We start from the raw sequence: 56295 nt of genomic DNA on the forward strand, positions 1-56295 counted from the left end.
GTGTGCTCAGGGCGACGTTCGCGGGGGATCAGGCCCGGTTTCCGGACCCGTCTATCCCTCGTATTGCGCCGACCCGTGGTACTGCGCCGACGACTGGGATATGGACATATATCTCAATCCGAGACCGCCTGTCGGGATCAATCCGAATCCACCGGGTGGTATCGATATCGGCCGACCGGGCCGCCCGGGCGGCCGCCGCTGAACACCAGCCACCATTTCGTCAGCCATCAAACAAGGAGTCCGAAAATGTTCGTTCGCAACCTGATCGGAGCCGGCGTGGTCGTCGGCGCCGCGCTCATCGGCACCGCGGCCACCGCCGCCGCAGATCCGCCGAACTGCACGGCGGCCGACCTTGCGGGAGTCATGGCCGGCGTATCCGCGGGAACGTCGTCCTACCTGTTTACCCATCCGGATGTGAACGCATTCTTCACCGGTCTCAAAGGCAAGCCGAGAGAGCAGATGTCAGCTGAAATTGAGGCATATTTCGACTCACATCCACAGGTCCGTGACGAACTCCGCGCGGTCAGGCAGGCCGCAGCTGATTTTCGTGACCGCTGCAATGCGCCTATGCCAGACATGCCGTTGGGGTAGACATTCGAGAGCGCGAGTGCGCTGCATCGATGAGGGCGGGTGAGCGATGGGGGGAATGGGGCTCCCAGGGTTGTGGCTGTTTCTAACAGTCGTCCTCGCCGTTTCAATCCTGTTGGCGGTCGGCTTCGTCTTGTTCGCTGACAAGACGGTCTACCGGCCGGGCGGTAAGGGGGAGACAGGTTCCTTGTCGTCGTTCGTGACCACAGTCGCCCTAGTGTACGGCGCTTTGTTGGGATTCACCGTTGTCGTCGCATGGGAGCAATTCTCTTCAGCGGAGACGAACGTGACCGATGAGTCCTCCACGCTGGCCACGATGTACCGGCAGACGATCAGTCTGGCTCCGCCGGAACAAGAGAAGATGCGCACGCTGTTGCGCGTCTACACCACATCCGTGAAAGCTGAATGGGACAACCAGGGCAGTGATGCTGCAAGCGCAGACGCGCGAGCCGCGATCACCGAAATGTACCGCGCGCTCGGTAGCCAGCACGGTCCTCCTACAGTCGACAACCCGATCAACGCGGAGATCCGCGATCAGCTCAATGTTCTTACAGCGCAACGTAATACTCGTATATTGGACGCAATACCGCGAATACCCGGCCTGCTGTGGACAGGTCTACTCTTCGGCGGCGTGCTGTTGATCGGGTTGATCGGGTTCAGTCGACTGGACAGTCGGCGCAATCACATGATTCTGTCGAGCGCCATCGCGATCCTGCTTGGCCTGCTGCTATTCCTCATCTTTTGGCTCGACCATCCATTCGGGCGCCAAATGGGCGTGACGCCCAGATCATTTGATTACACCATTCAGGTCTTCGACGGAGTAGACGGGACGAAGTAGAGCCGACGGCCTCCCTAGGCGAGCCGATCGCGAAGCAGCGCAACCGAATCGAAGTCGCGAAGCGCTTGCACAGCTCGATCGAGACCCGCTCGGGTGGTCGCTTCGCCTTGGAGGCGACGGCCGAAAGCTGCTGTGATGCCCGCAGCGATGAAGGCGGTGAACGCGAAGAGCCGGTATGAGTCCCGCGCGTCGCCGAAGGTGAGGCGGGTCGTGCCGTCTGCGTTGAGGGTGTCCACGTATGTGCGCACCAGGTCGGTGTCGATGGCTTGGCGGGTGTCCGAATCGATTGACGTGGCGGCGAAATAGGCGAGGTCCTTGACGGCCGGCCCGCACGAGGCGACCTGCCAGTCAAACAGGATCGGCAGACCGTCGGCGAAACCTATGTTGCCCCAGGTGTGTATCCCCATGGATGAGCGTGCGCGGATACCGCTCAGGCGGCCGATTTCTCCAGGATGTGAACCCCACAGGCGGAACCCAGCCCGATGACGTGTGCGAGGCCGACCTTCGCGTTCGCGATCTGCCGGTCGCCCGCCTCACCGCGGAGGTGGTGGCAGATCTCCCAGACGTTGGCGATGCCGGTGGCCGCGATCGGATGCCCCTTCGACTCCAACCCGCCCGACACGTTCACCGGTGTCGAGCCGTCGCGCCACGTGGCACCCGAGTTGAAGAAGTCTGCGGCCCCGCCCTCTTCACAGAGCATCAGGTTGTCGTAATGCACCAGCTCGGCCGTCGCGAAGCAGTCGTGCAACTCGACGAGATCGAGGTCCTTGGGGCCGACACCGGCCTGGTCGTAGGCGATGGAGGCGGCCTTGCGGGTCAGCGTGTTGACATTCGGCAGGACCTGGCAGCCCTCCTCGTAGGGGTCGGTGGTCAGCACCGACGCCGACACCTTGACCGCACGACGACGCTGTTCGAGCGACAGAGACTTCAGCGTCTCGCCGTTGCACACGACGGCAGCGGCGGCACCGTCACAGTTGGCCGAGCACATCGGACGGGTGTTGGGATAGGCGATCATGACGTCGTTCATGATCTGTTCCAGGGTGAACCGCTTCTGGTAGGACGCAAGCGGATTCAGGGTGGAGTGGGCGTGGTTCTTTTCGCTGATCTTGGCGAACAGCTCGAAGCTGGTGCCGCCGTACTTATGGCCGTACTCCATGCCGATCTGGGCGAACACGCCGGGCATGGTCTCGGTGCCGATCCGGCCGTCGATTGGAGCGACTGCGCCGTACCGACCGGCAGGGGTCCACGTGTCGGCGTCCTTCTTTTTCGTGCCGCCTCCGCCGAGCAGACCTGCACCGGAGAGCTTCTCGACGCCGACGGCCAGCCCGTAGTCCACTTCGCCTGCCTTCACCGCCATGATGGCGGTGCGCAGCGCGGTGGCACCGGTCGCGCAGGCGTTGGCGACGTTGTACACGGGAATACCGGTCTGACCGATCTGCTTCTGAAGCTGTTGTCCGATACCGGCACTGGCGTTCATGAGGTTGCCCGCGGCGAGCACACCGATATCCGCCATCGTGACGCCGGCGTCCGAAAGGGCTCCCATGGCCGCTTCTGCCGCCAAATCGACGGAGTCCAGATCGGGGTGCTTGCCGAACTTGGTCATCTGAATGCCGAGGATCCAGACCTCGTCGCTTGCGCTCATCGTTGAAGCTCCTTCGTCAGAGGGATGGTGGTCTGCGGGTCAGCCGACGGGCTCGAAGGCAAAGCCGATCGCCTCGGTGCCCTCGGAATCGGTCCCGATCGGCTGGGTGACGAGTCGCACCTTCATGCCGTCGCGGACGTGTTCGGCATCGGGCTCGACGTTGATGAGGTTGGCGCGAACTCGGGTCCCGTCGCAGTCCACGACCGCGGCGACGAAAGGAACGGGGATACCCGGTGCCGCGAAGGCGACGATCGTAAATGCACGCACCGTGCCCTCGGTAGCGATCGGCACAGTCGTGAAGTCGGTGGCGAAGCAACCGGCGCACGCGTTGCGACGGTCGAAGAACCTGGCCCCGCATTTCGTGCATTCCTGGGCGACCAGGTGGGGCTCGTCGCCGTCCAGCACCAGGTAGTCCACGAAGGGTATTTGTCCGGCCACGTGCACCTCCATCGTCGGTGCGATCGACGTTAATACCCGCCGCCGTATTCGCCGAACCCGGCTCGCCCTACGACGATTCCCGTCGCGCCTTGGCCCGTCGCTTGCCTTCGTGCATCGCGGCCACCCGTGCGACGGGAATCGCGCGGCCTTGTTCGATCAGGTCGGCGGGCAGCCGCTGGGCCGGCGGCATCGACTCCGTCCAGCTCGGCCTGCCGTCGAGTGCGTCGATCGCCGTGCGGACCGTGAAGTCGGTAGGCCTGATCGAGTCGAGTTCGGCCCACTCGAGCGGAAACGACACCGGAGTGCCCGGGCGCAGCCGCGGACTGTAGGCCGCGGCGACGGTGGCTCCGCCTGCGCGGGTGGCGTCGACGAACACCTTGCCGCGGCGGTCCTCGACGATGAACGCCGTGGTGGCGATGCCCGGATCGATGGCCTCCGCCCGGGCCGCGAGGGCGCGGGTCGCGGCCGCCACGTCGTCGACTGGTGCGGCTTGATCACTGGAGTCGATCGGGACGAAGATGTGCAGCCCCTTGGCGCCGCTGGTTTTCACCACACCGTCTAATCCGCTGTCGGTCAGCGCCTGACGAACCAGGTGGGCGACCGCCACCACCTTGGCGAAGTCGTCGCCCGGCGGATCCAGATCGAGCACCAGGTGGGTGGGTCGGTAGATGTCACCGCTGAGCCCCAGCGTCGGGTGATATTCGACGGCCCGCTGGTTGGCCAGCCACAGCAGCGTGCGCCGGTCGTTGCACAGCGCATATCGCACCTCGCGGTGGGAGGCTTCGGCCCACATCGTCGTGGTGGCGATCCAGTCCGGCGTGTACTTCGGGACGTTCTTCTGCATGAAGGGGTCGCGACCGCGCAGGACCCGCAGCACGGTCAGCGGCCGGTCGGCGAGGGCGGGCAGCATCCGGTCGGAGACAGCGTCCAGATAGTCGACGAGGTCGCGCTTGGTCGCCCCGGCATCGGGAGTCAGCGGCTCATCGAGATTGGTGAGGTCGACGCCGTCGCGCTGCTCCTTGGTGCCCACCGGTTACGAACTCGCGGTCGTAAAGATGCCGCCGTCGACCGGGATGATCGCACCGGTCACGTAGGCCCCGGCACGGCTGGTCAGATACACCGCAATGCCGGCCATGTGGTCGTCCCGACCGATGCGCCGCATCGGCGCCGACGCCGCGATCGAACGCCGAACTCCTCCAACGTCGCCGCCATCATCTTGGACGGAAACGGCCCTGGCGCAACGGCGTTGACGGTGACGTGCTGCGGCCCCAGCTCGCGAGCCAGCACCCGGGTCAGCTGGTGCACCGCTGCGTTGCTGCTGGCGTAGGAGTACGTCGGCAGCGGGCTGACTCGAAGGCCGTCGATGCTGCCGATGTTGATGATCCGCGCCGGGTCGTCGGCGGTAGCGACCGCGCGAAGTGCCGGCAGTAACGCCTGGACCATCCAGAACGGCGACTTGACGTTGAGGTCCAGCACCTTGTCCCACGCCGAGTCCGGGAAGGACTCCAGCGGCGCACCCCACGTCGCGCCCGCGTTGTTGACCAGGATGTGCAGGTCGCCGCCGCCGGTGACCTCGTCGGCGAGCCGCAGGCATTCCTCATGCCGGGACAGGTCGGCCGGGACGGCAGTCACGTCGCCGAAGTCCGACAGATGCGATCGAGCTTCCTCGCACGCGTCCGCCTTCCGCGAGCTGATCACCACCTGGGCACCGGCCTGCAGCAATCCGCGGGCCATCATCAGGCCGATCCCTCGCGTGCCGCCCGTCACCAGGGCCCGCTTACCGGTCAGATCGAACAGCTGGGCATGGGTACTGAACTGGGTGTCGGTCATTCTCGAATAGTGCCTTATCGGTCCCGCGCCGCGTTCCTTGCTCGCCGCGTCCGCCACGCCGTAGCCTCGTGACGTGTCCGGCCTGTCTGTCGTCAGAGCCGAAGAACTCGCGAAACTGGAGGTCTTCGACGGCTGCCCGATCGAGGACTTGACGCCACTCGCCGCGCAACTGCAGCCCCTGGTCGCTGAGCCGGGACAGGTGCTCATGCAGCAGGGTGAGCTCGCCATTTCGTTTTTGCTGATCGGTTCCGGCTGCGCCGAAGTGACACACGCAGGCATTGACGGACATGACACCGTCGCCCAATTGGGGCCCGGCCTCATCGTCGGCGAAATTGCTTTGCTGCGCGACACGCCGAGGACCGCAACCGTGGTGGCGACCGAGCGGCTCACGGGCTGGGTCGGGGACCGGGAGGCGTTCGCCACCATGCTCGAGATCCCGGGCATGCTGGACCGGCTGGTGCGTACGGCGCGGCAGCGGCTCGCCGCGTTCATCACCCCGATCCCGGTGGAACTGCGCGACGGCAGCGTCTACTACCTGCGTCCGGTGCTCCCGGGTGACAGTGAGCGCACGACGGACGGGCGGGTCGAATTCTCGAGCGAGACGCTGTACCGCCGGTTTCAGTCGCCACGTGTACCGACGAAGTCGCTGATGACGTATCTGTTCGAAGTCGATTACGTGCACCACTTCGTCTGGGTGATGACCGAGGGGGCCGAGGGACCCGTGGTCGCCGACGCGCGCTTCGTGCGCGAGGAGGAGGACCCCGCCGTCGCCGAGGTGGCGTTCATCGTGGGCGATGACTACCAGGGCCGCGGTATCGGCACCTTCCTCATGGGTGCCCTGGTGGTCACGGCCAATTATGTTGGTGTCGAACGCTTTACGGCGCGCGTGCTCTCTGACAACCGTCCGATGCGGGCGATCATGGATCGCTTCGGCGCGCAGTGGCATCGCGACGACCTCGGGGTCGTCACCACCGCCGTCGATGTTCCTGATGCGAGTTCCCTGCGGTTGCCGACCTCGTTGGTGAAGAAGATCCGCGGAGTCACCTCGCAAGTCATCAAAGCGGTCGGTTGATGCGGGCGCCTCTTTCGAAGGACACGCAGCTGTGCATCTCGTTGTCCGGTAGGCCGAGCAATATCGGCACCCGATTTCACAACTACCTGTACGACGTGCTCGGGCTGGACTTCATCTACAAGGCTTTCACGACAACGGATATCGCCGCCGCGATCGGTGGGGTACGCGCACTGGGCATTCGTGGCTGCTCGGTGTCGATGCCGTTCAAGCAGGATGTCATCGAGCTGGTCGACGATGTCGAGCAGTCCGCACGGGCCATCAACGCGGTGAACACAATCGTCAACGACACCACCGTTGCAGGAGGCCATCTCACCGCGTCGAACACCGATTACCTTGCCGTCGAGCGCCTGATCGCCGAGCACGGCCTGCAACCGACGCAGTCGGTATTGCTGCGAGGCAGCGGTGGTATGGCCAGCGCCGTCGCTGCGGCTTTCCGGGACAACGGGTTTGAGCAAGGAACCGTCGTCGCGCGCAACGGCGAGACAGGACAGGCGCTGGCGCAACGGCTCGGCTACGAATACGCCTCCGACGTCGGCACCAGGACCGCGCACGTGATCGTGAATATCACGCCGATCGGGATGGCGGGCGGCGCCGGGGAGAACGACCTGGCGTTCGACACGGAGACAATCGCCAAGGCGCACACGGTTTTCGACGTCGTGGCGATGCCGTCCGAGACACCGTTGATCACCGCCGCGCGTGCTGCCGGAACCGCCGTCATCACCGGGGCAGAGGTGATCGCGCTGCAGGCAGCCGAACAGTTCGAGCGCTACACCGGTGTCCGACCGAGCGCCGAGCAGATCGCCGCAGCGTCCGCGGTATCGCGCGCCTAGATCGCGTGCATCATCAGGGTGTGATCACGGTTTCGTCGTCGATGACCGACGTCGCATCCATCAGGGCGCCCATCTGGTCTTCAAGGCCGTCGGCATTGAGCTGCAGGACGTACAGCCCGTCCTGGCCCGGAATCACGACGGTCTTCTGCGCGATGGCGCGCAGCTTGCCGTCCTTCTGGTAGGTGCCGCCGATCTGCACTGCCTCGAAACCGCTGAGCTCGTCGGAAACTCCCTCGTTACCGCCCTCGTAGCCGGGTAGGTTTTGGAGCTCCCCGGGCGCGAACTCGAGAATCTTGGCGGGGTCCACGTTGCCGGTCAGCTTGGAGACGATCGCGATGACGGATGGCGGATCTGCGGCGAACGCGGGGTCGGTGGAAATGATTGCGCCGTAGGCCCACTCCGGGGCGCGGTTTCCGGCGTCCTCCCATCCCGGCGGGATAGGCAGGTCGATGGTGGGAGAGCCGGGATCGCCGCGCTTGACCGGAGTCTCGACGATGCCGTTGTCCTTGATGTAGTCGACGATCGTGTAGTTCGGTCCGGAGGCCTGCGCCGAGGTGGTGGGCGCAGCTGACGTGGTCTCGGTCGTCGTGCTGGTCGTTGTCTCGCTCGAGGTGGTCTCCGACTCCTTCGACTCCGTCTTGGTGTCGGAACCGCAACCGGCCAGGCCCAGGCCGAGTGCGACGGCTGCGACGGCGACGACACCGGCCCGAAGTGACTTACTCATTCGCTCTCCTTTGCAGAATCTCGCCGTAGCCTACGGTCGGGCCCTCGATAGCGCCATGACCAAATTTGCTCTAGTGTTGCGAAAAGTTTGCTGGATCGGGCAGACTCTGGGAAAGCAACATGCGTATGGGGTGGGAACCGCGGGTGTGCACGGGCGTTGAAAGGGTCGGGAAATGCGGGGGATGATTCGTTCGCTGGGCGTGGTGGGCCTGGCGTTGCTGAGCGTCATCGGGCTGGCAGTGGCATGGACCGCCACCACCATCGTTTCGCTGACGGCGACCGCCCTCATCATGGGTGGTACAGGTCATCCACTGAGATCTCCCCAGGATCCGCTGACCTACATCAACCCGTACATGTCCAATGCGGTCAACGGCTTCATCAACCCCGCGTCTGAGGCGCCGACGGGCACCGGCGGCGACCCGATCGACGGGGTGGGCCCGACGGAGAATCGCTACGCGATCATCACGCCCGAGCAGTTCTTCCCGGTGGCCGGCTCGATGACCTTCGATCAGTCCGTCGCCGCCGGACTGGCGAACTTGAGCAGATGCATTCGCGGGGCCAGCGACTGCGCCTACAACACAGGCGCGCCCGATGTCCCGGGCGCGCCGGCGGACGTGCCCGTCGCCACGGACGAGTTCGTCGTCTTCGGCTACTCGCAGAGCGCGGTGATCGCGTCGCTGCTCAAGAGGGACATGATCGAGAACCCTGAGGACTATCCCGACCTCGAACCAGGCGACGTCTCGTTCTTCCTGTTGGCCAATCCGATGCGTCCCAACGGAGGGTTCCTGTCGCGTGGTCCGACGGGTATGACCATCCCGATCCTCGGTGTCACCTTCTACGGCGCCACCCCGACGAACAGCTGCCAGCCCGACGGCGACTGCTACCAAACCGCCGATCTCGCTGCGCAGTACGACGGCCTCGGAGGCGACGCACCCGCCAGCATCACGAACGTGTTGGCCGTGGCGAACGCCGCTCTCGGCTACTACTACTTCCACGGCGATCTGCAGGAGGGCGACTTCGACGACGCCCTGTATCAGGGCTCCTACGGCGACACCGACTACTACATCGTTCCGGCCAGGCGACTGCCCCTGCTGATGCCGTTCGAGTCGTTCGTGCCGTCGCCGATCCTGACCCTGTTGGAGGAGCCGCTGAAGGCGGCGATCGAAGCCGGCTACGCGCGCGACGTCAATCCGGGCGTCGCGACGAAGGTGGGGCTGCTGCCGTTCCGGAATCCGGTGCAGGCCATCGTGAACATCGTCAAGGCGATCCCGGTGGGTATCGACAATGCGGTCGCGGAAGCCTCCGGGGATCCGACCAACAGGCCGCTGGGAACCGCACCGGTCACCAGCCCGTTCGGTGTCGGCGGGCCAGACCTGCCTGAACCGCCCGCCGCCGATGAGAATCCGGTGATGGCGCGAATGAGCGATAACTCGAACGTTCGCGAGGTGATTACCGAAGAGGAGATCACCGAGGAGGTCGTCAACGAGCAGGAGCTGTCCGGCACCTCCACTGGCGATGTCGTTGAAAAAGAGGTCGTCGAGAACGAGGTCGTCGAGAACGAGGCCGTCGAGAACCAGGCCCCGCGGAGGCCCACGGCCAAGACGCCCGGCACCGTCAAGCGGCCGGCTCCGCTCAGCCAGCTCCGCGACACCGTGGCGGGCATCCGGGACGGCGTTCGCGACAGCATCCGGCTGCCGAAGATCCGGGGTCCGATCGGCTTCGACTCGCAGCGCAGCACGAAGCCGCCCTCACCGAAGAAGCCCGGTAACAGCGAAACCACCACGGGCGAGCCGAAATCCGCCCCGGCTGCGGCGAGCGAGCCCGCCGCCTGATCACCGGATCAGACGTCGCAGTTCAGAGATACCGTGATCGACTGGCTCACGACCACGGTGATGTACTCGCGCCACTTGCCCTCGCCGACGGGGATCGTCTGCGTCACCTGCTGCGGATTACGCACGTTGGTGACGAGGCACTCGCCCAGCGGTGCGTTACCGACTCGATCGATGACGACGTTGTAGCCGGCGGATTCCAATTCGCCGATCGTTTGATACGCGTTGCCCGGTCTGGCGGGATCCGCCGTCGCGACACCCATGGGGGTGAGTGCAACACCTATCGCTGCCGTCGTTACTACTAGACCCCATCCTTTGCGCATGAGGGCCTCCGTTCTTTTGCCTGGTACTTGTCCATCGTTCGGAGGGCCGATTTCGTTGCATGGATAGCTGTAGGGGATGGCTGTGGTATCAACACCGCGTGCGCGCGATGTGTGCGGCGGTGGCCCTGCTGGCTGTGGCCTGCGGCGCGTCCGATCGCCCACCGCAGGGAGCGCCCGCATCTGAGGGTGCATCGGCGCAGGTCAACCCCGCCAGGATCGACCGCGTGCGTGAAGATCTGCCCGACGGGTACGAGGTGGCAAATATTTCGGGGCCTGTCGCGCCGACGGCGTTGTGGGGATACGGCAGCCTGTGGACGGCCGATCCGCCGCAGTGCGGCCTGCTGTCGGACCCCGTCGTCGACCCGGCCTCGACGAAAGGCTGGTCGGGATCGGGGACCGGCGGCATCGTCTACGCGGTGGTGGCGGACTTGGCGGTGGGTCTCGATCCCGGGGTGGCGGCCGAATGTCAGCACTGGACGCTGTCGGCCGGACAGACGAGCGGCAGCGTCACCCTGACCACCGCGCCGACGATCGAAGGCGCGCAGACCCTCGCGATGGCCACGTCGACGAAGACCGTCGTCGAAGGGGGTACCGAGACTCGGTCTCACGCCGACACGGTCACCGCATACCTGGATAGCCATGTCGCGTTCGTCACCGTGGTGACCGATCCGGGATCGCCGCATCCGCAACTGGGCGCGGATTTCGCCAATGAATTGTTGGTGAAAACGGTCGCGGCGCTGCGGGGTTGATCCCTGGCTCGACGGTAAGTTGTGCGGCAATGTTCAAGAGCGCAAAGCTCGTCAGCCAGTTGGCCGTGGTGTGCGCCGTCGTACTGGCCGCGTGCGGAACCGAAGAGCCGGCCAACCCGTCGAACGCTGATATCGCCCGGGTGAAGGATGTGCGGTCGAGTTTCGGTCCGCAGTTCAAGGTGACCGAGTTCGGGCCCGCGGGGATCGATCCTCGACTGCTCGGACCGCAGGCGCTGCCGGCCGGCATGAAGTTCGATCCCGCCGACTGCGGATCCTTCGCCACCGCGCAGGTGCTCCCGCAGGGGGTCAAGGGCAACATGGCCGCCACGACGGCCGAGGGCGACGGGAACCGGTTCATCGCCATCGCGGTGGAAACCTCCGAACCCGTTCCGCTGAACCGGCCGGCGGACACCTGCCAGCGGGTCGGCTTCGCCGGGGGCGGAGTGCGCGGCCTCGTCGAGGTCGTGGAGGCGCCGTCGATCGACGGTGCCCAGACAATGGGCACCCACCGCGTGTTGCAGACCGTCGTCAACGGCAAGCCGAGCACCGGCGAGATCTTCAACTACATCGCGGGCTTCGACACGTTTCTCGTGATCGTCACCGCCAACCCGCTCGTGCTGCCCGACAAACCCGTCACACCGGTCGACACCCAGCGCGCCCGCGATCTCCTCACCGCGGCCGTCACGGCGGTGCGGGGCTAACGCACGTCCTGTGGTCGGAACTGAATACTGATCCGGGGGCCGGTTGGGCGCGACGTCTTCGGTATCGCGTGCTCCCAGGTGCGCTGACACGAGCCGCCCATCACCAGCAGGTCGCCATGCCGGTGCGCCATCCGCAGCGACTTACCCCCGCCGCGCGGCCGTAACGCGAAAACCCTTGTGGCGCCGAGTCCGACGATGGCGACCATGGTGTCTTCGGTGCTGCTGCGACCGATGGTGTCGCCGTGCCAGGCCACGCTGTCGTCGCCGTTGCGGTACAGACACAACCCCGCGGTGGTGAACGGTTCGCCGAGCTCGCCTGCGTACACGTCGTTGAGGCGCCTGCGGATCTGCTTAAGCCGCGGATGCGGAGGCGGCTCGTCGATCAGATTGTGGAAGCTGACCAGGCGCGGTACGTCGAGCACACGGTCGTACATCTGCCGTCGTTCTGCCCGCCACGGAATGCCGTCACGCAACTCTTCGAAAAGCGAGTCGGCGTCGTCCAGCCATCCCGACCGGTAGTCGATCCAGGCGCCATTGCCAAGATGGCGTCGTTCCGCGTGCTCGAACAGCGAGCTCTGCAGAGCCAGCTCCATGCCCGCGATCCTATCGCACAGATGTTCGAAGGGTTAGAGCCGTGCGGCGCCCGGCCCCTGAAGGGCGAGGACATCCTCGGGGTTGGTCAGCGCGCAGGTCTTGAGGCTCAGGCATCCGCAGCCGATGCAGCCGGTGAGGTTGTCGCGCAGTCGCTGCAGGTGCAGGATCCGGTCGTCGAGGTCCTGACGCCAAGTAGCGGAGAGTCGCGCCCAGTCCTTGGTCGTCGGGACGCGGTCGGTCGGCAGGGTGGCCAGTGCGTCGCGGATGCGCGCTAGCGGAATGCCCAGGCGTTGGCTCATCCGGATGAACGCGACACGGCGGAGCGTCTCGCGGGCGTAGCGCCGCTGGTTGCCGCCGGTTCGCTTGCTGGAGATCAGCCCCTCCCGCTCGTAGAAATGCAGCGCCGAAACGGCGACACCGCTTCGGGCGGCCATCTCGCCCGGTGTGAGTTCGTGTACCAACTCCATGACCTCAACCATAGTTGAGGTCGCTGGCAGTGCTCTGCGCGATACGGTGCTACTCGTGACAATGGGCTGCGATTCCGAGGTCGGCCGGCTGCGGGCCGTCATCCTGCACCGGCCCGGTGCCGAACTGCAGCGGTTGACCCCACGCAACAACGACAGGCTGTTGTTCGACGGCCTGCCCTGGGTGGCCAAGGCGCAGCGCGAGCACGACGCGTTCGCCGCGCTGTTGTCATCGCGTGGTGTCGAGGTGCTGTTGCTGGCCGACCTGCTGACCGAGGCATTGGCCAAGAGTGGCGCGGCGCGCATGCACGGCATCGCGGCTGCCGTCGACCCGCGCCGGCTGGGACTGCCGTTGGCGCAGGAGCTTTCGGCCTATCTGCGCACACTGGATCCCGCGCCGCTGGCGTCGGTGCTGATGGCCGGGATGACCTTCAACGAGTTGCCGTTGCACGGCGGCGAACTGTCATTGGTGCGACGGATGCACCACGGCGGGGATTTCGTCATCGATCCGCTGCCGAATCTGCTCTTCACCCGCGACTCGTCGTTCTGGATCGGCCCCCGGGTGGCGATCACGTCGCTGGCTTTGCCCGCGCGCGTGCGTGAGACGTCGCTGACCGACGTGATCTATGCGCACCACCCGCGGTTCCTCGGTGTGCGGCGCGCGTACGAGTCGCGGTCGGCGCCCGTGGAGGGCGGCGACGTGCTGCTGTTGGCGCCGGGCGTGGTCGCGGTGGGAGTGGGGGAGCGGACCACGCCAGCGGGTGCGGAGGCGTTGGCGCGCAGCCTGTTCGACGACGATCTGGCGCACACCGTCCTGGCCGTGCCGATCGCGCAGGAGCGCGCGCAGATGCACCTCGACACCGTATGCACGATGGTCGACGTGGACGCCGTGGTGATGTACCCGAACATCGTGGAGACGCTGTCGGCGTTCACGATTCATCGCGACGGCTCCGGTGGGGTGCGCATCGACGACGCACGACCGTTTCTTACCGCCGCGGCCGACGCCATGGGTATCGAGAAGCTGCGGGTGATCGCGACCGGCCTCGACCCCGTCACCGCGGAGCGGGAGCAATGGGACGACGGCAACAACACGCTAGCCGTGGCGCCCGGTGTGGTGATCGCCTACGAACGCAATTCCGAAACCAATGCGCGGCTGGCGGATTCGGGTATCGAGGTGTTGCCAATAGAAGCATCGGAGCTCGGTACCGGCCGCGGCGGTCCCCGCTGTATGTCGTGTCCCGCCGCCCGCGACCCGCTCTCTAGGTCCGCCTACGCTGAGCCAAGGCGGCGCGTATCCTCCGGATACTGGGCATCGCAGTGTGGTCGGGTCGTATGCGAAAGTGCAGCCAGCCACGGCGCTGATAAAGCTCCGCAGTCGAGAGTTGCTGGACAACGGAATAGCGGTCGGTGCCTTCGGCCTCGTAGCAGTCGACTCCGACTTTCGGCCCTTCCCAGCCCATCGCGATCGTCGACTCCCAATATTTATCTCCGACTGGAATGTTGGTGCTCGGTCGTGGCAAGCCTGCGTCGATGAGGCGCAGGCGCAATGCGGACTCCTCCGGACTGTCCGCTCCGCCGTCCATGAGTCCTGACGCGATGCGTGACGCCGGCATTCCGTGCGCGCCCCGGTAACGGAGTTCCAACGGCTCGATGTCGCCGACTCTCACCCCGGTGACGCGTGCGAGTGCGTCGAGGTGAGCTACTGCGATGTCACGTGCCAGGTAGCGGCCGAGGTCCAACGCAGTGCGCGCCGCTGAGGTCACGAGCAGACCGCCGATGCGGACGACCTCGTCGTCATCGATCCGTTCCTCGCGGATCACGACTCCCGGCCTGCGGCGACCGTGTTTCGCAATCAACTCGATCGGCGTTTCATCTCTAATCCACATGACGCCGTGCATGGCGGCCGCGGCTCGCCCGGCCACGATGCCCGTCCGTCCGGTCCACAGCCACGCTGCCCTGGTGAGGGCGTACAAGTCCCGGCGTGCATCTTTGTGCAGGTAGACGTTCGGATGCACCGCGCGGTAGTTCCAGCGCAGGGCCCCACGGGATACGTCGCCGGCCGCAACGGCTTCGCTTCCGATGAATGGCCCTCGCATGCGGCCTATCGTCGCCGGGGGCACTGACAGTTCGGACTCCTAGTGCCGTTTCCGACACCATGGCTGTGGAATGCGCTCGATCGCTACTTTTCACAGCCATGGTGTCGAAAATGCGGATAGAGCCAATAGAGGGACCTAACTCCAAGACGGCAGCCAGATCTGCATGTTCCAGGTGGCCTGCGAAATCGGTATGCCCGTCAGGATCGGGTACATCCACGCGAAGTTCGTGAGCACCAGCGCGACATAAAAACTCACCGCGATGAGGCCCAGCGTTCTTCGCTCCGAATTCTGGTTCGGCTTGTAGAGGATGTCGCCGAGGATCATCGCGATCGCCAGCACCAAGAACGGCGCCATCACCGCCGCGTAGAAGAAGTACATCTGCCGGTCGATGTCCGCGAACCACGGCAAGAAGCCCGCGCTGTAGCCGACCAGGATCGCGGCGTAGCGCCAGTCGTGCTTGACGAACGTGCGCCACACCGCCCAGGCGAGTACCGGCACCGCGATGAACCACATCGCGGGCGTGCCAACGAGCAGGACCGCCTTGACACACGACTGTGCGCCGCAGCCGGGGACGTTCTCGTTGTCGATCGCGTAGAGCACCGGCCGCAGCGACATCGGCCACGTCCAGGGTTTGGACTCCCAGGGGTGGTGGTTGCCGTCGGCGTTGGTCAGCCCTGAATGGAACTTGTACGCCGCGAACGTGTAGTGCCACAGCGAGCGCAGCGCGTCGGGCACCGGCAGGATGCTGTCCTCGCCGATCGACCTGCCGACCTCGTGCCGATTCACGCCGGTCTCCGACGCGAACCACGGCGTATAGGACGCCAGGTAGACGCCGAACGGAATCAGCACGAGCGCATACAGCGACGGGCCAAGATCGCGGCGAAACGCCCCGAGCCACGGCCGCGGCACTCGATACTGTCGACGCGCGGCGATGTCGAACGCCAGCGTCATCACCCCGAAGAACGCCACGAAATAGAGTCCGGACCACTTTGTCGCGCAGGCCAATCCGAGCAGCACCCCGGCGCCGAACCGCCACCACCGCACGCCGAGCCTCGGACCCCACGGTGTCTCGCTGATGCGGCCTTCGAGCAGAGCGACGTGCATCCGCTCGCGTACCTGGTCGCGGTCGACGATCAAACATCCGAACGCCGCCACCACGAAGACCACCAGGAATCCGTCGAGCAGCGCGGTGCGTGACGCGACGAAGCTGACTCCGTCGGCGATCAGCAGCAGCCCGGCGATCCCGCCGACGACTGTGGACCGGCTGATGCGCCGAGCGATCCGCGCGACGAGCAACACGGTGATGATGCCGCAGACGGCGCCGGCGAAGCGCCAGCCGAGGCCGTTGTATCCGAAGATCGCCTCGCCCATGGCGATCAACTGCTTGCCCACCGGCGGATGCACCACCAGCCCGTAGCCGGGGTTGTCCTCGACGCCGTGGTTGTGCAGCATCTGCCACGCCTGCGGCGCGTAGTGCTTCTCGTCGAAGATGGGGGTGCCTGCGTCGGTCGGCGACCCGAGGTTCAGGAAACGCGTCACGGCGGCCAACGCGGTGACGATGGCCGTCATCGCCCAGCCCTGGAGACGGTCCACCGGACCGAAGTCGGCGATCGGCACCAGCGGGGCTGGACTGATCACGGGGACCGCGCGCGAGGCTTCGGTTGCGGGGGCGGTCACGCAAGCGATCGTAGGCTGTCCCGCATGGACTCCGGCCGACTGCTGATCGGCGCCACGCCCCTGGGCCGGCCCGAGGACGCGTCTGCGCGGCTGGTCAGCGCCCTGGCCAGTGCCGATGTGATCGCGGCCGAGGACACCCGGCGGATCCGCACCCTGGCCCAGGCTCTCGACGTCAAACCCGCGGGAAAGGTGGTCAGCCTCTACGACCAGAACGAGGCGACGCGTGTTCCCGCGCTGGTCGCCGAGATCGCGGCGGGAGCGACCGTGCTGCTCGTCAGCGATGCCGGGATGCCGCTGATCAGCGACCCCGGCTACCGGCTGGTGTCCGCGTGCATCGACAGCGACCTGCCGATCACCTGTCTGCCCGGCCCGTCAGCGGTGACGACGGCGCTGGCCGTGTCGGGGCTGCCGTCGGAGAGGTTCTGCTTCGAGGGGTTCGCCCCGCGGCGGCATTCGGCGCGGATGACCTGGCTCGCCACCCTGGCCGCCGAGTCCCGCACGTGCGTGTTCTTCGAATCGCCCCGGCGACTGGCGGAGACGCTGGCCGACGCTCTGGACGCGCTGGGCGGTGACCGTGAGGCCGTGGTCTGTCGCGAACTGACGAAGACGCACGAGGAGATCGTCCGGGGTTCGTTGGCCGAGCTCGCCGAGTGGGCCAAAGAAGGTGTGCTGGGCGAGATCACGGTGGTGCTGGCTGGCGCGACCCCCAAGGCCGACCTGGACACGCTGGTCGCCGAGGTCAACGCTCTCGCGGAGGAGGGCATGCGGGTCAAGGATGCGTGTGCCCAGGTGATCGCAATGCATCCGGGTGCGCCGTCGCGACGCGAACTCTACGACGCGGTGCTGCGCTCGCGACAGTAACGCGCAGCTGTGGGCTGGCTGTCAATCGCATGTCAGCGCGAACTCTGCCGAGCGAACCGACGTATCACGGTATAGGGGTGCGGCGTGTAAGGAGCAGCTGTGAGAGTCGTTGGCCTGGAGGAACATTACGTCACCACCGAAGTTGTCAAAGCTTGGGCGAACCTCGATTCGCGTTGGCAGGATCCTGTGGTCAACCGGCCGGGCCAGGACGGGATCAGGCAACGGCTGCTCGAGATCGGCGACCGGCGCATCGCCGCGATGGACGACGCCGGCGTCGACCTGCAGGTGGCCTCGCTCACCTCGCCGGGCCTCTTCAACCTCGCACCTGCCGATGCGCGCGCGCTTCAAACCGACTGCAATGATCAGCTCGCCGCCGCCGTGCGCGCGTATCCCGACCGGCTGCAGGGCTTCGCCACACTGGCCGCCCCCGATCCTGACGCGGCGGCCGACGAACTCCGCAGAGCAGTAACGACTTTGGGATTCAACGGTGCATTGATATTCAGTCGGGTGCGCGATCAGCCCATCGACCACCACGACTTCTGGCCCGTCTTCGAAGCCGCCGAGGAGTTGGGCGCCCCGCTGTATCTCCACCCGCAATCGCCGCCCCCATCGGTGCGGGAGGCCTACTACTCGGGGTTCGACGACATCGTCAGCGGCGCCTTCGCGACTCACGGGGTGGGTTGGCACTACGACGCGGGTGTGCAACTGCTCCGGCTCATCCTCGCCGGAGTGTTCGACCGCTTCCCCAAGCTGCAGGTGATCATGGGGCACTGGGGTGAGACTGTGCTGTTCTTCCTCGAGCGCATCGACAGAATGGCCGGGATAGCCCGCCTCGAACGATCCGTGTCCGAATACGTGCGCTCGAACGTGTTCGTCACTCCGGGAGGCATTTTCAGTACCCGCTATCTGCGTTGGGCCCTGGACGTGGTCGGCGCCGACCGCATCATGTTCGCCGCCGACTACCCCTTCGTGTCGCCGGACGACGGCGCCGCGCATCACTTCCTCGACGTACTGGATGACGACGATCGAGAGAAGATCGCGTCAGGTAATTGGGACCGACTCTGCGCGGCGATCAGGCGCTGACTGGATGATCGGCGCCGCCTTGTGCAGGCACTCGTCCCACTCTCGATCGGGATCGGAATCGGCGGTGATCCCGCCGCCGACGCCGAGCACCGCGCCGCCGTGTGCGTCGAACTCGACCGTCCGGATCGCCACGTTCAGCTCGCACCCGGCGATCGGTGAGGCCAACCCGACTGTGCCGCAATACACTCCGCGCCGATGCGGCTCCCAACTGCGCAGCAGCTGACGGGCGCGCAGCTTGGGTGTTCCGGTCACCGACGCGGGCGGGAACGTGGCGTCGAGCACGTCGGCCATCGGCATGTCGACCCCGACGCGAGCCGTCACCGTCGACACGAGATGCCAGACACCCGGCGCCGGCCGGACGACCAGCAGCTCGGGCACGGAGACACTGCCGGTGACCGCGACCCGGCCCAGGTCGTTGCGGACCAGATCGACGATCATGATGTTCTCCGCGACGTCTTTGACCGATGCGCGTAACTCCGACGGATCGTTGTGCTGCGGCAGCGTGCCCTTGATCGGACTCGACGTCACCGCCTCGCCGCGTCGCCGCAGGAACAACTCGGGCGACAGCGACGCCACCGCACCCCAGTCGCCGGCCACGTACGCCGCCCTGGCGGGGGAGGTGCGCGCGACGGCGTCGGCGAAGAATTCGATTGCGGCTCCGGTGTTTGATGTCGCCGCCGGCGCGGCTCCGGTGTTTGATGTCGCCGCCGGCGCGGCTCCGGTGTTTGATGTCGCCGCCGGCGCGGCTCCGGTGATCCGGCCGACGAACTGCGTGCACACGCACGCCTGGTACACCTCACCCGCCGCGATCGCGTCCAGGCATTCCCGCACCCCGCGACGATGTGCGTCGCGATTCGCGGGGCCCCACTCGATAGTGCTCGGCCGTATCGGCGCGCACGTCTCGATGGCCTCGGCGACCCATCTGGAAAGCCCTGCACCGGAGAGGCTTTCGTACCACCACAGCCCGTCGCGATCCTGGCGCAACACGCAGTCCGACCAACCGCCTGCCGCCTCGGGTATGCGCGGGCCACGGCCGTCGGCGCCCGCATCGGGGTACGACAGATAGCCGAACCATCCGCCGCCGACCACATCTCCGGACGCCCCGGGGGCCACGTCGAACACCTCGGAGGTCGCGACCGGCACCGCTGAAACCGACGGTGCGATGACGGCGCCCGAACCGAACCACTCGCCGATCAGCGCGGCCGGCGGGGGCAACCCGCGGCGGCGCGCCGCATCGGCAACCGCGCAAAGCACCGCAGGGGCTGCGCCCAAGTCGCCGAGTCGCTCGATCCGCACCAGGTAAGCGTGGCAGAAAGCTAGCGGCTTATCTCCCGCGGGATGTCGACACCGGTCAGCTTGTCCGGGTTGCGCATCGCGTAGAAGTGGCTGATCTTCCCGTCGGTGATCTCGACGGTGATGATGCCTTCGAAGCTGTCGCCCAGGTAAAGCTTCAGCGCCGGGGCGTTGTTGTACATCGCCGGCTCGACCCGGCCGGCCTCGCCTGCCACGCGAACCAGCCCGATGATGACCCTCGCCACCTTGTCGGCGCCGATGACGGGCCTGCGCGCCGCACTGACCTTGCCGTCGGAGTCGGCGGTCCACTTGACGTCCTCGGTGAGCATCTCCAGCAGGGCATCGAGGTCGCCGGTCGAGGCCGCGGCGAAGAACCGGGCCGTGATCTCCATGGAGAGTTTCGGGTCGACGGGCTCGAACCGCTTACGGCGGGACTGGACATGCTCGCGGGCACGGTGGGCCATCTGGCGGACCGCCGCCGTCGATTTGCCGATTGTCGAAGCGATCTCGTCATGGCTGAAGCCGAACACCTCGCGCAGCACGAACACCGCGCGTTCGTCGGGGCTCAGCGTCTCCAACACCACGAGCATCGCCATCGAAACCGATTCGGCCAGAACGACATCGGCCGAGGCGTCTTTGGTCTCCAGCAGCAGCGGCTCGGGCAACCAGGGGCCGACGTAGTCCTCACGCCTGCGCGACTGCGCCCGCAGGGCGTTGAGGGACTGCCGGGTGACGAGCTGGGCGAGGTAGGCCTTGGTGTCCTGCACCGTCGACAGGTCCACCTCGGCCCAGCGCAGGTAGCTTTCCTGCAGCACGTCATCGGATTCGGTTGCGCTGCCCAGGATCTCGTAGGCGATCGTGAACAGCAGCGGCCGCAAGGCCGTGAATCGTTCGGCGTGTTCGTCAGTCACGGTCGCACCGGTTGGGCGGCTACCGCCAACTGCTGCTCGCGCTTACCGCCCTTGAGCCAGAAGTAGCTGCCCGGTTTGCGCGCCTCCCGCTGCAGGAAGGTGACGGTGCCCTTGCAGACCGCCTCCTTGATCTTGGCTGCGGTGCGGCCGCCGATGTGCAGCGGGATGACCGTGTCGTCGAAGCGCGCCAGCTGAACGAGGCCGCCTGTCCGGCCGAGGCTGATGCACTGGCCGGTGAACGCCTGGTTGAGCCGTTTGGGCTCGGTGCCCGCGATGCGGCTGAGCACGGTGTTCGCGGCCTGTGCGCCCAGCGGGATGGCTGCCTGGCAGCTCATGCGCAGCGGCACGTTCGACGGTGCGGCCGCATCGCCTGCGGCGACGATGCGTGGGTCGTCGATGCTGGTCAGGGTCTCGTCGGTGAGCAGTCGGCCGGCCGCGTCGGTGCTCAGCCCGCTGTTGGCGGCCAGGTCGGGGACACCGAAGCCGGCGGTCCAGACCGTGACCGTGCTGGCGATGGTGCGTCCGTCGGCGAGGATCACGGCGTCGGGGCGCACCTCGGTCGCGGTGGAGCCCGGACCGTCGATGATGGTGACGCCGAGCCGGGTCAACCGCTTGGCGGCCGCGCGACGGCCACGAGCGTGCAGGTAGGGGCCGAGCACTCCGCCACACACCAGCGTCACGCGCCGGCCCTCCTCGGCGAACTCCGCGGCCACCTCCAGACCTGTCGGACCGGCGCCGATCACGGTCATCGGCGCATCGGCGCCTGCGGCATGGAACGCTTTCTTCAACTGCTCGGCCTGCTCGAGTTCCGAGATCGGGTAGGCGAATTCGGCGGCGCCGGGCACGACAGGTGCGGCCCCGTGACTCCCGATGGCGTAGATCAGGTAGTCGTAGGTCAGCTCACCGCCGCCGCTGAGTTCGATGCGCCGCCCCGGTGCGTCGATGCGGGTCACCGAATCGACCTTCAGGTGGATGCCGTCACCGAGAATGTCGGCGTAGTCCACAACGGCGTCGTCGCTGCCGGTCACCAACTGGTGAAGCCGGATCCGCTCGACGAACTGTGCGCGGGGGTTGACCAGGGTGATGTCGACGTTCTCGTTCAACCGCAGATGGTTGGCCGCCAGAACGCCGGCATAGCCGCCGCCGATCACGATCACGCGGGTCTTCTGTGCAGTCATCTTGATCTCCTCGAGTCATCCTGCTCTCCACCGGCCGCCGGAGGCGGCCATCCAGCATTGAGCTGGTCTGTCCTCGAGACACCGCGCACAGCTGGAGTGTGACAGCTCTGCCCGCGATGTGGCGCACATCACTGACGGCTGACCGCCCTTGGGGTCGTGATGCCGACGAGTTTGTCGGGGTTGCGCATGGCATAGAGGTTCGTGATCTTGTCGTCGAGCACCTCGAAGACGAAGACGCCCTCCAGGTGGTCGCCGGTGTAGATGACCACCGCGGGAGCACTGTTGCAGACCGCCGTTTCGAACCTGATCTCCGGCGTCTCCATGACCACCTGAAACAGCCGGGCCATGATCGCGGCGACCCTTCGCGCGCCGACGACGGGCCTGCGGATCGCGGCGGCCTTGCCGCCGTGGTCGGCCGTCCACGTCACTCCCGGCGCCAGCAGTGCCATCAAACCGTCCATGTCGCCGGTGGATGCGGCCGCCAGGAACTGCTCGGTGATCTGCGTGGTCCGCTCCCTGTCCACGGGGCCGAACCGGTTGCGTCGTGCATGCACGTGTTCGCGCGCGCGGTGTGCCATCTGCCGCACCGTCGGAACCGATTTGCCGACGGCCTCGGCGATTTCGTCGTAGTCGAAGCCGAACGTCTCGCGCAGCACGAACACTGCCCGCTCATCCGGGGTGAGCGTTTCGAGAAGAACCAGCATCGCCATCGAAACCGATTCGGCGAGAACGACGTCGGCGGAGGCATCGCGGTCGTCGAGCAGCAGTGGCTCAGGAAGCCACGGCCCGATGTAGTCCTCGCGGCGGCGCACGCCCTCGCGCAGCGCGTTGAGCGCCTGGCGGGTCACCAGCTGTGCGAGATATGACTTGGTGTCCCGCACCGTCGCCAGGTCCACCTCCGCCCATCGCAGATAGCTGTCCTGCAGCACGTCGTCGGATTCCGTTGCCGAGCCGAGGATCTCGTAGGCGATGGTGAACAGCAGCGGCCGCAGATGGGTGAACCGGTCGGCATGCTCATTCCTTGTGGTCACGTGACCACCTTCGGGAACACCGGCTGCTCGGGACGCGGTCCGCCCTTGAGCCAGAACGCAGATCCCGGCTTGCGTGCGCTTCGACGCAGGGCCCACAGCGTGCCCTTGCAGATGCCCTCCTTGACCTTCGCGATCAGGCGGCCGCTGAAGTAGACGTCCACCGGCGAGTCGTCCTTGCGCGCGAGCTGCACGATGCCGGACTTGCGGCCAAGGCTGATGCAGGCTCCGCCGAAACCGTATTCGAAGTTCGCGGGTGTGGTGCCCGCGATGCGGCTCAGCACGGTATTGGCGGCCTGCGGGCCGAGCTGTGACGCCGACGCGCAGCACATCCGCAACGGCTCGCCGGACGGTGATGCGCAATCGCCCGCCGCGACGATGCGCTCGTCGTCGATGCTCGTCAGGGTCTCGTCCGTCAGCAGGCGACCCAGCTCGTCGGTGCGCAGGCCGCTGTTGGCGGCGAGCTCCGGCACGCCGAACCCTGCCGCCCATACGGTCACGGCGCTGGGGCGGACGGCGCCGTCGGCGAATACCACTGCGTCGCGCCGTACCTCGGTCACCACGTCGGTCTCGAGCACCGCGACGCCCAGCCTGCGCAGCGCCTTGGCGACGGATCGCCGTCCGGGTTCGGACAAGTAGGGGCCGAGTTGACCGCCGCATGCGAGGGTGACTCTGCGGCCCTGCTCGGCGAGTTCGGTGGCGGCCTCGATTCCGGTCAGCCCTGCACCGACGACGGTCACCGGCGCGTCAGGGTGCAGTGTGTCGATGGTGTCGCGCAACAGCTGCGCCTGCTCCAACTCCGCTATTGGATAAGCGAATTCGGTTGCACCGGGCACCGACGACGGAACCGTGCCGGTGCTGCCGACCGCGTATATGACGTAGTCGTAGTCGAGCGACGTGCCCGACGCCAGCTCGACGGTCCGGGCGGCGGAGTCGATGCGGGTCGCGGTGTCGACGACGAGTTCGATGCCCTCACCGAGCAGGCTGCCGTAGTCGACGGTCGCGTCGTAGTTGCCCGCCACATGCTGATGCAGCCGGATCCGCTCGACGAACTTCGTCCGAGGGTTGACGAGGGTGATGTCCGGGGTGCCCGCGCCGCTGCCCATCCGCAATTGGTTGGCCGCGATTGTTCCTGAGTAGCCGCCGCCGATGATGACGACCTTGGGTGCATGGTTTCCAGTCATGCCCTCAAGACACCGCCCACCGGTCGATCGTGACAAAAAGTGACGTGGGTCACTCTCGTTCGTCCGGCGAGCAGACGCAAATGCCCACGACACACCGCCGCGACACGCACTTTTGCGTCTGCTCGCGAAAAGGGTGTCAGTCCACTTGATAGCGCGGGAAGACGCCGACCGGGGCGGGCAGTGCGGTGCCGGGCGCCAATCGAGTGCCGATCGCCGCGAACGTGCGCTGGTCCTGCGGTACGCCGAGCAGGTCGAGCAGTTTGGCCGTCGACTCGGGCATCACCGGCTGGGTCAGCAGCGTCGCGATCCGCACCGTCTCGAGCGTGGTGTACAGCACCGTGCGAAACCGTGCCTCGTCCGACTTGCGAAGCACCCACGGCTCCTGCGCGGAGAAGTATCGGTTGGCCGCGCCGAGCACCGACCAGATGGCCTCCAGCGCCAGATGCATTGCGGTGGCCTCGAAATGTGTGCGCACCCGCTCGAGCAACCCGTCGGCGGCGTTCAACAACTCCTGATCCTCGGCGGTGAATTCGCCTGGCTCAGGGACGATTCCGTCGAGGTTCTTGGCCACCATCGACAGCGACCGCTGAGCGAGGTTGCCCAACTCGTTGGCCAGGTCGGCGTTGATGCGGCCGATGATCGCTTCCTCGCTGTAGCTGCCGTCCTGGCCGAACGGCACCTCCCGCAGGAAGAAATAACGCACCTGGTCGACACCGAACGCATCGACCAAGGCGATCGGATCGACCACGTTGCCCACCGACTTGCTCATCTTCTCGCCGCGGTTGAGGACGAAGCCGTGCACAAAGACCTTGCGCGGCAACTCGATTCCGGCCGACATCAGGAACGCCGGCCAGTACACGGTGTGGAACCGGATGATGTCCTTGCCGATCATGTGCAGGTCGGCCGGCCAGAACCGTTGGAACAGCGGCGAGGACGTATCGGGGAACCCGACGCCCGTGAGGTAGTTGGTCAGCGCGTCGACCCACACGTACATCACGTGGTCGGGATGATCCGGGACCGGCACACCCCAGTCGAACGTCGTGCGCGAGATGGAGAAGTCGCGCAATCCGCCGGAGACGAAGCTGACGACCTCGTTGCGCCGCACGGCGGGCTCGATGAACTCCGGATGCGCTTCGTAGTGCGCCAGCAGCTTGTCAGTGTAGGCCGACAGCCGGAAGAAGTACGTCTGCTCCTCGGTCCACGTGACGGGCGCGCCCGTCTCGGTGGCCACCCGGACGCCGTCGGCGTTGATGCTCGTTTCGGCCTCGGTGACGAAGCCTTCGTCGCGCACCGAATACCAGCCTGCGTACGTGTCGAGATAGATGTCGCCGGACTCGTTCATCCGCTTCCAGAGTTCGATCGACGCCTCGTAGTGGTCGGCGTCGGACGTTCGGATGAAGCGGTCGAACGAGATGTTGAGCCGTTCCTGCAGGCGTTGGAACACATCTGAGTTGCGCCGCGCCAGTTCAGTGGTCGGAATGCCGAGGGAGGCGGCCGTCTCGGCCATCTTCTGCCCGTGTACGTCGGTGCCGGTCAGGTAGCGCACGTCATAGCCGTCGAGCCGCTTGAAGCGCGCGATCGAGTCGGTGGCGATGTACTCGTACGCGTGCCCGATGTGCGGGTCGCCGTTGGGGTAGGCGATGGCGGTGGTGATGTAGTACGGGGTGTGCGTCCCCGCGCCGGGGGAAGACGAGGTACTCATTTGGGCCTCAGCTTATTGTGTGGCCGTGAGTGACAAGCGCTCAGCCAGACGGGAGAAGCCCCCGGCCCCGGAGCCGCTCGTACCCCTCATCGACGCGCACACCCATCTCGACGCCTGCGGTGCGACCGACGCCGCAAGCATCCGCGCCATCGTCGACCGGGCCGAGGCGGTGGGCGTGCAGGCGGTCGTGACGATCGCCGACGACCTCGCGTCCGCGCGCTGGGTCGTCGAGGCCGCCGACGCCGATCCCCGCGTCTACGCCGCCGTCGCCCTGCATCCCACGCGTGCCAACGCGCTCACCGACGACGCCAAGGCCGTCATCGAAGAGCTGGCCCAGAATCCTCGCGTGGTGGCCGTCGGCGAGACGGGGATGGACATGTACTGGCCCGGCCGCCTCGAGGGATGTGCCGACCCCGCGACCCAGCGCGAGGGCTTCGCCTGGCACATCGACCTCGCCAAGCGCACCGGCAAGCCGCTGATGATCCACAACCGCGACGCCGACGCCGAGGTGCTGGACGTCCTTCGCGCCGAGGGCGCACCCGACACCGTGATCTTCCACTGCTTCTCGTCGGACGCCGAGATGGCCAGGACCTGCGTGGCCAACGGCTGGCTGCTCAGCCTGTCCGGGACCGTCAGTTTCCGCAACGCCACCGCGCTCCGGGAAGCGGCGTCGCTGATCCCGCCCGAGCAACTACTCGTCGAGACTGACGCGCCGTTCCTGACGCCGCATCCGTACCGAGGCGCGCCGAACGAGCCCTACTGCCTGCCCTACACTGTTCGTGCGCTCGCCGAACTCCTCAGCAGGCCCGCTGAGGACTTAGCGCACGAAACCACGACGACGGCCGCCCGTGTCTACGGGCTGGCGAGTTGCCGCCCGTGAGGCTTTTCGTTACCGTCTTGTGATCAAATACGGAGCGCTTAGCGGGCTAGCTTCAACCGATAGTCGGGGATTACGACGTTTTGAATATCCTGAATAAAATTCACGAAGAGCGGTCGCCGCTGCTGCGGCTCTTGGTCGGACTGACGTTGCTTGCGCTGACCTTCGCCGGTGGCTTCGCGGTAGCTGCGCACAAGACCGTGACCCTGGCGGTAGACGGCACGACGGTCACCGTTCCCACCATGAAGACGCGGGTCATCGACGTCGTCCGGGAGAACGGATTCGACGTCGGCGAACGCGACGACCTCTTCCCGGCCGCCAACGAACCGGTCAACGACGCCGACACCATCGTCCTTCGTCGCAGCAGGCCCATACAGATCTCCACCGACGGCCGAGACAGCCGTGAGGTGTGGACGACGGCGTCGACCGTCGACGAGGCGCTGCGCCAGCTGGAGATGACCGACAAGGCGCCTGCATCGGCGTCACGCGGCAGCCGAGTGCCGCTGTCGGGCATGTCGCTTCCCGTCGTCAGCGCAAAGACCGTCCACCTTGCCGACGCCGGAGTCGAGCGCACCTTGCATCTCGCCGCGCCCAACGTCGCCGCCCTCCTCGAGGCCGCCGGCGTACCGCTGGAGCAGAGCGACGAAGTGGTGCCCGCTGCCTCCTCGCCGATCGTCGACGGAATGCAGATCCAGGTGAAGCGCGTGCGCATCGAGAAGGTCACTGAGCGTGTGCCTCTCGCGCCGGCCAACCACCGCATCGAAGATCCGACAATGAACATGAGCCGTCAGGTCGTCGAGGACCCCGGCACCCCGGGAACGCAGGACGTGACGTTTGCTATCGCAAAGATCAACGGCGTCGAAACCGGGAGAATGCCAGTAGCCAATGTCGTTGTTGTACCGGCTCGGGACGGTGTGCTCCGCGTCGGGGCCAAGCCCGGTACCGAAGTTCCCCCGGTCGCCAACGGAGTTACCTGGGACGCGCTCGCGCGGTGCGAAGCCGGAGGTAATTGGGCCATCAACACCGGCAACGGATATTACGGCGGTGTTCAGTTTGACCAAAACACCTGGGAGCGCAACGGTGGTCTGAGGTATGCTGACAGGGCCGATTTGGCAACGAGAGAAGAGCAGATCGCGATTGCTGAGGTCACTCGGGCACGCCAGGGGTGGGGCGCGTGGCCGACGTGCAGCGGGAGGATTGGGGCGCGCTGACCATTCGATTACTCGGGCGGACCGAGATACGACACCTGGCAAGAGAGATCGACTTCCGGCCACGTAAATCATTCGGCCAGAACTTCGTTCACGACGCCAACACAGTTCGTCGGATCGTTTCGGCGTCCAGTGTCAACCGGCATGACCATGTTCTGGAGGTCGGGCCGGGCTTGGGCTCGCTGACACTGGCCCTGCTCGACCGGGGGGCGCGGGTAACCGCTGTGGAGATCGATCCCGTCCTCGCGCGACAGCTACCCATCACCGTCGCTGAACATTCTCACAGCGAAATCAATCGATTGACTGTTCTCAATCGGGACATCCTTCATCTGAGCCGCAGCGAACTCCCGGAGGAGCCGACGGCTCTGGTCGCCAACCTGCCCTACAACGTGGCGGTGCCTGCTTTGCTGCATCTGCTCGCCGAGTTCCCCTCGATCCGCACCGTGATGGTGATGGTGCAGGCCGAGGTCGCCGAGCGTCTGGCCGCCGAGCCAGGCGGCAAGGACTACGGCGTGCCCAGCGTGAAAGTTCGCTACTTCGGCAACGTTCGGCGCTACGGCATGGTCTCGCCGACGGTCTTCTGGCCTATTCCGCGGGTTTACTCGGGGCTGGTGCGTATCGACCGGTATGAGACGCCGCCGTGGCCCTCGGACACGGAGTTCCGTGAACAGGTCTTCAAGCTGATCGACATCGCTTTCGCGCAACGGCGCAAGACCTCGCGCAACGCCTTCGCCGAATGGGCGGGCTCGGGCAACGAGTCGGCCAGTCGCCTGCTCGCCGCGAGCATCGACCCGTCGCGCCGGGGTGAGACGCTGTCGGTCGCCGATTTCGTCAGGCTGCTGCAGCGGACCAGGGAAAGCGAAGAGGACGAAAACCCCGAGCCCAAGGCCGTTGTGCACCATCGTCGGCAACGTGAGGGCACCGTCCCGGTGTGACCTGGCGCGGTGAGTCAGCGCAGCGCCCGAGCTATCAGTGAGACGAACTCACGACACGATCCATAGCGGTCGCCTGGTGCCTTTGCCAGTGCTTTGGCCGTGATCGAATCGAAAATGCGTGGCAGCCAATCGATTTCGCGTGACCAACGCGGCGGCGGTAGGTGCAGGTGCGCTTCGATGAGGCCGAGCGCGGTCGGCGCCGTGAAGGGCGGGGATCCGGTGACCAACTCGACGACGGTGCATGCCAGCGCGTACTCGTCGGCGGCTTCGGTCGGCGCGTGGCCGGTGATCAGTTCCGGTGCGGCATAAGGTAACGACGCCTCGATCTGCGCCGAGCGGTAGCCGATATCGTCGGCGACGGTGTGCGCGACACCGAAGTCGATCAGAACAGCGCTCGAAAGATCTTGGCGAACAAGAATATTCGCGGGCTTCACATCGCAGTGCACAATCGCCCGGTTGTGTGCATAGTCCAGCGCATCGGCGATCTGCTCCAGTGCGCTGACCCGTCCGGCCACGGTGTCCACCTCGGTGACGCCGCCGCCGGAGACCACTTCCATTGACAGCCACCCGGGTCCGCGGTCGAACACGGTCACGATGTGCGGATGGTGCAGGCGGTGGGCGAATTCGAACTCGCGTTTCAGCCGGGCGATGTGCGCGAGATCGCTGAGATGGCCGTCGAGCACCTTCAGAGCCACTTCCCGGCCCGTCGCGTCGCGCGCCCGATAGACAGTCGCGTATCCGCCGCGGCCGACGACTTCGTCGACGACGTGACCTTCGAACTGCTCGCCCGGCGAGAGCACGACCCCAGACTAGGGGCTTCATCAGCGACATTGACCTGCTCAGACGGCTGATGGCGGGCGACCGACTCCGATAGTGTCGTCTGGTGTCCAATGGCAGCACCGCCTCCGAGTGGGTACCGACCGGATCGGTCACCGTGCGGGTGCCGGGCAAAGTCAATCTCTACCTCGAGGTCGGGGATACCCGCGATGACGGATATCACGAGCTGACCACCGTCTTTCACGCGGTTTCGCTGCTCGACGAGGTCACCGTCCGCAACGCGGACGTGCTGTCGCTCGAGTTGACGGGCGAAGGCGCTGAGACCCTTCCGGCCGATTCGAGCAACCTCGCGTGGCGCGCCGCCGAGTTGCTGGCGGACCACGTCGGCCGGGCGCCCGATGTCGCGATCTCCGTCGAGAAGTCGATTCCCGTCGCGGGCGGAATGGCGGGCGGCAGCGCCGACGCGGCCGGGGTGCTCGTCGCGATGAACACGCTCTGGGAGCTCGGCGTGCCGCGTCGCGACCTGCACGCGCTGGCCACCCAGCTGGGCAGTGACGTGCCGTTCGCGCTGCACGGCGGCACCGCACTGGGCACAGGTCGCGGCGAGGAGCTGGCAACGGTGCTGGCCCGCAACATGTTTCATTGGGTGCTGGCGTTCGCCGACCGCGGGCTGTCGACCCCGGCGGTGTTCGCCGAACTCGATCGGTTGCGTGAGGAGCCGGACCGCGACGCTCCTCCGCGGCTCGACGATCCCGAGCCGGTACTGGCGGCCCTGGCTTCCGGCGATCCGGCGGAGCTGGCGCCGCTGCTCGGCAACGATCTGCAGCCCGCGGCGCTGTCGCTGGACCCCGGTCTGCGCCGCACGCTGCGGGCGGGCACCGAGGCCGGTGCGCTCGCCGGCATCGTGTCGGGTTCGGGGCCGACGTGTGCGTTCCTTTGCGAGTCGGCCGCCGCGGCGGTAGACGTCGCCTCGGAGATGGCGGGGGCCGGGGTGTGCCGGACGGTACGCGTCGCCAGCGGGCCCGTGCAGGGCGCGCGGGTGGTGCCGGCACCATCGGCATCGGTCTGAGCATCGGTCTGACATCGGTGTGCGTCCGGTGTGACTCAGGCCTCAATTATCGCGAGATTTTGGCACTTACTTAAGAGTTGTTTAAGATGAACGACGGTGAAAACTAGCGGTCATGGATTGGACGCGATAGTTACGCCCACCGACAGCCTCGGTGGGCGTTTCGTACTAGCCCGTCGCGAGGCATCGCCAATTCGAGACTCAACCGCTCCCCAATTGTGTGCGCGCCTCCTGGAAAGCGCCCCTGATCAGGCGGAGTATGACAATCGGGCATTTGCTGTCCCGGGACCGAGGAGGTTGTGGTGAGCCGATTCACCGAGAAGATGTACCGCAACGCCCGCGACGCCAAGACGGGCATGGTCACCGGTGAACCGCACGAACCCGTCCGACACACCTGGGGCGAGGTCCACGAGCGGGCCCGCTGCATCGCTGGTGGCCTCGCGAAGGCCGGTATCGGACTCGGGGACTCCGTCGGCGTGCTGGCCGGCTTTCCCGTGGAGATCGCGCCCACCGCGCAGGCCCTGTGGATGCGCGGCGCCTGCCTGACCATGCTTCACCAGCCCACGCCGAGGACCGACCTCGTGATCTGGGCCGAGGACACGATGAACGTCATCGGCATGATCGAGGCCAAGGCCGTCATCGTCTCCGAGCCGTTCCTGGTGGCCATCCCTGTGCTCGAGGAGAAGGGCATCAAGGTCCTGACCGTCGCCGACCTGCTGGCGTCGGAGCCGATCGACCCGATCGACGTCGGCGAGGACGACCTCGCGCTGATGCAGCTGACGTCCGGTTCCACCGGTTCCCCCAAGGCCGTGCAGATCACGCACCGCAACATCTACTCCAATGCGGAGGCGATGTTCATCGGCGCCGAGTACGACGTCGACAAGGACGTCATGGTCAGCTGGCTGCCCTGCTTCCACGACATGGGTATGGTCGGCTTCCTGACCATTCCGATGTACTTCGGCGCTGAGCTGGTCAAGGTCACGCCGATGGACTTCCTGCGCGACACGCTGCTGTGGGCCAAGCTCATCGACAAGTACAAGGGCACCATGACCGCGGCGCCGAACTTCGCGTACGCGCTGTTCGCCAAGCGGCTGCGCCGCCAGGCCAAGCCCGGCGACTTCGATCTGTCGACGCTGCGGTTCGCGCTGTCGGGTGCCGAGCCCGTCGAGCCCGCCGACGTCGAGGATCTGCTCGATGCGGGTAAGCCGTTCGGCCTGCGGCCCGAGGCGATCCTGCCGGCCTACGGCATGGCCGAGACGACGCTGGCGGTGTCGTTCTCGCCGTGCGGTGCGGGCCTGGTGGTCGACGAGGTCGACGCCGACCTGCTGGCCGCGCTGCGTCGCGCCGTGCCCGCCACCAAGGGCAACACCCGGCGGCTGGCCTCGCTCGGCCCGCTGCTGAAGGATCTCGAGGCGCGCGTCATCGACGAGCAGGGCAATGTGATGCCGCCCCGCGGCGTCGGTGTCATCGAGCTGCGCGGGGAGTGCCTGACGCCCGGCTACATCACCATGGGTGGTTTCATCCCCACCCAGGACGAGCACGGCTGGTACGACACCGGCGACCTCGGTTACATCACCGAGGACGGCAACATCATCGTGTGCGGCCGCGTCAAGGACGTCATCATCATGGCCGGCCGCAACATCTACCCGACCGACATCGAGCGCGCGGCGGGCCGCGTCGAGGGTGTCCGCCCCGGATGCGCCGTCGCCGTGCGCCTGGACGCGGGCCACTCGCGGGAGACGTTCGCCGTCGCAGTCGAGTCCAATGCCTGGCAGGACCCGGCCGAGGTGCACCGTATCGAGCGTCAGGTCGCCCATGAGGTGGTCGCCGAGGTCGACGTGCGTCCGCGCAACGTCGTCGTGCTGGGTCCGGGCAGCATCCCGAAGACCCCGTCGGGCAAGCTGCGCCGCTCCACCTCGGTCTCGCTCGTCACCTAGAGCACCGCGAGAAGCCAAACCCGCGAGCAGACGCGAACACCCCCAATTTCGCCATGATTTGGGGGTGTTCGCGTCTGCTCGTGAGTGGCCCGAGCGGTGACTAACTGCGGATGGCGTCGATCGTCCAGGTCGGCAGGATAGGTGCCTTCGTCAGGAAGTGGTCGCCCTGGCCGTTGCTGCGCAGCAGTACCTGAGTGCGCATGATGCAACAGCCCATCCGGACCATCGCGAAAATCTCGTACCAGTCCAGGTTTTCGAGTTTCCTGCCGATCATCTCCTCGAACCTGCCGACCACCGTGCTGCGGCCGTCGAAGCCGGGCAGCTCCGGGTCGAGATCGAGTCCGTTGACCTCCAGCATCTGCTTACGCGTCGCCAGCCACCAGGCGAAGTCGGCCTCGGCCGGGCACACACACGCCTGTTCCCAGTCCAGCGCTCCGACGAGTTGGCCGGCGTCGTCGAAGATCGCGTTGGACATGCGGGCATCACCCCAACAGATCGTCGGCGGTGCCGTCTCCTCAGGCTGTTGTCGGCGCAGCCACTCGAACGCCTCGGTGAGGACGTCGGGCACCTGGTTGTCGGATCCCCAGCGCGCGTACTCGTGCCACCACGCGAGCTCCGCCGACACCCCGAACCCGGCGGGCCGCTCCAGCCACGGCGCCTCGTCGACCGGAATGCGTTGCAGCCTCACGAGTGTTTCGAGGAACGCGTCGTGTGCGCGGCGCTGCACCTCGGGGCCCGCGTCGTGCATCCAGCCTCGCGTGGCGTACGAGGTGTCGGACGGCGTGTGTCCGATGATGCGTGGCATCACAAGGAATTTCGAGCCGATCCACGCGCGGTCGGGTTCATAGAGGATCGGCGACGGCGTCGCGATGCCGTACTCGTGGAGCAGTTCCTGCGTCAGCGTCTGCGCGCCGAGATCGTATTCGCGAAAAATCCCACCGCCGCTCGGCGGAATCCGGATGACGTACTCGTTCGTCTCGCCGTTGACCTCGGCGGAGAACACCAGGCTTTCGCTGGACCATCCCGCCGCCCGATTGGCGGTACTCAGTTCCGACACGTTCGCTTCCCCGGCGAAGCGGTGCTCGAACCACTGCTGCAACTGCGCCCGGGTGGCAGCGAGGTCGCGTTGGACGAGCGTGATGCCAGCCATGCGGAACAGATTTACACAGCACCCGCGAGATGTAAAGAAACAACCCTTTACGTTTCGCTGGTTAAATGTAATACGCTTCGTCGATGACCCAGCCGCTGACGTTCGGAGACATCGCCGACACGACCAGACCACTCGCGGTCCTCGTCCACGGTTTCCCCGACACCCCGCACACCTGGCGACATCTCGGCCCCGACCTGGCGGACCGCGGCTATCGCGTGGTCGCGCCGTGGCTGCCCGGCTACGACGCACCCGTGGGCAAGCCGGTCAGCGTCGGCACCTATGTGCGCCACGTGTTGGACGTCCGGGCGGAGCACCATGGTGACGAACGCGCCGTGCTCATCGGTCACGACTGGGGCGCCAACGCCGGATACGGCGTCGTAGCCACCGACCGTAAAGCGTTCAGTCGCTTCGTCGCTCTGGCCGTGCCTCCGGCCGTGGCGCTGGCGACCGGGATCTTCACCTATCCCCAACTCAAGCGGTCGTTCTACATCTGGTTCATCCAGCAGGTCGGCCTCGCCGAGGCCGCACTGGTGCAGCCGGGCTTCTGGGAGTCGTTGTGGGCCGACTGGTCGCCGGGTTACGACCCGACCGACGATGTTGCTGAACTGCGCAAATACGTCACCGCCGAGAACATCTCCGACGTCGTCGGCCCGTATCGTGCGTCGTTCAATCCTCAGTTCGCCGATCTGGATGCCACCGACGAATCCGTGGCGTCGATGCAGCCTCCTCCGGTGCCGACGCTGTGCCTGCACGGCGCCAACGACGGTGCGATCGGCGCCGAGCTGCTCAGCGACGTGGCCACACATCTGCCTACCGCAGGATCGAACTTCGAAATCGTCGACGGGGTAGGGCATTTCCTGCATCTGGAACAGCCCACCGTCATCGCCTCGAAGATCGCGGACTGGCTCGGTCGCTAGCCGTTGACCACCCGCGGTAGGCGGCGACGGGACCGTCCGAGACCTGCGGCGTGCCGCAACTCGGCGAGGAACTGCTCGGGTGTTCCACCGCCGATGAGGTAGTGGCACACCGCGATTCGCACGACGGCGGCCGCCGCGACTTCACTGTCGTCGCCTGGGATGATCCGGGCGATCCGCTCATGGATGATCGGAAGCACCCGTTGCATCTGTTGCAGCACATGCTCCGGTTCGATGTCGGCGAGTGAGCCCAGCGAGTAGGTGCTCTGAAACTCGACGATGAACCGCAGAGCGGCGTCGAGCCGGTCGGGCCCGCTGAGGCCGGTGATCGCCGCGGCGAGGCCGGCGTCGAAGTTGTCCTGTTCGTAGAGGGCGAATGCCTCGAGCAGCCCCTCTTTGGATCCGAAGTACCGGTACAGGGTCGGACGTGACACCTTGGCTTCCGCCGCCACGTCCGAGAGCTGCAACTTGCGCCTGCCGTCCCTGGCGAGCACGACGAAGGTGGCGGCGAGGATTCGTCGCCTCATCGACGGATCCGCGTCGCCGGAAGGGCGGGAAGCCACCATCGCGTCCTTTACATCCAATAGTCCAAATGTCACACTAGCGCTATCCAGGGCCTCGGTGTCGGATAGCCGATAAGTGACACTGTTGGTGCCAATGTTAAGCCCGCGCAGGGGAGGTGGCGGCCGGTGACGGACCTGGTCGTTCGCAAGATCGCCTGGGAGTTCGACGCGACCGTGCCCTTCAAGTGGCAGCCGGTGAACCCCGAGTTCGGCCTATTCTGCAATGCGTTCACCTTCATCGCCGTGCCGTTCGAGCGCTACATCGTCAGCGTCGTACGCAAAGCCGAAGACAAACTCGGCGACGACCCCGCGGTTGCCGCGGAAGCCGACGCGTTTCTGCGGCAGGAGGCGCAGCACGCGTCGGCGCACCGCAAGCACATGCTCGCCCTCGTGGCGTGCTACCCCGAACTCGAACGGTGTTACGAGGACGCCTGCGCGGCCTACGACCGACTCCTCGACGAGCAGCCCGTCGAGTTCCACGCTGCGTACATCGCCAATCTCGAGGCGACGTTCACGCCCCTGTTCAAAGTCCTTCTGGACAACCGGGATTCGTTGTTCACCGGGGGCGACTGGCGCGTTGCGTCGCTGATGATGTGGCATTTCGTCGAGGAGATCGAGCACCGCAGTTCGGGGCTGATTCTGTGCAGGCATATCAATCCCGATCCCTGGTATCGGGTCAAGCACATCAAGGGCACCTTCAGCCACGTCGGCTCGGTCATGGAGGGGATCGCGACGACCATCGACGACGTCGTGCCCTTCGAGGATCGCGGCCTCTCTGCGGTCGGGCTGCTGTCCGGTGGATTCTTCACCCGCGAGTTCAGGAACCGGCTACCAAGCCGCAAGCGGCGACCGACCGGCCCGCCCTCGCTGTTCCATGCCGTTCCGACGATGCAGTTGGTGAAGATGGCGTGGCGGCTGGCGCTGTCGCAGACCCCACGCCACGATCCCGCCGATCAGCCGCTACCGGATTGGGCAGACACCTGGATGCGTGAATACGACCGTGGTACCGATATGACGAAGTTCTTTGGATTCTCTGGTTCCTCCGGAACCGCAGAAAGGTAGCCGCATTGCTGACGACGAACTACGGCGCTCTGGTGCCGGAAGATGAACTCCTCACCCACCAGATCGTCGACACCTTCGCCACCGTCAGCCAGTCGGATCCATCCTGGACCGAGAAGATCTGGACCATCGCCCACGCCAGGGACAACTCGCTACAGGTGGTGCTCGGCGTCGGCAAGTACACCAACCGCGGCGTCTTCGACGGGGCGGCCGGCGTATGCCGCGGCACCGAGCAGTGGACGGTGCGGGCCGGCCGTCGGTTGTCGTCGGACCCGGCGGGCACCCACGTCGGGCCCATCCATTACCGCGTGGTGGACCCGCTGCGTACTGTCCAGGTGCGTCTGGACGCAACGGAGCACGTGCCCATCGCGTTCGACGTCAAGCTGAGCGGAAGTTTCGATGCGGCACTGGAGGATCCGTGGCCGGACCGTAGCCCCGACGGCTACCGCGTTACGCACAACGTGCTGCGGTATCACCAGATCGGGGTGGCTTCCGGATGGGTGGAGCTCGACGGTGAGCGCACCGAAATCAAGTCGGACGAGTGGATTTCGATCCGGGACCATTCGTGGGGGCTGAGGCCGGGTGTCGGCAAGCCGATTCCGGGACTGCCCCGAGGGGGCCGGAAGATCAAGCAGATGTTCATGACGTGGCTGCCGATGACGATGACGCGTCAGGACGGGTCGACCTATTCGCTGTTCGTCATGTACCAGGAGGAGCGCGGCGATGGATTCCTCGAGATCCGTTCCCAGGCAGAGCAACAGAACTACGACGGCAGCTCGCACCGCTTCGCGGCCGTCGAACAGGACATGTATTTCCAGGACGACAACCGTCGGTTCACGCACGGCACCGTGACGCTGGTCGACTCCGATGGCTCCAAACGGCCGCTCAAGATCACGGCGGCCGGACCCGGCGGGTTTCATCTCGGTACCGCCGGCTACTACGGCTGGAACGACTGGGTGTACGGCCAGTGGGTCGGCGAACTCAGGGTCGAGGGCAATCACGTCGTCGACTGCGACAAGCCCGAGAAGGCGCGCGAACTCCATCAGCTCCGCGATCTGTTGGTGCGGGTGGAGGATCCCGTCGAGGGCGGCGTCGGGTTGGGCAACGCCGAGACGTTCGCCCTCGGCGCGTTCCCGGAGCGGGGGCTCACCGCCGAGCACTCATTTCTGTGAGCCGGCGCTCCAGTTTCTGATGCACGGCCCAGCTAGGAACCCTTCGCGCGCTAGCTGAGTATTGTGTACTATACCTAGCATGACCAACAGCATCCCCGCGCGACGGGCCGACCACCCGACGGTGCGCAAGGTGCGAGCCCGCAAGACGGCGAAGCCCGGGGTGATCGATGCCGACTGGCTGCGCCAGGTGTGTCTGGATGCGGGTGTCGACGATGTCGCGTTCGCGAGCGTCGACAACCCAGACCTGGCATCTGAACGCGAACATGTCGAGGGCGCGTTACCCGGTGCAGCGAGTTTCATCTCGCTGGTGGTGAAGATGAACCGCGACAACGTCCGGTCGACGGCGCGCAGCGTGGCCAACCAGGAGTTCCACCGCAGCGGCGAGATCATGAACGAAGCGGCGCACCGGATCACCCGTGCATTGGAAGACGCCGGCTATCGCGCCATCAACCCGTCGATGTCGTTCCCGATGGAGATGGACAGATTCCCGGGGCGCATCTGGGTGGTGGCGCACAAACCCGTCGCCGTCGCGGCCGGATTGGGCGTGATGGGGATCCATCGCAACGTCATCCACCCGAAGTTCGGCAACTTCATTCTTCTCGGCACGGTTCTGGTCGCATCACCGATCAGCGAATACGGTCAGCCGCTGGACTACTCGCCGTGTCTGGAATGCAAGCTGTGCGTCGCGGCCTGCCCGGTCGGTGCGATCAAGAAGGACGGCGAGTTCGACTTCCTCGCGTGCTCGGTGCACAACTACCGCGAGTTCATGGGCGGCTTCACCGACTGGGTTCAGACCATCGCCGACAGTGAGGACGCGGCCGACTTCCGTTCGCGGGTAAGCGATTCCGAGAATGCATCGATGTGGCAGAGCCTGTCGTTCAAGGCCAACTACAAAGCGGCGTACTGCCTGGCGGTGTGCCCGGCAGGTGAGGACGTCATCGAGCCCTACCTCGATGACCGCAAGGGTTTCATGGACCTCGTCCTCAAGCCGTTGCAGGAGAAGAAGGAGACGCTCTACGTGCTGCCCAACTCGGTGGCCAAGGAGCATGCGGAACGCCGATTCCCGCACAAACAGGTCAAGGTGGTCGACAGCGGAATCGCCGGCCGGTAGGGGCCCTGAAATAAATTGATCGCACCCCGACGTTTGGCAGTTCATGAAGATCGTCGAGGTGGCGGCGTTGCGCGCCAAGTTCATTCGCCGCTTGGCGGTCGGTATTGCCGTGGTGGCGTTTTCGGTCGTTGCAGGGCCGACGGGCGTCGCTGCGGCACAGGCAAACGACTGTCCTGACATCCAGGTCGTGTTCGCGCGGGGGACCGGCGAGCCGGCCGGCGCGGGACGGGTGGGCGATGCGTTCGTCGACGCACTGCGGCCGCTGGTACCTGGCAAGACGCTGTCGGTGTACGCCGTCAACTACCCGGCCACACTGGACTTCCTGCGCGCGGCGGACGGCGCCAACGACGCGAGCGCGTTCGTGCAGAGCACCGCCGTGAACTGCCCCGACACCAAAATGGTGCTCGGGGGCTATTCGCAGGGCGCCGCGGTGATCGACATCATCACGGTGGCCGCAACGCCGACGTGGTCGTTCGTCAACCCGATGCCGCCAACCGTCGCCGACCACGTCGCCGCCGTCGCGGTGTTCGGCAATCCCTCGATCAAACTGCTCGGTGGACCGCTGACCACGCTGAGCCCGCAGTACGGCTACAAGACCATCGATTTGTGCAACGGCGCCGACCCGGTGTGCTCCAGCGGTGATGACCGGCCCGCTCACAGCCAGTACGTCGAGGCCGGATTGACCACGCAGGCAGCGCAATTCGTCGCCAACCGACTGACCACCGAGGCGCCGATCAGCACACTGGCGGGCTCAACGCACAGCTGACTTCCTGCGCCCTCCGCCGAAACTGCGGGGAGATCGCGAGAATCGCGAAAAGTACGATCTCTCCACAGTTTCGATGTGCTGGTGACTTTCGATGCGCGCAACTAGCCCCAGGCGTGCACCGTGTTCTGCGCCGGCTCCAGCCCCTGTGCGAGCAATAGCTCGGTGGCGTCGGCGGCCTGCTCGCAGATCGTCGGCACCTCTTTCCACTCAGCCGAGGTGAACGTCCCGAGCACGAACGCCGCGCCCTCCATCCGCCCGGGCGGACGACCGATTCCGATGCGTACCCGTTGGAAGTCGTTGGTGCCCAACGCAGATCCCACCGACCGCAGTCCGTTGTGGCCGGCCACACCGCCGCCGGACTTCAGCCGGATCCGCCCGAAGTCGATGTCGAGCTCGTCGTGGATGACGATGATGTCCGCGGGCGCCACCGAATAGAACTTCGCCAGCGGCGCGACCTGGCGCCCAGACTCGTTCATGTAGCAGCGCGGTTTGGCGAGCACCACTGAACGGCCGCCGAGCCGGCCGGTGACCACCTCGGCCCCCGACTTCTTGTGCACCTTGAAGCCCGAGCCGATGCGATCGGCCAGGATGTCGGCGACGAGGAAACCGAGGTTGTGCCGCGTCGTGGCGTATTGCGGACCGGGATTGCCGAGGCCGACCACGAGTTGAGGTTCGGCCATGTCCCGCTACTCCGATTCCGCGGCGGGTGCCTCTTCGCCTTCGGCGGCCTCGGCGGCGGCTTCGCCCTCGGGTGCTTCGCCCTCGGCCTCGCCCTCTTCACCGGCACCCTCAGCCTCGAGATCCTCGGCGGTCGGGGCGGCCACGACGTTGACGACCAGCGTCTCGGGATCGGAGACCAGCGAGACACCCTCGGGCAGCGCGATCGAACCCGCGGTGAACTGGGTGCCGATCTCGGCGCCCTCGACAGACACGGTGAGGTGCTCGGGGATGGACTGCACGTCGGCCTCGACGGTGATGGTGTTCGCGTCCTGGGTGACCAGGCTGCCGGAGATCGCCTCGCCCTCGACGATGACGTTGACCTCAACCGTGACCTTCTCGCCGCGGCGCACGACCAGCAGGTCGGCGTGGGTGATGGTGCGGCGGATCGGGTGGATGTCCAGCGACTTGGTCAGCGCCAGCTGCTCCTTGCCCTCGATGTCGAGGGTGAGCACCGCGTTGGTGCCGGCGTGGCGCAGCACTGCGGCGAAGTCATGGGCGTTGAGCTCGAGATGCTGCGGGTCGCTGCCGTGGCCGTAGAGGACGGCGACGACCTTGCCGTCGCGACGTGCGCGCCGCGAGGCGCCCTTGCCGGTTTGCGTGCGGACCGCAGCGGCGAGGTTGTTGGGTGCGTTCTTGGCCATCGGGTTCTGCTCCTGTCGTGTTCTGAGCACGGCCAGGGCGACATCCCTCGAAGAAGGTTCGCGTCGATAACGGTGACCTGATGTTCGGCCACCCTCGCCGTGATTAGTAGCCAGGGTAGCCGGAGCTGCTGCTCAAGCCCAAATCAGAGGGCGAACGTGGTGCCCGTGAGCTGCTCGGACAGCTCCCAGAGCGCGGCTGCCTTGGCGGCGTCGCGTGCCAGCGGACTGCGGAACGGGGTGGGGCCCGTCGGACCCCACATGGTGAACCGCGGCCCGATGAACGAGTTGCCGGGCAGGTCCTGCGCCGCCGCGTACAGCGTCTGGCGGGCGCCGAAGTCGGCGTCGGTGGCGAGCTTGTTGCCGAAGCCCATCAGGGTGTCGCCGATCTTGCCGCCTGATTGCCCCTGCAGGTTGGTCGCCGAGTAGCCGGGGTGGGCGGCGTGCGCCTTGACGCGTGACCCCGCCGCGTCCAGGCGGCGCTGCAACTCCTTGGTGAACAGCAGGTTGGCCAGCTTCGACTGACCGTAGGCCGGCCATGCGAGGTACGGCCGCGCCTTCCAGTTCAGATCGTTCAGGTTGATCCAGCCGATCAGGTGCATCATCGACGACACGGTCACCACACGGTCGGTGATCTTCGGCAGCAGCAGGTTCGTGAGGGCGAAGTGGCCGAGATGGTTGGTGCCGATCTGGCTTTCGAACCCGTCGACGGTCAGCGCGTACGGCACCGCCATGATGCCGGCGTTGTTCACCAGCACGTCGACTTGGTCGATGCTTTCGGCGAACGCGCGCACCGACGCCAGGTCCTGCAGGTCGAGTTGGCGAACCTCGACGTCACCTGTCATGGCTGCGGCGGCCTCGTCGCCCTTGGCTTTGTTGCGTACGGCCAGGATCGTCTTCGCGCCGACACGGGCCAACTCACGCGCGGTGACGAGGCCCAGCCCGCTATTGGCTCCAGTCACGATGACGGTACGGCCGGCGAAGGACGGCAGATCGGCGGCGGTCCACTCAGTCATACGGCCTACCCTACGGACACCATTCGCCGAAATGGCATTCCAGCAGCAAAAGTTCGAGTGACGGCCTGCTGGAATGCAATTTCGCGGGCGATGTCGGTGCGACTCTGCAATATCTCGCCATGGGGGAGGTATTTATCGGCACCGAAGCCGTCGCACGCGGCACGGTGACTCGACATGAGCTCGCGCGGTGGCACCGGTCGTTGTATCCGAATGTGTATGCGCCCCGGTGGCACGACCTGTCACTCACGGATCGAACTATCGGAGCGTGGCTGTGGTCAAAACGGGCCGCGATCGTCACCGGCGTGGCCGCGTCGGCATTGCACGGCGCGGACTGGGTCGACGCTGATGTCGATATCGAACTGCTCTACAACAGCGCGCGGCCGCCGGCGGGCATCGTGACGCGCAATGAGCGGATCTCGGACGACGAGTTCACCTGGTCGGGGATTCCCATCGCGACTCCTGCGCGCACCGCGTTCGATCTAGGCCGCTTCTTGGACCGCGGCGAGGCCATCGCTCGCATGGATGCCTTGATGCGTGCGAGGCTGTTCTCTGAGGAAGAGGTCCTTCTCTTGGCCAAGCGGTATCGCGGCGCGCGGGGTGTCAAGCTCCTCAAGGAGGCGCTGAAGCTCGTGGACGGGGGTGCCGCTTCGCCGCGGGAGACATGGCTGCGACTCCTCTATATCGATGCACACCTCCCGCGGCCGTCCACGCAGATACCGATTCTCGATCGCAACGGGAAAGTGCTTCGCACCGTCGATATGGGTTGGGAAGAGTTCATGGTCGTCGCCGAGTACGACGGTGAGCAGCATCAGACATCGCGCGTGCAATACGTGAAGGACCAGCGCGTCATACCGTTGATCGAGAGTCTCGGATGGATCGTCCTTCGCGTCATCAAGGAGGACCATCCCAAAGACATTGTCCGACGGGCGTGGAACGCGATGACCTCCCGTGGTTGGCGGCCTTGATTCCGCTCGCGAAATTGCATTCCAGCAGGCTGCTACTCGTACTTTCGCTGCTGGAATTCCATTTCGCGACAACGTTACTTCGGCACCGCGACGTTGAAGCCCCTGATGATCGCCTCGATGTCGGGCGCATCCTCGAGAGCCTTGTCCGCGAAGCCCGTCACGGTGAACTGGATGAGGTAGCGCTGGTTGGCCGGCGGTGCTCCCGTCGCGATGACGATGCGGTTGTACGTGTGCATGCGGGTGCCGTTGAGGTCGTAGCTGCCTTCGATCATCGCCGACGGGAAACCCTTGAAGTTGTCCATCGACGCGTTGAGGCGCTTGAAATTCTCTGACATCTCGGCGTCGACGTAACCGTGCTTGATGGCCTCGTTGACATCGAAGTCGCCGTTGAGCTTGAACACGATCACCATCGCCGTCGGATACGTCGTGCCCTTCGCGATCACACGTGTCCCCGCCGCCAGGTTCGAGTTGACGAAGGGCTTCCAGCCCGGAGGTGTCGGGAACGTCACCTTCAGATCGGTGAGCTTGTCCGCCGGGATGGGCTCCCCGACGACGTTCTTCTGCTCCAGGTAGACAGCGATCGGCACCGCCGGTTCGTCGCCAGCCGAGGTGGTCGTCGTCGTCGAGGACGTCGACCAGATCGATTGGTAATCAGGCGCTTCCGGCGCGCACCCGGAAACCGCCAGTACCGCAAGCGCGGCCGCCACCACGCCGTGGCGAGCTCTCACAGAATCTCTCGTACTGCGTCGATGGGCCTGGCCAGCCGAGTGCCCTTCGCGGTGACGACAAACGGCCGCTCGATGAGGATCGGATGTTCGGCCATCGCGTCGAGCAGTTCGTCGTCAGTCGCATCAGCGAGATTGAGTTCACCGTAAAGAGATTCGCGTTTGCGCACCGCCGTGCGCACGTCGATGCCCGCATCCTCGATCATCTTCACGAGCTCGGCGCGCGTCGGCGGTGTCTTGAGGTACTGCACGACCGTCGGCTCGATGCCGTTGTCCCGCAACAACTCCAACGTCTTGCGCGAGGTGGAGCATTTCGGGTTGTGGTAGATGGTCGCGTCGGCCACTACGCGGACCCGTCGAAAAGACTGGTGACAGAACCGTTGTCGAACACCGCGCGAATGGTGTTGGCCAGCAGCGGCGCAATGGAGAGCACGGTCAACTGCGGGAACCGCTTCTCCTCTTCGATCGGCAGCGTGTTGGTGACGATGACCTCACGTGCGCCGCATTCGGCGAGCCGCTGCGGCGCGGGGTCCGACAGCACACCGTGCGTAGCGGCGATGATGACGTCGCTGGCACCGTCCTCGCGCAGCAGATTGACCGCACCCGCGATCGTGCCGCCGGTGTCGATCATGTCGTCGGTGAGGACGCACGTCTTGCCCCTCACATCGCCGACGACGCGGTTGGACTTGACCTGGTTGGGCACCAGCGGGTCGCGGGTCTTGTGGATGAAGGCCAGCGGAACGCCGCCGAGCGCGTCGGCCCACTTCTCGGCGACGCGCACGCGGCCCGAGTCGGGGGAGACCACGACCATGTCGTGGTCGGCGTAGTTGTCGGCGATGTAGCCGGTCAGCAGCTTCTGCGCCCGCATGTGGTCGACGGGCCCGTCGAAGAAGCCCTGGATCTGGTCGGTGTGCAGATCGACGCTGACGATCCGGTTCGCGCCAGCGGCCTTCAGCAGGTCGGCGACCAGGCGTGCGGAGATGGGCTCGCGGCCGCGGTGCTTCTTGTCCTGACGGGCGTAGGGGTAGAACGGCAGGATCGCGGTGATCCGCTTGGCGCTGCCGCGCTTGAGCGCGTCGATCATCAGCAGCTGTTCCATCAGCCACTGGTTCAACGGCGCCGGATGGGACTGCAGCACGAACGCGTCGCATCCGCGCACGGACTCGTCGAAGCGGACGAAGATCTCGCCGTTGGCGAAGTCGCGGGCCGTCTGCGCGGTGACGTGGACGTCGAGCTCTTTGGCGACCTGTTCAGCGAGTTCGGGGTGCGCGCGACCCGAGAACAACATCAGATTTTTGCGGTTGTCGGTCCACTCGGTGCCCACGGTGCCCTCATTGCTCGGGATCGATATCGGCTCAATCGTACGGGTTGCCAGTTCGCCAACACCTGGCAACCGGGTCACGGCTTTTCGGGGTCCTCCGAGGGGGCCTCTTCGCCGGCGGCCGCGGCCGCGGCGGCAGCCGCCGCGGAGCCGGGACGTTTGCGTGCCACCCAGCCCTCGATGTTGCGCTGAGGGCCGGCCGAGACCGCCAGCGCACCGGGCGGCACGTCCTCGCGCACGACGGTGCCCGCGCCGGTGTAGGCGCCGTCGCCCACGCTCACCGGCGCGACGAACATCGTGTCGGACCCGGTGCGCACATGGGAGCCGATCGTGGTGCGGCTCTTGTTCTCGCCGTCGTAGTTGACGAACACGCTGGACGCGCCGATATTGCTGTGGTCGCCGATGTCCGCGTCGCCGACGTAGGTCAGGTGCGGCACCTTGGTGCCCCTCCCGATCGTGGAGTTCTTCGTCTCGACGAAGGCGCCGAGCTTTCCTTCGGCGCCCAGTACCGTGCCGGGCCGCAGGTAGGCGAAGGGGCCGACGGCGGCGCCGTCACCGATCGTGGACTGGCTGCCGTGGGTGCGGACCACCATCGCCGCGTCGCCGACGGTGACATCGGTCAGCGTGGTGTCGGGGCCGATCTGGGCGTGACTGCCGATGCGGGTGGCGCCCAGCAGCTGGGTGCCGGGATAGACGACAGTGTCGCGGCCGATGGTCACGTCGACGTCGATCCACGTGGTGGCCGGATCGGTGATCGTCACCCCGGAGCGCTGGTGTGCGGCCACGATGCGGCGGTTGAGTTCGGCGCCCAACTCGGCCAGCTGGACCCGGTCGTTGACGCCTGCGACCAACATCGCGTCGTCGACGTGTTTGGCGCGCACCACTTGGCCGTCGGACCGGACGATGGCGATGACGTCGGTCAGGTACTGCTCCTGCTGCGCGTTGTCCGAGCGCAGCCGGCTGAGCGCCGAGCGCAATGCGGTGATGTCGAACGCGTAGACCCCGGCGTTGACCTCGGTGATGGCCAGCTGCTGCGGGCTGGCGTCGGCCTGTTCGACGATGCCGATCACCTCGCGGTCCTGGGTGCGCAGGATGCGGCCGTAGCCCGTCGGGTCGGGCAGCGTGGTGGTCAGGACGGTCGCGGCGGCGGACTCGCCGCTGTGCGTGCTGATCAGGTCGGCGAGGGTGTCGGCGTCAAGCAGCGGGACGTCGCCCGAGGTGACCACGACCGTGCCGGTGAAGTCGGCGGGCAGCGCCGTCAGCCCGCACGCGACGGCGTGGCCGGTGCCCAGCTGCTGGTCCTGGACCGCGACGTCGATGCTGCGGCCCAGGTCAGCGGCCAGTTCCTCGACCGCGGGCACCACCTGGTCGCGGTCCTTGCCGACCACCACGACGAGGTGCTGCGGGGCCGCCTTGGCGACGGCGTGCAGGGCATGGGACAGCATGCTGCGGCCGGCGAGGGGATGCAGCACCTTCGGGGTGTCGGAGCGCATGCGCGTGCCGGCGCCGGCGGCCAAGACCACGACCGCGGAATCAGGATCGGTCATTGCGAGTCCATTCTCCTAGGCGCGACTGTGAATCCCAGGACATTTGACGACGGTTTTCGTCGTCAGATTCACAATCAGCCTGTCGATAACTGGCCGTCGAATTGTCAGGCCTCGTTCGCAGCATTCTGCCCATGAGCGAGCTGTGGACACAATTACGCTGCCCGTTCTCGGTATGAGCGTCGTGCGAAAAGGGGCTCCGTCGCCAGGACTCGAACCTGAACTATCTGAACCAAAATCAGAGGTGCTGCCGATTACACCACGACGGATCGATCAACCCGCGATGTTAGTCGAAGGGCCTACCCTGAAACCCGTGGCAGTGCCCCCGAAGTCCGATACCCCGGAAAGTGGTGTGCGTATGCCCCGCGCCAGGATGACCGGCGCGGAGCGGCGACACCAGCTCATCGACATCGCCCGGTCGTTGTTCGCCGAGCGTGGCTACGAAGGCACGTCGATCGAGGAGATCGCGCAGCGCGCCAACGTCTCCAAACCCGTCGTCTACGAGCATTTCGGCGGTAAAGAGGGGCTGTACGCGGTGGTGGTCGACCGCGAGATGTCGGCGCTGCTGGACCGCATCACGTCGTCGCTGACCAGGATGACCAACAATCGGTCGCGGCTGCGGATCGAGCGGGTGGCGCTGGCGCTGCTGACCTACGTCGACGAGCGCACCGACGGGTTCCGCATCCTCATCCGCGACTCGCCGGCGGCGATCACGTCGGGCAGCACCTACTCGACGCTGCTCAACGAGGCCGTCAACCAGGTGTCGTCGATCCTCGCGGGGGATTTTTCCCGTCGCGGCCTGGACCCCGAGATGGCCCCGCTGTACGCCCAGGCGCTGGTCGGGTCGGTCTCGATGACGGCGCAGTGGTGGCTGGATGTGCGGGAACCCAAGAAAGAGGTCGTCGCGGCGCATCTGGTGAACCTGTGCTGGAACGGGTTGATGCATCTGGAGCACGACCCGCCGCTGCTCGACGAATAACTTGCGATTTCGGCGTGCTGGGTATCGCTCAGCGTGACTAAGCACGCCGAAACCGCTTCGTTTCGTGTTGCCGGGCTTGACGATTCGCGGCTGGTCGACGCCACCGGCGCGGTCGTCCGAGCGTTCGTCAATTGCGATTTCGGCGTGCTCGGTACCGCTGAGCGTGACTGAGCACGCCGAAATCGCAGAAATGGCGCGCGCATAGGATGGGGGGATCATGACCGTATCGGGGATCAACCATGCCCAGACCCCGATCGCCGGGCTCGTCGACCTGGCGCTACGGGACCCCTCCCTCCAGGAGGTCACCGCCCGCGCCGCCGACAGGCCGGTCGATCTCAGCCTCGTCGGACCGGCCAGCGCCCGGGTGTTCGTCGCCAGCGCGCTCGCCGCGACGGGTCCGCTGCTCGTCGTCACCGCGACCGGTCGCGAAGCCGACGACCTGACCGCCGAACTGAGCGGTGTCTTCGGCGACGCGGTCGCCCTGTTCCCCTCCTGGGAGACGCTGCCGCACGAGCGACTGTCTCCCGGCGTCGACACCGTCGGCGCGCGCCTGATGCTGCTGCGCCGGCTGGCCCACCCGGACGACGAGCGCCTCGGCCCGCCGCTGCGAGTCGTCGTGACGACCACCAGGTCGCTGCTCCAGCCGATGGCTCCCGACCTGGCCGATATCGAGCCGGTGACGCTGACCGTCGGCGCCGAGGCCGACTTCGACGCCGTCATCGCCCGGCTCGTCGACCTGGCCTACACCCGTGTCGACATGGTGGGTAAGCGCGGCGAATTCGCGGTGCGCGGCGGCATCCTCGACGTCTTCCCGCCCACGGCCGAGCATCCGATGCGCATCGAGTTCTGGGGCGACGAGGTCTCCGAGATGCGGATGTTCGCCGTCGCCGACCAGCGCTCGATCCCGGAAATCGACGTCGACACGCTCATCGCCGTCCCATGCCGGGAAGTGCTGCTGACCGACGACGTCCGCGACCGCGCCGCCAAACTCGCCGCCGAGCACCCGGTGGCCGACAACACCGTCACCGGCAGCGTGCCCGACATGCTCGCCAAGCTGTCGGAGGGCATTCCCGTCGACGGGATGGAGGCGCTGCTGCCGCTGTTGCGTCCCACCGACCTGTCGACCCTGACGGCGCATCTTCCCGAGCACACCCCGGTGCTGATCTGCGACCCCGAGAAGGTCCGCACCCGCGCGGCCGACCTGATCAAGACAGGCCGCGAGTTCCTCGAGGCGTCGTGGTCGACGGCTGCGGTCGGCGGCGATGTGCCGATCGACCTCGAGGCGATGGGCGCGTCCGGGTTCATCGAACTCGACGACGCCCGCGCGGCGGCGCGCGACGGCGGCCACCCGTGGTGGACGCTGAGCCAGCTGTCCGACGAGGACGCGCTGGAGATCGACATCCGGCCGGCGCCGTCGGCGCGTGGCCAGCAGTCCAACGTGAACGAGATCTTCGCCATGCTGCGCGCCCACGTCCTGACCGGCGGGCACGCCGCCGTGGTCACCCCGGGCACCGGCACCGCGCACCGCGTCGTAGAGCAATTGCGCGAATCCGACACGGCAGCAGTGTGTTTGGATCCGGGCGAGGACCTCAAGGACGGCATCGTCAACGTGCTCAAGGGTCCGTTGCACGACGGCGTCGTGATCCCCGGCGCGAATCTCGTCATCATCACCGAGACCGATCTGACGGGTAACCGGGCCGCAGCCGCCGAGGGCAAGCGGCTAGCTGCCAAGCGGCGCAACGTCGTTGACCCATTGGCGCTGACCGCGGGCGACCTCGTGGTGCACGATCAGCACGGTATCGGCCGCTTCGTCGAGATGACCGAGCGTGTCGTCGGCGGTGCGCGCCGCGAGTACCTGGTGCTCGAATACGCATCGAGCAAGCGTGGCGGCGGCACCGACAAGCTCTACGTGCCAATGGATTCGCTGGATCAGCTGTCTCGCTACGTCGGCGGGGAAGCGCCGACGCTGTCGCGGCTGGGCGGCAGCGACTGGGCGAACACCAAGACGAAAGCGCGTAGGGCGGTTCGGGAGATCGCGGCCGAACTGGTGTCGCTGTACGCCAAGCGGCAGGCGTCCCCTGGGCATGCGTTCGCGCCCGACACCCCGTGGCAGGCCGAGATGGAGGATGCGTTCGGGTTCACCGAGACCGTCGACCAGCTCACGGCCATCACCGAGGTCAAAAGCGATATGGAAAAGCCCGTCCCGATGGACCGGGTGATCTGCGGCGACGTCGGCTACGGCAAGACCGAGATCGCGGTGCGGGCGGCGTTCAAGGCGGTGCAGGACGGCAAGCAGGTCGCGGTGCTGGTGCCGACGACGCTGCTGGCCGACCAGCATCTGCAGACCTTCACCCAGCGGATGGCCGGATTCCCGGTGACCGTCAAGGGGTTGTCCCGGTTCACCGACGCCGCCGAGTCGCGGGCGGTGCTCGAAGGTATGAAGGACGGCTCGGTCGACATCGTGATCGGCACCCACCGGCTGCTGCAGACCGGCGTGACATGGAAAGACCTAGGTCTGGTGGTGGTCGACGAGGAGCAGCGCTTCGGCGTCGAGCACAAGGAGCACATCAAGTCGATGCGCACCCACGTCGACGTGTTGACGATGAGTGCCACGCCGATTCCGCGCACGCTCGAGATGAGTCTGGCCGGCATCCGGGAGATGTCGACGATCCTCACCCCGCCGGAGGAGCGCTACCCGGTGCTGACGTACGTCGGTCCGCACGACGACAAACAGGTCGCGGCGGCGCTGCGGCGCGAGATGCTGCGGGACGGACAGGCCTTCTACATCCACAACCGGGTGCGGTCGATCGACCAGGCCGCCGCGCGGGTGCGTGCGCTGGTGCCCGAGGCCCGCGTCGCCGTCGCGCACGGGCAGATGCCAGAGGAACAACTGGAACGCACGGTCGAGGGGTTCTGGAACCGTGAGTTCGACATCCTGGTGTGCACCACGATCGTGGAGACGGGACTGGACATCTCCAACGCCAACACGTTGATCGTCGAGCGCGCAGATACTTTCGGGCTGTCGCAGCTGCATCAGCTGCGCGGCAGGGTGGGTCGCAGCCGGGAGCGGGGCTACGCGTACTTCCTTTATCCGCCGGAGGTTCCGCTCACCGAGACGGCCTACGACCGGCTGGCGACGATCGCGCAGAACAACGAGCTCGGCGCGGGTATGGCAGTTGCGTTGAAGGACATGGAGATTCGCGGTGCGGGAAACGTGCTCGGCGCCGAGCAGTCCGGTCACGTCGCCGGCGTCGGCTTCGATTTGTACGTCCGGTTGGTCGGCGAGGCCGTCGAGGCCTACCGCGCCGCTGCGGACGGGAAAACCGTTGCGGCGCCTGAGGAACCGAAGGATGTGCGGATCGACCTGCCGGTCGACGCGCATCTGCCGCCGGACTACATCGGCAGTGACAGGCTGCGATTGGAGGCCTATCGTCGGCTGGCGGCGGCGCCCGACGACGCCGCGGTGGCTGCCGTCGTCGACGAACTCGTCGACCGTTACGGCCCGCTACCTGAACCCGCGCGACGGTTGGTGGCAGTGGCGAGGCTGCGGCTGCTGTGCCGTCACTACGGGGTGACCGAGCTGAGCACGGTCTCGGAGGCGACGCTGAGGGTTTCGCCGTTGCAGCTGCTGGATTCCCAGCAGGTGCGGCTCAAGCGGTTGTATCCCAGCGCGACGTACCGTGCGACGACGTCGACGGTGCAGGTCCCGATTCCGCGCGCAGGCGACGGCGTTGCTGCACCACGTATCCGTGATCTTGAGCTGGTGCAGATGGTCGCCGACCTGCTGGTCGCGCTGGACGGGAAACCGCAGGGCAGTATCGACTTAATTTCGACGCCCGACTCGCCTGCTTGACCTGCGGTTTTGACGCCCCCCGCCGGCTCGTACCGGTCCGCGCTGTTAACGCATCGGCACGGCGATCCGACATACATAGCGGGGGGTCAAGGTATTGCATTGTCGTCCAAACCGGGGGCGGCGAGATCGCTGGTCATAGCGGTCAAGCAATTTCCCAAACCGAACATCACGCGATCGCACCGCGCTGGTTGGTGCATGTCGCGGTGACGCAAGGCGAAGGAGTAACTATGCAGTTCAAGAAAATCGCAGTAACTACGACGATGACCGGTGCACTCGGGCTCGGCGCGCTCGGACTGGGCGCGGGTTTCGCCCAGGCTGTGCCAGAACCGCCTCCGGTTCCCGTTCCGTCCGTCCCGGATGTGAATGTGCCCGACATCAACGTTCCGAGTGTGAATGTTCCTGATGTGAACGTTCCGAGTGTGAACGTGCCTGATGTCAACGTCCCGAGTGTGAATGTTCCTGATGTGAACGTTCCGAGTGTGAACGTGCCTGATGTCAACGTCCCGAGTGTCAACGTTCCCGATGTGAACGTGCCCGGCGTCAACCTGCCGGACGTGCAGTTCCCTGAGGTAGACGCTCACTTCAACCTGCCGGCCGGACACATTGCGCCGGGGCAGCTGAAGAACACGCCCGTCATCAACGGAGTGCCGAACCCGTTCTTCGGAATCCCGCCCGGCCAGTTGAAGAAGCTGCCGTCGGTGAATGGGATCGTCAACCCGTTCTTCGATGAGGCGCCGGGTCACTGGGTGATCCCGGACGGCCCGCTCGAGCCGGAGTCCTGAGCCACGGCATAGGACAAGATGGCCGCCTTGCCTTCCCGGCAGGGCGGCCATCGCCGGGTCGGGGGGGCGTTACCGGTTCTGCCAGGCGAGCCGGGGTCTGAGAAGGTGTTGGTATAACCGAGGCAGCGGTTTCGTCGAAACGCGTGATGAGGGGGTGTGTGCCCGATGACTGTCGTTCTGGTCGACCCCCGGCGCCCGTCCCTGATCCCGATCGAAGCGATCGAACTCCTTTCCGGCGACGTCCAGTACACCGAGGAGATGCCGATCAAAGTGCCGTGGTCGTTGCCTGGCGCGCGACCGGCCTACGACGGTGATGACGCGCCTGTGCTGCTGTCCTCTGATCGGGAGCACCCTGCGGTCAAGGCGCGCCTGGCCGCCGGGGACAGGCTGATCGAGGCACCGCGAGCCTCGGCCGGTGACCGGCTGGTGGATGCCGTCGCCATGATGGACAAGCTGCGAACGTCAGGCCCGTGGGAGAGTCAGCAGACACACGACTCGCTGCGCCGTTATCTGCTGGAGGAGACGTACGAGGTCTTCGATGCGGTCCGCAGCGGCAACGCCGACGAGTTGCGTGACGAACTCGGAGATGTGTTGCTGCAGGTGCTTTTTCACGCCCGCATCGCCGAAGATGCTCCCGAGCATCCATTCTCGATTGACGATGTCGCGGACTCGCTCATCCGCAAGCTCGTCAACCGGGTGCCCGCGGTGCTTGCCGGCGAGGAGATCTCGCTGGAAGATCAACTCGCACAATGGGAGGAGCGCAAGGCGCAGGAGAGATCGCGCAAGGGCGTCCGCTCGGCGATGGACGATGTGCCGACCGGCCAACCCGCATTGGCGTTGGCGCAGAAGGTGATTGAGCGTGCGACGGCCGCAGGGCTGCCCGACGACCTGCTACCGGCATCGATCACGTCGGTCAGCGTGGCACCCCACGTCGACTCCGAGAACGCGCTGCGCTCGGCGGTGCTGGAGTTCATGGACACCGTGCGGACCACAGAGCTCGCCATCGCTGCGGCCCGACGCGGGAGCGAGGTCCCGGAAGAACTCGACGACTCCTCGCTCGGGGACATCTCGGCCGACGAGTGGCGGGCGCACTGGCCTGTAGCGTCCGACACGGCCGAGGACACGCCGACCGACGACTCCGGCGTCCAGGACGGTCCTGACTCAGGCGCTGAGGATGGCCCTGCGGATGGGGATGAACCGCATGATCAAGGGGTGGTCGCCGAATCACGATGATCCCCGTTGACCGGGAATCGGCGTAGGAGGCGTCGGCACGTCTGCCCAAAGTGTCTTGAACGCATGGGACGATGGCTGTGACCGAGGTTGGTTCGAGGGAGTTTGGTGTCGCGCGTGCGTTGGCTGCGGGCGGTCGCGGTAGTGGGAGCGACGGCGCTGCTCATGGCTTCTAGCTGCTCATGGCGGGTGGGGACCCCGATTCCGGAGGGGGTGCCACCGCCTGCTGGCGATCCCGTGCCCAAAATCGACACCCACGCCGAGGGCCGGCCGGCTGACCAGCTGCGCGAATGGGCGGCCGAACGGGCCCCTGCGCTGGGCATCCCCATCAACGCTCTCGAGGCCTACGCGTACGCGGCCCGGGTCGCCGAGGTGGAGAACCCCGACTGCCACCTGGAGTGGACGACGCTGGCGGGCATCGGCGAGGTGGAGAGCCATCACGGCACCTTCCGGGGCGCGCAGATCGCCGAGAACGGCGACGTCAGCCCCCCTATCAGGGGCGTCCGCCTGGACGGCACCAACGGAAACCTCGAGATCATCGACAACGACGGCGGCGAACTCGACGGCGACCCCACCCACGCCAGGGCGATGGGTCCGATGCAGTTCATCCCGGAGACCTGGCGGTTGTACGGCGTCGACGCCAACAACGACGGCATCATCAGCCCGGACAACTTCGACGACGCGGCGCTGTCGGCGGCGGGATATCTGTGCTGGCGGGGCAAGGACCTGTCCACCCCGCAGGGGTGGATGGAGGCTCTGCGGGCGTACAACCTGTCCGACCAGTACGCCCGTACTGTGCGCGACTGGGCGACGGCGTACGCCGACGGACACCCCCTCTAAACACGCCGCACGTCAGCCCAACCTTTAGGCTCAACCTCGTCCCACCCACGACCAAGGAGAAGCCAGTGCCCATCATCGAGCAGGTCGGAGCCCGCGAGATCCTCGACTCCCGTGGCAACCCGACGGTCGAGGTCGAGGTGGCCCTGCTGGACGGCACCTTCGCCAGGGCCGCGGTGCCCTCGGGCGCGTCCACCGGCGAGCATGAGGCTGTCGAGCTGCGCGACGGCGGCCCCCGCTACGGCGGCAAGGGCGTCGAAAAGGCCGTGGAGGCCGTGCTCGACGAGATCGCACCCGCGGTCATCGGGCTGAGCGCCGACGACCAGCGGCTGATCGACCAGGCGCTGCTGGATCTCGACGGCACCCCCGACAAGTCCCGGCTCGGCGCCAACGCCATCCTCGGCGTGTCGTTGGCGGTCGCGAAGGCCGCTGCGGAGTCCGCCGCGCTGCCGCTGTTCCGCTACCTCGGCGGGCCCAACGCCCACATCCTTCCGGTGCCCATGATGAACATCCTCAACGGTGGCGCACACGCCGACACCGGCGTCGATGTGCAGGAGTTCATGGTCGCCCCGATCGGCGCGCCCAGCTTCAAGGAGGCGCTGCGCTGGGGTGCCGAGGTATATCACTCGCTGAAGTCGGTGTTGAAGAAGCAGGGTCTGTCCACTGGTCTCGGAGACGAGGGTGGCTTCGCTCCGGACGTCGCAGGCACCAAAGCGGCGCTGGACCTGATCCTGTCGGCGATCGAAGCGGCGGGTTACAAGCCCGGATCCGACATAGCGCTGGCCCTCGACGTCGCCGCGACCGAGTTCTTCACGGCGGGAACGGGTTACAAGTTCGAAAAAGAGACCCGTACCGACATGCAGATGATCGAGTTCTACGCCGGGCTGATGGATTCGTATCCGCTGGTGTCGATCGAAGACCCGCTGTCCGAGGACGACTGGGATGGCTGGGTGGCGCTGACCGCCGCGATCGGTGACCGCGTCCAGCTCGTCGGCGACGATCTGTTCGTCACCAATCCCGAGCGTCTGGAAGACGGCATCGAACGGGGCGCGGCAAACGCACTTCTGGTGAAGGTCAACCAGATCGGTACGCTCACCGAGACACTCGACGCCGTCGCGCTCGCGCACAACAGCGGTTATCGCACGATGATGAGCCACCGCAGCGGTGAGACCGAGGACACCACGATCGCCGACCTCGCCGTCGCGGTGGGCAGCGGTCAGATCAAGACGGGTGCGCCCGCCCGCAGCGAGCGTGTCGCCAAGTACAACCAGCTGCTGCGCATCGAGGAAGCCCTCGGCGACGCCGCCCGGTATGCGGGTGACCTGGCATTCCCGCGCTATTCGGTGGAGACCAAATAGCCCGTGCCCGAAGCGAAGCGGCCCGATCCCAAACGGCGATCCCCGACTTCTCGACCAAAGTCGGGTAAGTCCGAGGCCGCACGGGGCCGACCGCGTGGCACGTCGCCCGCCCGCCGGGAACCGCGCTCGACTGAGTCGCGGCCCGCGGCCAAGGCCCAAACCAAAGCCGCCGAGGCGCAGGCTCAGGACGAACCGAAGGACACCGCCGACTCGATCCGCAAATCGATTGCGGTATCGGCCGAACAGCAGTCTGAGCAACGGTTCGGCTCCGCGGCACGGCGGGCAGCGATCCTGGCCGCGGTGGTCTGCGTGCTGACGTTGACCATCGCGGGGCCCGTGCGGACGTACTTCGGTCAGCGCACCGAGATGAAGCAGCTGAAGGCCACCGAGGAGCAGTTGCGCGCCCAGATCGCAGAGTTGGAGCAGCAGAAGGTCAAGCTGAACGACCCCGTCTTCATCGCTGCGCAGGCGCGGGAACGCCTCGGATTCGTGATGCCCGGGGAGATTCCGTATCAGGTGCAGCTTCCTCCGGGCAGTGCGGTGCCGGTGACCCCTGGCGACGCCGAGCTGGCGACAGTGGATCCTGACCAACCCTGGTACACGGCGCTGTGGGGCACCATCGCCGATGCGCCGTACGGGGTTGCGCCGGCGCCGCCGCCCGGTCCGCCAGGTCCCGCGCCCCTTCCGCCCGCCCCGAGCAGTGCGCCCGCCGGTGGTTGACCCGGCGGATCTGGCGGCGGTCGCGGAGCAACTCGGTCGTGAACCGCGGGGTGTGCTCGAGATCGCCTACCGATGCCCCAACGGCGAGCCCGGTGTCGTCAAGACGGCGCCGAAGTTACCTGACGGCACACCGTTTCCGACGCTGTACTACCTGACGCACCCCACGTTGACCGCGGCGGCGAGTCGATTGGAGTCGTCGGGCATGATGCGAGAGATGACCGAGCGCCTTCAGCACGATCCGGAGCTGGCCGCCGCATATCGGCGGGCTCACGAGTCCTACCTCGCCGAGCGCGATGCGATAGAGCCTTTGGGCACAACGTTTTCCGGCGGCGGCATGCCCGACCGGGTCAAATGCCTACACGTGCTGATCGCGCACTCGCTGGCCAAGGGGCCTGGCACCAACCCGCTGGGCGACGAAGCACTGGCGGTGCTGGCCGC

General features: G+C 66.3%; 57 protein-coding genes, 1 tRNA gene and 1 pseudogene (2 of these 59 running past the window's edge). 30 read left to right on the top strand and 29 right to left on the bottom strand.

All coding sequences use genetic code 11. The features are described 5' to 3' along the window. The 3 genes in view from H7J93_RS16030 to H7J93_RS16040 are tightly spaced (at most 55 nt apart) and all read left to right on the top strand, a layout consistent with a single transcriptional unit that may run on beyond the window. Positions 1 to 202 carry the 3' portion of a hypothetical protein gene (locus H7J93_RS16030; protein WP_267307287.1) on the top strand. Its footprint begins 116 nt before the window's first position, so only the last 202 of its 318 coding nucleotides appear in the window; its start codon lies beyond the left edge, outside the window; its stop codon occupies positions 200 to 202. Positions 203 to 246: 44 nt separating this feature from the next. Continuing rightward, positions 247 to 591: a heme-binding protein gene (locus tag H7J93_RS16035; protein ID WP_267307288.1), complete on the top strand. Its 345-nt coding sequence runs from the start codon at positions 247 to 249 to the stop codon at positions 589 to 591. 55 nt (positions 592 to 646) lie between these two features. Then, a complete protein-coding gene (locus H7J93_RS16040; protein WP_276022000.1) occupies positions 647 to 1426 on the top strand; it encodes a bestrophin-like domain in 780 nt (259 codons plus the stop codon). A gap of 14 nt (positions 1427 to 1440) precedes the next feature. On the opposite strand, the gene H7J93_RS16045 is transcribed toward H7J93_RS16040, so the two are convergent. From H7J93_RS16045 to H7J93_RS16065, 6 genes are all read right to left on the bottom strand, one after another. Next, the gene (locus tag H7J93_RS16045) at positions 1441 to 1833 is read right to left on the bottom strand and encodes an ecdysteroid 22-kinase family protein (RefSeq protein ID WP_267307290.1); all 393 of its coding nucleotides are present in this window, start codon (positions 1831 to 1833) and stop codon (positions 1441 to 1443) included. A 23-nt stretch (positions 1834 to 1856) separates the two neighbouring features. Beyond that, positions 1857 to 3068 carry a thiolase family protein gene (locus H7J93_RS16050; RefSeq protein WP_267307291.1) on the bottom strand — a complete coding sequence of 404 codons (1212 nt, stop codon included), beginning with the start codon at positions 3066 to 3068 and terminating at the stop codon, positions 1857 to 1859. Positions 3069 to 3107: 39 nt separating this feature from the next. Then, entirely contained in the window at positions 3108 to 3506 is a 399-nt protein-coding gene (locus tag H7J93_RS16055) for a Zn-ribbon domain-containing OB-fold protein (protein ID WP_267307292.1), read from the bottom strand. Between the two features lie 67 nt (positions 3507 to 3573). Then, positions 3574 to 4536 (bottom strand): DNA polymerase domain-containing protein, encoded by a 963-nt coding sequence (locus tag H7J93_RS16060; protein WP_267307293.1) that lies wholly within the window; start codon positions 4534 to 4536, stop codon positions 3574 to 3576. A gap of 3 nt (positions 4537 to 4539) precedes the next feature. Beyond that, positions 4540 to 4668 (bottom strand): SDR family oxidoreductase, encoded by a 129-nt coding sequence (locus H7J93_RS29550; RefSeq protein WP_504928437.1) that lies wholly within the window; start codon positions 4666 to 4668, stop codon positions 4540 to 4542. Further along, a complete protein-coding gene (locus H7J93_RS16065; protein ID WP_504928436.1) occupies positions 4617 to 5336 on the bottom strand; it encodes an SDR family NAD(P)-dependent oxidoreductase in 720 nt (239 codons plus the stop codon). The genes H7J93_RS29550 and H7J93_RS16065 overlap by 52 nt, the downstream gene beginning before the upstream one ends. Before the next feature lie 73 nt (positions 5337 to 5409). Here H7J93_RS16065 and pat point away from each other — a divergent pair, with 73 nt between their 5' ends. Both pat and H7J93_RS16075 read left to right on the top strand, forming a co-directional pair. After that, complete coding sequence (gene pat / locus H7J93_RS16070; RefSeq protein WP_267307294.1) at positions 5410 to 6408, top strand: acetyltransferase Pat; 999 nt, start codon at positions 5410 to 5412, stop codon at positions 6406 to 6408. Next, positions 6408 to 7238: a shikimate 5-dehydrogenase gene (locus H7J93_RS16075; protein WP_267307295.1), complete on the top strand. Its 831-nt coding sequence runs from the start codon at positions 6408 to 6410 to the stop codon at positions 7236 to 7238. Before pat ends, H7J93_RS16075 begins: the two co-directional genes overlap by 1 nt. Positions 7239 to 7251: 13 nt before the next feature. On the opposite strand, the gene lpqN is transcribed toward H7J93_RS16075, so the two are convergent. Further along, complete coding sequence (gene lpqN, locus H7J93_RS16080) at positions 7252 to 7962, bottom strand: envelope biogenesis lipoprotein LpqN (RefSeq protein WP_267307296.1); 711 nt, start codon at positions 7960 to 7962, stop codon at positions 7252 to 7254. 181 nt (positions 7963 to 8143) lie between these two features. On the opposite strand from lpqN, the gene H7J93_RS16085 reads away from it, so the two are divergent. Next, entirely contained in the window at positions 8144 to 9793 is a 1650-nt protein-coding gene (locus H7J93_RS16085; protein WP_267307297.1) for a PE-PPE domain-containing protein, read from the top strand. Positions 9794 to 9801: 8 nt separating this feature from the next. Here H7J93_RS16085 and H7J93_RS16090 read toward each other — a convergent pair whose 3' ends face one another. Then, positions 9802 to 10113, bottom strand: coding sequence for a hypothetical protein (locus H7J93_RS16090; RefSeq protein WP_267307298.1), 312 nt, complete (start codon positions 10111 to 10113; stop codon positions 9802 to 9804). Positions 10114 to 10220: 107 nt separating this feature from the next. Here H7J93_RS16090 and H7J93_RS16095 point away from each other — a divergent pair, with 107 nt between their 5' ends. Next, positions 10221 to 10862, top strand: coding sequence for a DUF5642 family protein (locus H7J93_RS16095; protein ID WP_267307366.1), 642 nt, complete (start codon positions 10221 to 10223; stop codon positions 10860 to 10862). 29 nt (positions 10863 to 10891) lie between these two features. Further along, positions 10892 to 11563, top strand: a complete 672-nt coding sequence (locus tag H7J93_RS16100; RefSeq protein ID WP_267307299.1) for a DUF5642 family protein — start codon at positions 10892 to 10894, stop codon at positions 11561 to 11563. Here H7J93_RS16100 and H7J93_RS16105 read toward each other — a convergent pair. Then, entirely contained in the window at positions 11560 to 12156 is a 597-nt protein-coding gene (locus H7J93_RS16105; RefSeq protein ID WP_267307300.1) for an alpha-ketoglutarate-dependent dioxygenase AlkB, read from the bottom strand. The two genes, H7J93_RS16100 and H7J93_RS16105, sit on opposite strands and share 4 nt — an antisense overlap. A gap of 33 nt (positions 12157 to 12189) precedes the next feature. After that, positions 12190 to 12624 carry a redox-sensitive transcriptional activator SoxR gene (gene soxR, locus H7J93_RS16110; RefSeq protein ID WP_267307301.1) on the bottom strand — a complete coding sequence of 145 codons (435 nt, stop codon included), beginning with the start codon at positions 12622 to 12624 and terminating at the stop codon, positions 12190 to 12192. Between soxR and arcA the strand changes: the two are divergent. Beyond that, positions 12623 to 13879: pseudogene (arcA, locus tag H7J93_RS16115) on the top strand (arginine deiminase); the annotation flags it as partial. The gene soxR and the pseudogene arcA overlap by 2 nt on opposite strands. Before the next feature lies 1 nt (position 13880). On the opposite strand, the gene H7J93_RS29555 reads toward arcA, so the two are convergent. Both H7J93_RS29555 and H7J93_RS16120 read right to left on the bottom strand, forming a co-directional pair. Further along, positions 13881 to 14717 (bottom strand): type IV toxin-antitoxin system AbiEi family antitoxin, encoded by an 837-nt coding sequence (locus tag H7J93_RS29555; RefSeq protein WP_499892064.1) that lies wholly within the window; start codon positions 14715 to 14717, stop codon positions 13881 to 13883. A gap of 135 nt (positions 14718 to 14852) precedes the next feature. Beyond that, positions 14853 to 16394, bottom strand: coding sequence for a dolichyl-phosphate-mannose--protein mannosyltransferase (locus H7J93_RS16120; protein WP_267307302.1), 1542 nt, complete (start codon positions 16392 to 16394; stop codon positions 14853 to 14855). A 24-nt stretch (positions 16395 to 16418) separates the two neighbouring features. On the opposite strand from H7J93_RS16120, the gene rsmI reads away from it, so the two are divergent. Both rsmI and H7J93_RS16130 read left to right on the top strand, forming a co-directional pair. Beyond that, positions 16419 to 17255, top strand: coding sequence for a 16S rRNA (cytidine(1402)-2'-O)-methyltransferase (rsmI, locus tag H7J93_RS16125; protein WP_267307303.1), 837 nt, complete (start codon positions 16419 to 16421; stop codon positions 17253 to 17255). Positions 17256 to 17354: 99 nt separating this feature from the next. Next, a complete protein-coding gene (locus H7J93_RS16130; protein WP_267307304.1) occupies positions 17355 to 18338 on the top strand; it encodes an amidohydrolase family protein in 984 nt (327 codons plus the stop codon). On the opposite strand, the gene H7J93_RS16135 is transcribed toward H7J93_RS16130, so the two are convergent. From H7J93_RS16135 to metG, 6 genes are all read right to left on the bottom strand, one after another. Next, the gene (locus H7J93_RS16135; protein WP_267307305.1) at positions 18297 to 19634 is read right to left on the bottom strand and encodes an aminodeoxychorismate synthase component I; all 1338 of its coding nucleotides are present in this window, start codon (positions 19632 to 19634) and stop codon (positions 18297 to 18299) included. The two genes, H7J93_RS16130 and H7J93_RS16135, sit on opposite strands and share 42 nt — an antisense overlap. 20 nt (positions 19635 to 19654) lie before the next feature. After that, positions 19655 to 20542, bottom strand: a complete 888-nt coding sequence (locus H7J93_RS16140) for an RNA polymerase sigma-70 factor (RefSeq protein WP_267307306.1) — start codon at positions 20540 to 20542, stop codon at positions 19655 to 19657. Continuing rightward, positions 20539 to 21720, bottom strand: coding sequence for an NAD(P)/FAD-dependent oxidoreductase (locus H7J93_RS16145; RefSeq protein ID WP_267307307.1), 1182 nt, complete (start codon positions 21718 to 21720; stop codon positions 20539 to 20541). The genes H7J93_RS16140 and H7J93_RS16145 overlap by 4 nt, the downstream gene beginning before the upstream one ends. A gap of 128 nt (positions 21721 to 21848) precedes the next feature. Further along, positions 21849 to 22751 carry an RNA polymerase sigma factor SigJ gene (gene sigJ / locus H7J93_RS16150; RefSeq protein WP_267307308.1) on the bottom strand — a complete coding sequence of 301 codons (903 nt, stop codon included), beginning with the start codon at positions 22749 to 22751 and terminating at the stop codon, positions 21849 to 21851. Next, on the bottom strand, positions 22748 to 23932 hold the full coding sequence (locus tag H7J93_RS16155) for an NAD(P)/FAD-dependent oxidoreductase (protein ID WP_267307309.1): 1185 nt from the start codon (positions 23930 to 23932) through the stop codon (positions 22748 to 22750). Before H7J93_RS16155 ends, sigJ begins: the two co-directional genes overlap by 4 nt. Before the next feature lie 136 nt (positions 23933 to 24068). Beyond that, positions 24069 to 25634 carry a methionine--tRNA ligase gene (gene metG / locus H7J93_RS16160; RefSeq protein WP_267307310.1) on the bottom strand — a complete coding sequence of 522 codons (1566 nt, stop codon included), beginning with the start codon at positions 25632 to 25634 and terminating at the stop codon, positions 24069 to 24071. Between the two features lie 25 nt (positions 25635 to 25659). Here metG and H7J93_RS16165 point away from each other — a divergent pair, with 25 nt between their 5' ends. The 3 genes from H7J93_RS16165 to rsmA all read left to right on the top strand — a co-directional run bounded on the left by H7J93_RS16165 (position 25660) and on the right by rsmA (position 28654). Next, on the top strand, positions 25660 to 26514 hold the full coding sequence (locus H7J93_RS16165) for a TatD family hydrolase (RefSeq protein WP_267307311.1): 855 nt from the start codon (positions 25660 to 25662) through the stop codon (positions 26512 to 26514). Between the two features lie 80 nt (positions 26515 to 26594). After that, positions 26595 to 27722, top strand: a complete 1128-nt coding sequence (locus H7J93_RS16170) for a resuscitation-promoting factor (protein ID WP_267307312.1) — start codon at positions 26595 to 26597, stop codon at positions 27720 to 27722. Next, positions 27719 to 28654, top strand: coding sequence for a 16S rRNA (adenine(1518)-N(6)/adenine(1519)-N(6))-dimethyltransferase RsmA (rsmA, locus tag H7J93_RS16175; RefSeq protein WP_267307367.1), 936 nt, complete (start codon positions 27719 to 27721; stop codon positions 28652 to 28654). Before H7J93_RS16170 ends, rsmA begins: the two co-directional genes overlap by 4 nt. Before the next feature lie 14 nt (positions 28655 to 28668). Here rsmA and H7J93_RS16180 read toward each other — a convergent pair whose 3' ends face one another. Beyond that, positions 28669 to 29454, bottom strand: a complete 786-nt coding sequence (locus H7J93_RS16180) for a serine/threonine-protein kinase (RefSeq protein ID WP_267307313.1) — start codon at positions 29452 to 29454, stop codon at positions 28669 to 28671. Between the two features lie 83 nt (positions 29455 to 29537). On the opposite strand from H7J93_RS16180, the gene H7J93_RS16185 reads away from it, so the two are divergent. Continuing rightward, the gene (locus H7J93_RS16185) at positions 29538 to 30500 is read left to right on the top strand and encodes a 4-(cytidine 5'-diphospho)-2-C-methyl-D-erythritol kinase (protein WP_267307314.1); all 963 of its coding nucleotides are present in this window, start codon (positions 29538 to 29540) and stop codon (positions 30498 to 30500) included. A gap of 299 nt (positions 30501 to 30799) precedes the next feature. Further along, complete coding sequence (locus tag H7J93_RS16190; protein WP_267307315.1) at positions 30800 to 32434, top strand: fatty acyl-AMP ligase; 1635 nt, start codon at positions 30800 to 30802, stop codon at positions 32432 to 32434. Between the two features lie 100 nt (positions 32435 to 32534). Here the strand turns inward: H7J93_RS16190 and H7J93_RS16195 are convergent, their stop codons facing one another. Further along, positions 32535 to 33584 carry a phosphotransferase family protein gene (locus H7J93_RS16195; protein ID WP_267307316.1) on the bottom strand — a complete coding sequence of 350 codons (1050 nt, stop codon included), beginning with the start codon at positions 33582 to 33584 and terminating at the stop codon, positions 32535 to 32537. Between the two features lie 83 nt (positions 33585 to 33667). Between H7J93_RS16195 and H7J93_RS16200 the strand changes: the two genes are divergently transcribed. After that, positions 33668 to 34501: an alpha/beta fold hydrolase gene (locus H7J93_RS16200; RefSeq protein WP_267307317.1), complete on the top strand. Its 834-nt coding sequence runs from the start codon at positions 33668 to 33670 to the stop codon at positions 34499 to 34501. On the opposite strand, the gene H7J93_RS16205 is transcribed toward H7J93_RS16200, so the two are convergent. Beyond that, positions 34498 to 35025 (bottom strand): TetR/AcrR family transcriptional regulator, encoded by a 528-nt coding sequence (locus H7J93_RS16205; protein ID WP_267307368.1) that lies wholly within the window; start codon positions 35023 to 35025, stop codon positions 34498 to 34500. The genes H7J93_RS16200 and H7J93_RS16205 overlap by 4 nt on opposite strands. Positions 35026 to 35187: 162 nt before the next feature. Between H7J93_RS16205 and H7J93_RS16210 the strand changes: the two genes are divergently transcribed. From H7J93_RS16210 to H7J93_RS16225, 4 genes are all read left to right on the top strand, one after another. Next, the gene (locus H7J93_RS16210; RefSeq protein ID WP_267307318.1) at positions 35188 to 36123 is read left to right on the top strand and encodes a metal-dependent hydrolase; all 936 of its coding nucleotides are present in this window, start codon (positions 35188 to 35190) and stop codon (positions 36121 to 36123) included. Between the two features lie 5 nt (positions 36124 to 36128). Further along, on the top strand, positions 36129 to 37292 hold the full coding sequence (locus H7J93_RS16215; protein WP_267307319.1) for an Rv3169 family protein: 1164 nt from the start codon (positions 36129 to 36131) through the stop codon (positions 37290 to 37292). Positions 37293 to 37371: 79 nt separating this feature from the next. After that, positions 37372 to 38403, top strand: a complete 1032-nt coding sequence (locus tag H7J93_RS16220) for an epoxyqueuosine reductase (RefSeq protein ID WP_267307320.1) — start codon at positions 37372 to 37374, stop codon at positions 38401 to 38403. 43 nt (positions 38404 to 38446) lie between these two features. Continuing rightward, entirely contained in the window at positions 38447 to 39169 is a 723-nt protein-coding gene (locus tag H7J93_RS16225; protein ID WP_267307321.1) for a cutinase family protein, read from the top strand. Between the two features lie 101 nt (positions 39170 to 39270). On the opposite strand, the gene pth is transcribed toward H7J93_RS16225, so the two are convergent. From pth to H7J93_RS16240, 3 genes are all read right to left on the bottom strand, one after another. Beyond that, on the bottom strand, positions 39271 to 39849 hold the full coding sequence (pth, locus tag H7J93_RS16230; protein ID WP_267307322.1) for an aminoacyl-tRNA hydrolase: 579 nt from the start codon (positions 39847 to 39849) through the stop codon (positions 39271 to 39273). Positions 39850 to 39855: 6 nt separating this feature from the next. Further along, positions 39856 to 40530, bottom strand: coding sequence for a 50S ribosomal protein L25/general stress protein Ctc (locus H7J93_RS16235; protein ID WP_267307323.1), 675 nt, complete (start codon positions 40528 to 40530; stop codon positions 39856 to 39858). Positions 40531 to 40673: 143 nt separating this feature from the next. Next, positions 40674 to 41543 (bottom strand): oxidoreductase, encoded by an 870-nt coding sequence (locus H7J93_RS16240; RefSeq protein ID WP_267307324.1) that lies wholly within the window; start codon positions 41541 to 41543, stop codon positions 40674 to 40676. A gap of 119 nt (positions 41544 to 41662) precedes the next feature. Here H7J93_RS16240 and H7J93_RS16245 point away from each other — a divergent pair, with 119 nt between their 5' ends. Beyond that, a complete protein-coding gene (locus tag H7J93_RS16245) occupies positions 41663 to 42508 on the top strand; it encodes a type IV toxin-antitoxin system AbiEi family antitoxin (RefSeq protein WP_267307325.1) in 846 nt (281 codons plus the stop codon). A gap of 74 nt (positions 42509 to 42582) precedes the next feature. On the opposite strand, the gene H7J93_RS16250 is transcribed toward H7J93_RS16245, so the two are convergent. The 5 genes from H7J93_RS16250 to H7J93_RS16270 all read right to left on the bottom strand — a co-directional run bounded on the left by H7J93_RS16250 (position 42583) and on the right by H7J93_RS16270 (position 46367). Continuing rightward, positions 42583 to 43236: an LpqN/LpqT family lipoprotein gene (locus H7J93_RS16250; RefSeq protein WP_267307326.1), complete on the bottom strand. Its 654-nt coding sequence runs from the start codon at positions 43234 to 43236 to the stop codon at positions 42583 to 42585. Beyond that, entirely contained in the window at positions 43233 to 43577 is a 345-nt protein-coding gene (arsC, locus tag H7J93_RS16255; RefSeq protein ID WP_267307327.1) for an arsenate reductase (glutaredoxin), read from the bottom strand. The genes H7J93_RS16250 and arsC overlap by 4 nt, the downstream gene beginning before the upstream one ends. After that, on the bottom strand, positions 43577 to 44557 hold the full coding sequence (locus tag H7J93_RS16260) for a ribose-phosphate diphosphokinase (RefSeq protein ID WP_267307328.1): 981 nt from the start codon (positions 44555 to 44557) through the stop codon (positions 43577 to 43579). The genes arsC and H7J93_RS16260 overlap by 1 nt, the downstream gene beginning before the upstream one ends. 74 nt (positions 44558 to 44631) lie before the next feature. Further along, positions 44632 to 46101: a bifunctional UDP-N-acetylglucosamine diphosphorylase/glucosamine-1-phosphate N-acetyltransferase GlmU gene (gene glmU, locus H7J93_RS16265; RefSeq protein ID WP_267307329.1), complete on the bottom strand. Its 1470-nt coding sequence runs from the start codon at positions 46099 to 46101 to the stop codon at positions 44632 to 44634. A gap of 194 nt (positions 46102 to 46295) precedes the next feature. Beyond that, positions 46296 to 46367, bottom strand: a tRNA-Gln gene (locus tag H7J93_RS16270). Between the two features lie 104 nt (positions 46368 to 46471). Between H7J93_RS16270 and H7J93_RS16275 the strand changes: the two genes are divergently transcribed. From H7J93_RS16275 to H7J93_RS16310, 8 genes are all read left to right on the top strand, one after another. Beyond that, positions 46472 to 47077 carry a TetR/AcrR family transcriptional regulator gene (locus H7J93_RS16275; protein WP_083148955.1) on the top strand — a complete coding sequence of 202 codons (606 nt, stop codon included), beginning with the start codon at positions 46472 to 46474 and terminating at the stop codon, positions 47075 to 47077. A gap of 217 nt (positions 47078 to 47294) precedes the next feature. Beyond that, complete coding sequence (mfd, locus tag H7J93_RS16280; RefSeq protein WP_267307330.1) at positions 47295 to 50930, top strand: transcription-repair coupling factor; 3636 nt, start codon at positions 47295 to 47297, stop codon at positions 50928 to 50930. Positions 50931 to 51157: 227 nt separating this feature from the next. Further along, positions 51158 to 51712: a hypothetical protein gene (locus H7J93_RS16285; RefSeq protein ID WP_267307331.1), complete on the top strand. Its 555-nt coding sequence runs from the start codon at positions 51158 to 51160 to the stop codon at positions 51710 to 51712. A gap of 165 nt (positions 51713 to 51877) precedes the next feature. After that, on the top strand, positions 51878 to 52945 hold the full coding sequence (locus tag H7J93_RS16290; RefSeq protein WP_267307332.1) for a nucleoside triphosphate pyrophosphohydrolase: 1068 nt from the start codon (positions 51878 to 51880) through the stop codon (positions 52943 to 52945). A 105-nt stretch (positions 52946 to 53050) separates the two neighbouring features. Beyond that, entirely contained in the window at positions 53051 to 53782 is a 732-nt protein-coding gene (locus H7J93_RS16295; protein ID WP_267307333.1) for a lytic transglycosylase domain-containing protein, read from the top strand. A gap of 65 nt (positions 53783 to 53847) precedes the next feature. Next, positions 53848 to 55137, top strand: coding sequence for a phosphopyruvate hydratase (gene eno, locus H7J93_RS16300; protein WP_267307334.1), 1290 nt, complete (start codon positions 53848 to 53850; stop codon positions 55135 to 55137). Positions 55138 to 55140: 3 nt separating this feature from the next. Further along, positions 55141 to 55857 carry an FtsB family cell division protein gene (locus tag H7J93_RS16305; protein WP_267307335.1) on the top strand — a complete coding sequence of 239 codons (717 nt, stop codon included), beginning with the start codon at positions 55141 to 55143 and terminating at the stop codon, positions 55855 to 55857. Next, positions 55850 to 56295, top strand: partial view of a DUF501 domain-containing protein gene (locus H7J93_RS16310; protein ID WP_267307336.1) — the 5' portion only. 49 nt of this gene lie beyond the right edge of the window; only the first 446 of its 495 coding nucleotides appear in the window; the start codon lies at positions 55850 to 55852; its stop codon lies beyond the right edge, outside the window. Before H7J93_RS16305 ends, H7J93_RS16310 begins: the two co-directional genes overlap by 8 nt.

This window comes from Mycobacterium barrassiae, from assembly GCF_025822765.1.
Taxonomy (GTDB): Bacteria; Actinomycetota; Actinomycetes; order Mycobacteriales; family Mycobacteriaceae; genus Mycobacterium; species Mycobacterium barrassiae.

Bases quoted from the DNA above. Each gene is read 5' to 3' on its own strand.
- H7J93_RS29550 (WP_504928437.1), bottom strand. From the start codon at position 4,668: ATGCGGCGCATCGGTCGGGACGACCACATGGCCGGCATTGCGGTGTAT.
- H7J93_RS16235 (WP_267307323.1), bottom strand. From the start codon at position 40,530: ATGGCCAAGAACGCACCCAACAACCTCGCCGCTGCGGTCCGCACGCAA.
- H7J93_RS16155 (WP_267307309.1), bottom strand. From the start codon at position 23,932: ATGACTGGAAACCATGCACCCAAGGTCGTCATCATCGGCGGCGGCTAC.
- H7J93_RS16105 (WP_267307300.1), bottom strand. From the start codon at position 12,156: ATGGAGCTGGCTCTGCAGAGCTCGCTGTTCGAGCACGCGGAACGACGC.
- H7J93_RS16245 (WP_267307325.1), top strand. From the start codon at position 41,663: ATGGGGGAGGTATTTATCGGCACCGAAGCCGTCGCACGCGGCACGGTG.
- metG (WP_267307310.1), bottom strand. From the start codon at position 25,634: ATGAGTACCTCGTCTTCCCCCGGCGCGGGGACGCACACCCCGTACTAC.
- pth (WP_267307322.1), bottom strand. From the start codon at position 39,849: ATGGCCGAACCTCAACTCGTGGTCGGCCTCGGCAATCCCGGTCCGCAA.
- H7J93_RS16205 (WP_267307368.1), bottom strand. From the start codon at position 35,025: ATGAGGCGACGAATCCTCGCCGCCACCTTCGTCGTGCTCGCCAGGGAC.
- H7J93_RS16240 (WP_267307324.1), bottom strand. From the start codon at position 41,543: ATGACTGAGTGGACCGCCGCCGATCTGCCGTCCTTCGCCGGCCGTACC.
- soxR (WP_267307301.1), bottom strand. From the start codon at position 12,624: ATGGAGTTGGTACACGAACTCACACCGGGCGAGATGGCCGCCCGAAGC.
- H7J93_RS16285 (WP_267307331.1), top strand. From the start codon at position 51,158: ATGCAGTTCAAGAAAATCGCAGTAACTACGACGATGACCGGTGCACTC.
- H7J93_RS16040 (WP_276022000.1), top strand. From the start codon at position 647: ATGGGGCTCCCAGGGTTGTGGCTGTTTCTAACAGTCGTCCTCGCCGTT.
- H7J93_RS16050 (WP_267307291.1), bottom strand. From the start codon at position 3,068: ATGAGCGCAAGCGACGAGGTCTGGATCCTCGGCATTCAGATGACCAAG.
- H7J93_RS16275 (WP_083148955.1), top strand. From the start codon at position 46,472: ATGACCGGCGCGGAGCGGCGACACCAGCTCATCGACATCGCCCGGTCG.
- H7J93_RS16145 (WP_267307307.1), bottom strand. From the start codon at position 21,720: ATGACTGCACAGAAGACCCGCGTGATCGTGATCGGCGGCGGCTATGCC.
- H7J93_RS16290 (WP_267307332.1), top strand. From the start codon at position 51,878: ATGACTGTCGTTCTGGTCGACCCCCGGCGCCCGTCCCTGATCCCGATC.
- lpqN (WP_267307296.1), bottom strand. From the start codon at position 7,962: ATGAGTAAGTCACTTCGGGCCGGTGTCGTCGCCGTCGCAGCCGTCGCA.
- H7J93_RS16085 (WP_267307297.1), top strand. From the start codon at position 8,144: ATGATTCGTTCGCTGGGCGTGGTGGGCCTGGCGTTGCTGAGCGTCATC.
- H7J93_RS16035 (WP_267307288.1), top strand. From the start codon at position 247: ATGTTCGTTCGCAACCTGATCGGAGCCGGCGTGGTCGTCGGCGCCGCG.
- H7J93_RS29555 (WP_499892064.1), bottom strand. From the start codon at position 14,717: ATGCGAGGGCCATTCATCGGAAGCGAAGCCGTTGCGGCCGGCGACGTA.
- H7J93_RS16045 (WP_267307290.1), bottom strand. From the start codon at position 1,833: ATGGGGATACACACCTGGGGCAACATAGGTTTCGCCGACGGTCTGCCG.
- H7J93_RS16095 (WP_267307366.1), top strand. From the start codon at position 10,221: ATGTGTGCGGCGGTGGCCCTGCTGGCTGTGGCCTGCGGCGCGTCCGAT.
- H7J93_RS16195 (WP_267307316.1), bottom strand. From the start codon at position 33,584: ATGGCTGGCATCACGCTCGTCCAACGCGACCTCGCTGCCACCCGGGCG.
- H7J93_RS16200 (WP_267307317.1), top strand. From the start codon at position 33,668: ATGACCCAGCCGCTGACGTTCGGAGACATCGCCGACACGACCAGACCA.
- H7J93_RS16075 (WP_267307295.1), top strand. From the start codon at position 6,408: ATGCGGGCGCCTCTTTCGAAGGACACGCAGCTGTGCATCTCGTTGTCC.
- mfd (WP_267307330.1), top strand. From the start codon at position 47,295: ATGACCGTATCGGGGATCAACCATGCCCAGACCCCGATCGCCGGGCTC.
- H7J93_RS16065 (WP_504928436.1), bottom strand. From the start codon at position 5,336: ATGACCGACACCCAGTTCAGTACCCATGCCCAGCTGTTCGATCTGACC.
- glmU (WP_267307329.1), bottom strand. From the start codon at position 46,101: ATGACCGATCCTGATTCCGCGGTCGTGGTCTTGGCCGCCGGCGCCGGC.
- H7J93_RS16100 (WP_267307299.1), top strand. From the start codon at position 10,892: ATGTTCAAGAGCGCAAAGCTCGTCAGCCAGTTGGCCGTGGTGTGCGCC.
- H7J93_RS16225 (WP_267307321.1), top strand. From the start codon at position 38,447: ATGAAGATCGTCGAGGTGGCGGCGTTGCGCGCCAAGTTCATTCGCCGC.
- rsmI (WP_267307303.1), top strand. From the start codon at position 16,419: ATGGACTCCGGCCGACTGCTGATCGGCGCCACGCCCCTGGGCCGGCCC.
- H7J93_RS16090 (WP_267307298.1), bottom strand. From the start codon at position 10,113: ATGCGCAAAGGATGGGGTCTAGTAGTAACGACGGCAGCGATAGGTGTT.
- H7J93_RS16220 (WP_267307320.1), top strand. From the start codon at position 37,372: ATGACCAACAGCATCCCCGCGCGACGGGCCGACCACCCGACGGTGCGC.